The organism is Enterococcus sp. S22(2020) (assembly GCF_020295385.1).
GTDB classification, from domain to species: domain Bacteria; phylum Bacillota; class Bacilli; order Lactobacillales; family Enterococcaceae; genus Enterococcus_L; species Enterococcus_L dunnyi.
This window is the reverse complement of sequence record NZ_JACFUD010000003.1, coordinates 230,686-288,356: the sequence shown is the minus strand read 5'-3', so window position 1 is coordinate 288,356 and position 57,671 is coordinate 230,686. Positions and strand designations below refer to the sequence as shown.

Here is a 57,671-nt window from a genome sequence, read left to right as displayed (position 1 = left end):
CGCGAGGTTGTCGTTGCTTGGATCCTACTTTATCGACTCTTTTACTATATTATACCGTTTCTGATCGGTGTGATTTTCTTCATGAATAATTTGAGTTATTCCTTAAATAAAAGATATTCTGGTATTCCCAGAGAGCTTTCAACTGAAGTAGCACATAAATTTGTTGTTTTCCTAATGTATTTTTCTGGAATTATGATTGTTTTATCAGCTACGATTCCTGAAGCTTTTATAGAGTTGACTTGGCTCAAACGGCTAAATCCACTTTCTTTTCGGATCATTACACAAATTCCAGCAATTTTACTAGGCTTTTTGCTCTTGATTACTGGTAGAGGCATCGCGGCTCGTGTGAAACGAGCATATTTTCCCACGATCGGATTGATCGTCATTACACTTGGTTATACCTTTATGAAAGATTTTAGCTGGGGAGTGATTTTATTTCTAAGTTTACTTTTACTTATCATTGTCTTTTCTAAGCGACAATTATTTAGAGAACAACTTGTGTATTCTTGGGAGATGATCACAGTCGATGGCGTGATTTTTCTAACGCTGACAATCTTATATATCGTGATCGGTGTCTATAACTTGCCGGCCTTCCCTCACCACAAGCACAAATTTATTTCCTTTTTCTTATTCCCATCTGAGAAAATTTGGTTATCTGGTCTTATTGGTATTTTACTGGTCACTTTAGTCAGCTACTTATTCATTCGTTATCTCGAAGGCAAACGCTATAAAATCGGTATGCCGCTAGATGACGAACGGGCATTATCACTTTTGTTGAATTATGGAGGAAATACTGACAGTCAATTGGTTTTTCTTGGTGACAAAGATATGTATATTTATCAAAATAGTGCTCAGGAAGATACTGTCTTGATACAATTTAAAACGATCAACAACAAGTGCATCGTTATGGGAGATCCTTCCGGAAATAAAGAAGATTTTTCTGATGCGATCGAACAGTTCATCAACGAAGCTGATCGTTGGGGATATTTGCCTGTTTTCTATGAAGTTTCAGAAGAATGTGTAATGTTTTTACACGAGTTTGGCTATGATTTCATTAAAATGGGTGAAGAGGCTCATGTTGATTTACCAAGCTTTACTTTATCCGGCAAAAAAATGAAAAGTGAGCGGGCTGTTATGAATCGTTTCACTAAAGAGAACTATTCTTTCGAGGTTCTGTCCCCTCCTTTTTCAGATGAGTTAGTGTCAGAGCTAAAACAAGTTTCAGATGAGTGGCTCGGCAGCCGCAAAGAAAAAGGATTTTCTCTCGGTTTTTTCAATGAAGATTACCTAGCTCGCAGCCAAATCGCTGTAGCGAAAAATCAATCAGGAAAAATCATTGCATTTGCAAATATCATGCCGACTTACACAAAAGAAGAAGGAACGATCGATTTAATGAGATACAGCAAGGAAGCTCCCTCTGGCGTAATGGACTATCTTTTTATCTCCTTATTCCAACATATGCAAGAAGAAGGCCTAGCTTACTTCAATTTAGGAATGGCTCCCTTATCGAATGTAGGAACATCGAGAAAAAGCTTTATCCAAGAACGGATCGCTTATCTTGTTTATGAATTTGGCTCTCGCTTTTATTCTTTTCAAGGATTGCGGGATTATAAAGAAAAATATGCAACTGCCTGGGTTTCGCGTTATACCCTTTATTCCAGAGAAAGTTTCATCGCCTATGTTATGATCGCACTATTGATCATTGACAACGCACCTATTGAAAAGCAAAAAAATGTTCACGGGATTCGCCGTATTCTTAGAAATAGATCTCAACGTTAAGAAGTACGTTGTAATTGATACAAATCGTTACAGAATTACTGAATAATCTACTTTTAGACCATCATTGATCATGATTTAGAAAAAAACGAGACAAAACTGATTTTCAGTTTTGTCTCGTTTTTTTCTCATCTAATGTTATTTTTATCTCTTCGTTCAAACAGGCTGTGCCAGTTATTCTGACCGAATGAGCTGCCTTTTCCCCTCTGATCACATCAACTAAAACCTGTCCTGATCTGTTTACATGTTTCCCTTGGAAAACAGTGATTTCTTTTCTCTGATCATCAAGATAAATATGATTTAAAGCATAAGCTCCCATCACACCAGAAGCGGTACCAGTAACAGAATCTTCTTTCGTTCCTGAAAATGGAGATGAAAAATGCCTTGCAGTCATCATAGCAGCTTCTTTTGAAAGCACTGTAAAGGGATGAACAGAAGCTTTTGGTATCTCAGTCAACAGCTCAGGAAAACATTGTGTATCTGCTGACATTTTGTCCAAAACTGTTTCATTTTTAACCGGAACTAGCAAGGTCCATGAGCCTGTATTTCCATATTGAATCGGTAAACTTGGATCAAGATCTGTCTTTTCGATCCCTAAACTCCGACAAAGCGCTTTTTTATCTCCCGTAAAGTCGATAAACTTTGGTTCCGCTTGAGTCATCGTGATTTCACATTGTTCATCATTATAATCGACCGAAAGAAGCCCCGCTTTCGTTTCAATGACTCGCTTTTGATTTCCTTTTCCATGATATAAAGCAAAAATACTCCCCATCGTCGCATGGCCACATAATGGTGTTTCGTGTCCTGGTGTAAAATATCGTAATTTAATATCTGCATGATCACTCGAACAACAAAAAGCTGTTTCATTAAAGCCGACTTTTTTCGCAATTTCCTGCATCTCTTTTGTACTATACTGATCACCGTTTAAGACAACACCTGCTGGATTCCCTTGTCCAATGACCTTAGTAAATGCATCTACCCTCAAAACCAAACACTCCATTAACGAACGCTCCCTTTTTTAGTCCATATCATATAATAAAAAAGCGTATACGTCAAAACAGATTTTTTTGACATACACGCTTAGTACGACTTTTTTCTATTTTTCTATTTCTGTCACAATCCCGGAACCGACTGTACGTCCGCCTTCACGAATTGAAAAGGTCGTTCCTTTTTCAACAGCGATTGGATGGATCAATTCAACATCGATCGTCACATTGTCACCCGGCATAACCATTTCAACATTTTCAGGGAGTTCAACAACTCCCGTTACATCAGTTGTTCGGAAATAAAATTGTGGACGATAATTTGTAAAGAATGGTGTATGACGTCCACCTTCTTCTTTTGTAAGAACATAGACTTCTGCATTGAATTTTGTATGTGGAGTAATGGAACCCGGTTTAGCAATTACTTGTCCACGTTCGATTTCATCACGAGTGATTCCACGTAAAAGTACACCAACATTATCTCCTGCTTCACCATAATCCAATGTTTTTCTGAACATTTCGATTCCAGTCACCACAGCTTTTTGTGTTTCTGGTTTAATCCCTACGATTTCAATTTCGTCACCAACGCTCACTTTTCCTCGGTCGATACGACCAGAAGCAACAGTTCCTCGTCCTGTAATTGAAAAGACATCTTCTACAGGTAGTAATAACGGTTTATCTGTATCTCTTTCAGGTGTAGGAATATATGAATCAACAGTATCCATCAACTCCATGATGGCAGCTTCTGCTTCTGGATCTCCTTGAAGTGCTTTTAATGCAGAGCCTTTGATGATCGGTGTATCATCGCCTGGGAAATTGTACTCATTAAGTAATTCACGAACTTCCATCTCAACTAAATCGATCAACTCTTCATCATCTACTAAATCTGTTTTATTAAGAAAGACGATCAGATATTTAACACCGACTTGACGAGACAATAAAATATGCTCTCTTGTTTGCGGCATTGGACCATCAGTTGCTGAAACGACTAAAATCGCACCATCCATTTGAGCTGCACCTGTGATCATATTTTTCACGTAATCCGCATGTCCCGGAGCATCGATATGAGCATAGTGACGAGCGTCTGTTTCGTATTCCACATGGGCGGTGTTGATTGTGATCCCACGTTCTCTTTCTTCTGGTGCTGCATCAATACTAGCATAGTCCTGCGGGTTTGCTAGGCCTTTTTTCCCTAATACTGTAGTGATCGCAGCAGTCAATGTTGTTTTCCCATGATCGACATGACCGATCGTGCCGATATTTACATGGGGTTTACTTCTGTCATAATGTTGTTTTGCCATAATTTACAAACCTCCTATTTTCTTCAAAGGATCAATAAAAGGATTTTCCATTGACCTTTATTGACCTTTGTAATGCTATTATATACCTATTTAAAAAAAGTACAACTTATATGCTTACTAATTGTAAGTGGCGAAACAAAAATAAAAAAGGATGGTTTTAAGCACCATCCTTTTAATAAATTACTTGTTATAAAATTGATCCATCTTACGTTCGACGTTTTCGCCGCATACATTTGCAAATTCAGCCGATAAGCGACGTAACTCTATTGCATCATCCAGGGAAAGCTCCTCTGTTTGAAATTTTTCGATCAGTCCCAACAACCGTTCTGTATTTTCCTTCATATTTTTCCCACCTTAAATTCTATCAACGACTTGCTCGATTTCCTTTTCATCATAAACCGTCAAAATAAATTTCTCTTGATAAGATCTTGTCATCTCTTTAATTTGATCGATCATATGAGTGTCACAATCAATATAAAGAATAATTGCTTCAAATCTATTTTTAGTGTCGTTTAAAAAACGTTTTAAGTCGTTAAGCGTATTATGTCTTGTCATCGTTTCATAGGCCGGCATTTGTTTTGCTCGAATAAAATTATAAGGAATCTCTCCAGAATATCCGACAACCGCAACTTTCTTACCAGTGTGCTCTCTCTTGACTAAATCCCAGACTTTCTCGATTTTTCTTGAATTCTTTCCTTTAACAATAATCATTGATCTATCTCCCTTTTCTTCATCATATTCAATCAATATGACACAAAGAAACCATAGGATCATCAACTGGCACTTCTTTGTGTCCAGCCTTATTCGCGCAAGATAATCTCCTCCTAAAAACAATTACACATTAACCATAGCATAGAAAAAAAATAAAGCAAGAGAACAAAAACATTAAAAATAAAACGAGGGTTTAAAAAAACAGCTGAACGAGATAGAATCACGACGGCTCTATCTTTGTTCAGCTGTAAATAACGGCTATTATTTTACTGTTACTTTACCAATTGTATCATTGGCTGAAGTTTCTTGACCTGATTTAGCTAGATCATAGTTATCAACAATATCTTGATTTGTAAATACAACGATCAAATCTGATTTTTTACCTGCCGCTTCAAGCGCAGCTAGATCAATCGTAGCGATCTTATCGCCTTGTTTTACTACTTGACCTTCTTCAACATGAAGCGTAAATGGTGCACCTTTTAGCTCAACTGTATCTAAGCCCATGTGTAATAGTACTTCGATACCTGAATCAGTTTGGATTCCTAAGGCATGTTTGGTTGGGAAAATACTAGTGATTTTACCAGCAACTGGTGTTGTTACTTCACCGTCTGTTGGAATGACCGCAAATCCATCACCCATCATTTTTGCTGAGAAAACATCATCTTGTACATCAGAGATCGGGATAACTTTCCCGTTCGCTACTGCAAACAACTCAGTTTCTTTTGTTGTTGCAGCAGATGTTGCTACTTCTTCTTTCACTTCAGGCTTTTTTACAGGTTCACCTGAAATTGGAGCAGCTCCATTACGGATTTTATTCATTTCGTCTGCAACGAATTGAACCTCTGTCCCAACGATTACTTGAATATTTGTATCATCAATGACTTTCACACCTGGAACGCCAGTTGCTTTGATTTTCCCTTGATCGACTTTACTTGTATCAGCCACTGTTAAACGTAAACGAGTTGTACAGTTGTCGATAGAAGTAACATTTGCATCTCCGCCAAGACCTTGATAAATTCTGCTTGCTAATACAGCGAATTTATTATCCCCACTTGTTGCAACATCTGGTGTTTCTTCGCCTTCACCTTCTTCGCGACCTGGTGTCATCAAGTTGAATTTCTTGATTGCAAAGTCGAATACTACGAAGTAAAGAACAGCCATTACCAGTCCTTGAACGATCAACATGTATGGTTGGTTCGCGATTGGATTACGTAAGCTTAACACAAAGTCGACTAGTCCAGCACTAAATGCAAAACCTGCTGTCCAGTGGAAAATTGCTGAGATGAATAATGAAATACCTGTCAAAATAGCATGCAATACATATAATGGCCATGCTACGAACATGAATGAAAATTCTAATGGTTCAGTGATACCTGTGAAGAATGAAGCAAAAGCTGCTGCGATCATCAATGAAGCAGTTGCTTTTTTCTTTTCAGGACGAGCGTTACGATAAATCGCGTATGCTCCAGCTGGTAAACCAAACATCATCATTGGGAAGAACCCAGCTTGATACATACCAGTGACACCTTTTTCACCAGCACCTGACAAGAAGTTTCCGATATCGTTGATACCAGCTACGTCGAACCAGAATACTGAGTTTAAAGCGTGGTGTAAACCTGTCGGAATCAATAAACGGTTAAAGAATCCGTAAAGACCAGCACCTACAGCACCCAATTTAGAGATAGATTCACCAAAAGTTACTAAGCCAGAAAAGACAACTGGCCAAACAAAGAACAATACGCCTGAAGCAACTAACATTGCTAAAGCAGTCATGATCGGTACTAATCGTTTCCCACTAAAGAATGATAAAGCCATCGGTAATTTCACTTGGCTGAAACGATTGTACATCGCAGCTGCGATCAAACCTGATAAAATACCGATAAAGGCATTACCGATTTTCGCAAATGCAGGATCGACCTGCTCAACTGGAATTCCTTTCATCGCACCAACTGCTGCACTTGAAAGTAATGTTGTTACAACTAAGAACGCTACTAGTCCACTAAGGGCTGCTGCACCGTCTTTATCTTTAGACATACCTAATGCCAAACCAACCGCAAATAATACTGGTAAGTTATCAATGATCGCGCCCCCTGCTTTCACTAAGAAAACAGATAAGAAATTCGGATCGCCTAATCCAGTCATTACGTTTGGATCGATCCAGTAACCAATCCCCATCAAAATCGCTGCTGCCGGTAATACGGCTACAGGAAGCATCAATGAACGTCCCATTCTTTGCATGTATGCTTTCATTTTTGTTTCTCCCCTTATTCTTTTATTTGGTCATCCTCAAGCGTTCGATATGAATCGCGAGATAACCTAATTCTTCGTTTGGAACCTGATAATGAAAGTTCCTCATTAACAAAACCTGGACTTTTTTAGAGATTTCATAGCTCTCCGCATATTTCTTGCGGACTACATCTAAAATTTCATCATCCAGTACTGCATATTGATTTTGCTGAAAACGGTGAATAAACAAGCGCAAATGATTGACTAACCTAGAATAACTTAAGCTCATCTTTTCATCATGAATATTGATCCCTAATTCTTGCTCGATTAAATGAATGATTTCTGAAACGATTGTGACTTCACGGATACTTTTACTATTATCCGTCCGCCCGCTGCGAGCACTATGAATATGGATAGCAATATAACCTGCCTCATCATAGCTAAATGGGATTTCCAATGTCTGCGTTAAATATTCAACAGCCCATTGTGCAATTGAAAATTCTTCACTATAAAGAATTTCGATCTCATTTAAAAGTTTGTTGCGCACAATGATATTGTTTTGAATATTTTCAGCCGCAAAGGCAATATGATCACTTAGCCCGATATTGATATGCTCATTTAGTTTTTCACCTAAAACCATCTCAGCATGTGCAATGATTTCTTCTGTTACAAAGAAATACTTTTCGTCGATTTGTGATAGTAGAACTTGCAGTTTTTTTACACCGTCTGGTTCCATCACAAACATCCGCTCCACCTGTTGCGGGAATAACAAGTCATTTTTCTTCTTGTTAAAGCCCACTCCTTTGCCAACAGCTACTTTTTCCTGCCCGACATCTTCAACAAGTACTGCATTTTGATTAAGCACCTTTTTGATTTTCATAAACATTCCTCTTCTGCAGAAGTAGATCGTCCGCATTCACGTGCCAGAGCAACAAAAAAAGCATAGAACAATCCCGTCAAAATATGAGTATATCATATTTTAAAGAAATTCTTCCATGCCTAGTATTATCCAGTCACATGAAAACGCTATTCGTTTTGTTAACAGTGATAGTTTACAAAGATATAGACCATTTGTCAATCAATTTGTTTCTTTTTTTCAAAAAAATGATCAAAAAAATTTTCCATTCAGAAAAATAAAAAAATCAGCGAATGTTTGTATGTAAAAACATTCGCTGAAATCAGTTTACTCTTCTTCGTCGGCATACTCGTCTTCATCGTCAAAGTCGTCATCTACATCGTCTTCATCAATAATAGTCAAGTCTTCTTCAATGCCAGGAAGCTCTTCTTCTTCATCATCTGAATCTGCACCGATTTCTTGAAGATCAGAGTTATATGCTTTGATTTCTTCATCCTCATCGTCATCATCATCATAAAGAATATCGTCTTCATCTTCATCCGTTAATTCTGCATCTTCCGGATCATCATCGTTGTAGTCGATCACGTCTTCATCATTGGCATCAATGATAAAGGCATTGACTTTCTTACGTTTTCTACGGCGTGGTTTATCTTCTTCATCATCTTCTAAACCATGTGTTACTTCTTCGTCGATAGAATCGATTGGATACCATGAGCGCAAGCCCCAACGGTTATCTCCTAGAGAGATAAAACTGCCATCAATATTTAAGTCAGTATAAAATTGTGCTAAAGAGTCACGAATTTCGCTGTCAGATTTTCCAAGATAATTTTGAATTTGGTTTACTAAATCAGAGAAATCCATCACATCTTCACGTTGTTCTAAAATTGCGTGCGCAACTTCGATCATGGATAGTTCATCTTTGTTCAACCCGTCAAATACATTAATTTCCAAACGGTACACGTCCTTTCACAGTCTACTCTTTATCATACAAAAACATGAAGAAAAAATCAATTGATTCTTACATAATTACGCAGTAAATTCTAATTCTAAATGATATTCACCGATTTTTTCTGCTTGAGAGTACAAATCATAGTCGATTAGAATGCTTCCTGCTACCGGCTGATCTTTCAAACTAAAGCGTAGATTGCGCGTGAACGTCGTGATTTGGAATAGCCCATAAGGAGTTCTGTAACTAGTATCTAAACGCTCTTGATAAGCAAATTTCAAACGCATCCGTAATCCTCCTGCGCGGATCAGCTGAATTTTCCCATCAGGCTCGACCTTGATCGTAACAGGTACAGGTTCCCCCTCTTCCTGCTCTTCTTTATAACGAATATAAAGTGTATCGCCAATTTTGACGATTTGACCTTCTAAATCAAAATAAAAATTCTTCTTCTCTCCCTCTTGATCGACAATTGTTTTCAATTGAATCGACACTGGTGTTCCTTGTGATAAATCCATAATGACACGCTCCTTAATTTTAAAGTGGAATGAGCTCACTTGACTTTGATAGAAAATAGGAAAATCAAATGCGGTGCTTTATACCGCGTTATGATTTTATCTTTTTCTCGAAAAGTCAGCTCACGAAACTAGATAATAAAAGTGGAATGAGCTCGTTCAATTTTGACAGAAAATAGGAAAATCGAAAGGTGGTGCTCTTTACCACTTTGAGATTTTATCTTTTTCTCGAAAAATTAGCTCATGAAACTAGACAATAAAAACCGTTGTTTTTTAGTTCAAACTTAGAGTGCATCGTTCATAGCAATGCTTCTGCAATTGTCTGATCGATCACCAGTATTGTACAGCGTTTACCGATCAGTAACGGCAAAATACTTTCTGCTTTTTCCTCACCAATGGCAATCACCATAACTTCTGGCATCTCAGCAAGATCTTCTACCTTGATTCCAAGCATTCGTTTACTTATTTCATTGTTGACTGTTTGGCCATATTTGTCAAATAGTGACGCTACTGCATCTCCCTTAACTGCGGTTTGTTCGATCATATGTGCTTCCTCAACGCCAATATACCCTAATCTTTTCCAAGTAGAGCTTTCGTTCGGATTTCCAACACCAATAATTGCTAGATCTACATGTTTTGCTTGATCCATCGCGGTTTTGACTAAATTAGTCTTGTTTAAGATCTCAGCCAGTTCGATGCTTTCCGCAAGTGCAGGCGCATAAAAATACTGACAGCGGCTATTCAATTTTTCCGCTAAACGAAAAACTAAATGGTTCGTATCAAAATACAAATGCTCACTTGAAACCCCTCCGACTAGAGGACAAACTTTGATCGTAGGAAAAGAGCAATAAGGCATTTCATCGATCATATCCGCTAAAGTCGTTCCCCACGATAACCCAACAGACATATCCGGTGTCAAATGTTCTTTAAGATACATCGAAGCGGCACTGCTGACTTCTCTTTTGATCGCTTCGGGTCTTTTTTGTTCATTTGCAGGAATAACAAGTACGTCTCGCAATTGAAATTTTTTCTCCAAACGCAATCCTAATTCTACCACATAAGCTGATTCATCTTTGATCGAAATAGATACGATGCCACTATCTTTCGCTTGTTGGAGGATTTTAGAGACCACTGGACGAGAAATGCCCATTTTTTTGGCGATAACTGCTTGTGTCAGGCCTTGTTCGTAATACATTGTTACGATCTTCAACATTTTTCTTCGATTTTCACTGATCTTCATGCTTGATCCTCTTTATAAGACATCGATTGCTCGATTGCCTGAACGAGCGAATCAACTTGAGGTGTTGCTTGTGCTTCGAGTGATTTTTGAGCCGGCATTGGAACAAATTCTCCACCTAAACGTATAATCGGTGCAGCTAATTTTGTTGCCAAATCAGATTCCGCGATAACCGCAGTCAACTCCGCACTAAATCCACTATTTTTAACAGCTTCAGTAGCTACGATCACTCGTTTGGTTTTCGCAACAGACTGAATCAATGTTTGTTCATCTAACGGTACTAAAGTTCTCGGATCGACTACTTCGACCGAAATGCCTTTTTCTTTGACGATTGCTGCTACCTGTAATGCTTTGTCGACCATAATCCCAGTCGCTATGATCGTAATATCTGATCCCGTCAATTTTATATCTGCTACACCAAGCGGTAAATCATACGCTTTTTCTGGAACAGCTCCGCTTGTCTTATATAATAATTTGTGTTCATAAAACATGACAGGATTATTATCTTTGATTGCCGCATGCAGCAACCCTTTTGCATCATATGCATTTGACGGCTGTACAACTTTCAAACCAGGAATATGCGCCATCCAATTCTCTAAACTTTGCGAATGTTGAGCGCCCGCACCTGTTCCCGATCCAGCTGCCGTTCGCATCACCAAAGGAACATTTGCTTTCCCGCCATACATATAATGGATTTTTGCAGCCTGATTGACTAATTGATCCATAGCTACAGTGATGAAATCTGAAAACTGTAACTCCATTACTGGACGCATCCCTGTCATAGCTGCCCCTACAGCTGCTCCTGCAATCGCACTTTCAGAGATAGGCGTATCACGAACCCGCTGTACACCATATTTTTCCTGCAAGCCTTGAGTTGCGCCAAAACCACCGCCATAAATCCCAATATCTTCTCCCAAAAGAAACACACGTTCATCTTGAGCTAAAGCTTCGTCAAGAGCTTCATTGACTGCTTGTAAGTAAGTGATCGTTCTCATTTATTCTCCTCCGCATAGACATGTGTCCAAAGATCATTGCTTGTGGGTTCTTCATCTTGTTTGACAGAAGCAACAAGACTTGAAAACTCATTTCGGATCGACTCTTCCAGTAAACGAATATCTTCTGGAGTCATCTGATCTTGTTGGATCAACTTCGTTTCCAGCCGAACGATTGGGTCATTATATATTTGCCATTGACGACATTCTGCTTCTGATCGATACATTAGTTTATCCGATTTTGAGTGACCCTTATGCCGATAAGTCAATGCTTCAATAAGAGTAGGGCCGCCGCCATTTCTTGCCTTTTCAACGGCTTTAGCAACCGTTTGAGCAACTTCATCCAAATCATTACCATCGATTGTAATCCCTTCGATACCATAGCTTTTTCCACGTTCAGACAGCTGGTCGATATTGACCATCTGCTCGATCGAGCTGCTCATTCCATATTGATTGTTTTCGATAAAATATATCACCGGCAATTGCCAAATAGACGCTAAATTCAATGCTTCATGGAAGCTGCCTTCATTGGTGGCTCCATCGCCAGCATAGCATAACACTACTTGGTTTGACCCTTGCATTTGGGCACTAAGAGCTGCTCCAGCTGCAATCGGAAAACCAGCGCCTACGATCCCATTCGAACCTAGATTACCAACATCTAGATCGGCGATATGCATACTACCGCCCTTTCCCTCATTCGTTCCTGTTTTTTTTCCTAACATTTCAGCAAACATTGCACGGATGTCTGTTCCTTTTGCAATACAATGCCCATGGTTTCTATGTGTAGACACAATCCAGTCACTTTGATCAAGAATGCCGGCTCCACCGACCGCTGTTGCTTCTTGTCCTATACATAGATGCATTGTGCCATGCAGCTCTCCCTCATCAAAAAGTTGCTGGATCATTTCTTCGAATATTCGAATCTCCCACATTTTTCTTAATGCAGAAACATTATCAAGTCGAGCATTCTTTTCGGTCATGCTTATTTTCAGATTCATGCACTTACTCCTTTGCAATTGTTCATCTTGTGATCATATGTAAATATATTATAGTTTTCCTGCTTCAATAGCAAGATTTTCTCCATCTTTTTTTGATTTCTTTAAGATTTTTCAACTTTAGTTATTATTTATCCGCAATGAAGCATGATTTTTCGCTTAAATCGTATATAATAGATAATGGAGGTGGATAAAGATGTTATTTCACGATGAAAAAGCAATGCTCTTTTGTATGCATTGCCAAAAAGAAACACTACATGATATTCAGTATATGAATGAAATCATTTCCAGCATCGAATGCGTTGAATGCCATAACCAGATGAGTATTGACATTGATGCGATGAATCAATTTTATCACTACTTATACGAACGCTTAGTTTCAAAACCCGGTCGCTTAACAGAAGAAGCCCGTCAAGATTTCAGTAAATTTCTCGCAACGATGCCTATGCGTATCATCAGCAAGCCAATGCGGTTTACAAATGAATATAACCAGATGAATAAAGAAGTAAAAGATTATGTCTCTCGGGTGAAGCAGGATGACGATGCAGATGAATAGTTTAGAACGTTTATCCCACTTCGATTCTATCTTTTTGTATGATCAGCAGTGTTTGACTCAAAAAGATTATTTTTTGCCTTTTGCCTTAACTGATGTTCTGACGACATATACAGGTATCCGCCAACAGCCGATCATCCATTTTTGGCAGTTAGATCAAGCGATGATCCTTGGAATGAAAGACACTCGTGTCACTGATCTTTCAGCTGGTCTGACCTCTTTAGAAAAGTCCGGCTATCATCCTGTTGTTCGTAATGCAGGCGGATTGGGCGTGATTGCAGATGAGGGCGTCTTGAACATCTCACTGATTTTACCAAATACTGCTGATAAAAAGCTGAGTATCGATCAGGGGTACACGCTGATGTGGGAATTGATAAAACTTACGTTTGAAGATTCTACGCATAAAATCAATGCTTTTGAAGTGACAGAATCTTACTGCCCAGGCACTTTTGATTTAAGCATTGATGGAAAAAAATTTGCGGGAATTGCTCAACGCCGCGTCAAAGATGGTATTTCTGTTATGATTTATTTAAGCGTAAACGGAGATCAACAAAAGCGTAGTGAGAGTGTCCGTGATTTTTACAAAGCAAGCTTAGGGATAGATTTCGGCAAAAATGGTTACCCGCCTGTCAATCCGGCTGTCATGGCAAATTTGGAAGACTTACTTCAGACCAGACTCTCTGTTGGTGACGTCAAACAAAGGCTGCTTGATACATTAGCATCAAAAAATGAATTTACAGTAAATGACCAAGCTCTTTCTACGTTACTTCGATCAGAATGGTTTATCACTGAAACAAATAAACAACTCGAAAAAATGAAGCAGCGTAATCAGCTATTAGATTAATTTTTTCAAAATAATTTTCAGCGTGAGATAAAGCAAAAAAATCAGCTTTATTTTGCACTCTGAAACTTAAAAAAGGTGGAAACAAAAGTAGATAAACTGTGTTGCATAGTACCTCACTTTGTTCCGATCACATCAATCTCTAAATATCAAAGATACTAAGAATTGGAGGACTTGGTTTTCGGAGCCTGATACTTTTGTCCCATCCTCACTAAAGGAGTGAACAGATGCCAACCCCATATAAACACCAAATTTTACCGATCGAAAAAGTCTTTCGTGACCCTGTTCATAATTATATCCACGTGCAACATCAGGTAATCCTTGATTTGATCAATTCTGCAGAAGTTCAACGACTACGTCGAATCAAGCAGCTCGGCACGTCCTCTTTTACTTTTCATGGTGCAGAGCATAGTCGCTTTGCTCATTCATTGGGCGTCTATGAGATCACACGCAGAATTTGTGATATTTTCCAGCGAAATTACTCTGCAGAATATTTAGGTGAAGAAGGTTGGGATGATAATGAACGATTAGTGGCACTTTGTGCTGCTTTGTTGCATGATGTCGGTCATGGTCCCTATTCTCATACGTTTGAGCATATTTTTAAAACAGATCATGAAGCAATTACCGTAGAAATCATTACTTCACCTGAAACAGAGGTTTTCCAAATATTGAATCGTGTGTCAGCTGATTTTCCAGATAAGGTTGCTAGTGTCATCAAGAAGACATATCCTAATCCTCAAGTCGTTCAAATGATTTCAAGCCAGATCGATGCTGATCGAATGGATTATCTTCTTCGGGATGCCTATTTTACTGGAACAGAATATGGTACATTTGACTTAACCAGAATTTTACGCGTGATTCGTCCATATAAAAATGGTTTAGCCTTTGCAATGAATGGTATGCATGCTGTCGAAGACTATATCGTCAGTCGTTATCAGATGTATGTGCAAGTCTACTTCCACCCTGTTTCACGTGGTATGGAAGTGATTTTAGACCATCTGCTTAATCGCGCAAAAGAGCTATATGAAGAAGCACCAGAAGATTACCAGCTTCATTCTCAGTTACTGGTTCCTTTCTTTAAAGGAAATTATTCATTGCAGGATTATTTGAAATTGGATGACGGTGTTTTGAATACTTACTTTACTCAGTGGACGTCATTGCCAGATCCTATTCTGACAGATTTAGCAAATCGATTTTTGATTCGTAGACCACTCAAATCAGCTACTTTTTCAGGCAATCGCGATTCTGTCACAATCAGGCATTTAAAGGCATTGATCGAAAAAGTTGGTTACAATCCTCAATATTATACAGCGATCAATTCGAGCTATGACCTTCCATATGATTTTTATCGGCCGGAAAAACATAGTCATCGTACCCAAATCGAGATTATGCAAAAAGATGGTACTCTGGTCGAGTTATCTAAAGTTAGTCATTTAGTTGCTGCTTTAGCTGGTCAGACCCAAATCGATGAACGCTTTTTCTTTCCAAAGGAAATGATCGACCCAAAAAGACAGCAACATTTTGATTTATTCGATGACACGTATCGTGAATTTGCAGCCTACATTCATAACGGTGCATTAGTCGAAGGAAAACAATAATTAAAAAGAGAGATACAGGAGGAAGTTATGTCAGTCAAATTAGTAGCAATAGATATCGATGGAACACTACTTGATTCAAACAGAAAGATCACACCGAAAGTGAAAGAGACACTTCAAAAGGCCAATGAAAAAGGTATTTACATTGTTCTTTGTACTGGTCGTCCATTACCTGGAGTGAAAGATCAGTTAACTGAATTGGATTTATACGGTGATAATGATTATGTTATCACTTATAATGGCTCTTTAGTTCAAGCTACCAAAACAAATAAAATCATTTCTGAATATTCTTTAAGTTATGATGACTTTTTAGAAATCGAATTGATGTCTCGCAAAGTCGGTACTCATCTGCATACGATCGATGACAAAGCAATCTATACTGCAAATCGCGATATCGGGAAATACACTGTTCACGAAGCTTATTTAGTGGGCATGCCTTTAAAGTATCGTACTGTTGAGGAAATGACACCTGATTTGTCGATCATCAAAATGATGATGATCGACGAGCCGGAGATTTTGGACAAAGCAATCAGCCAGTTACCGGAAGAATTCTCTAATAAATATACAACAGTTAAAAGCACAGATTTTTATTATGAGATTTTAAACAAAGAAGCAAGTAAAGGAAATGCACTAGCAAAATTAGCTGATCATTTAGGAATCCAACAATCAGAAGTTATGGCTATCGGCGATAACGAAAATGACTTATCTATGATCGAATATGCCGGAATCGGTGTAGCGATGGGTAATGCGACTGAGAGTGTGAAACAGGCAGCAGATATTCAAACCAGCAGTAATGATGAAGACGGTGTTGCTGAAGTTTTATTAAAATATTTGTAACAAACAAGGAGCAGGCACATAACTCTATGAGTTATGCCCTGCTCCTTTTAAAAATGAGTCATCAGTGGAACCTATCTATTTCGATCTCTTAGTGTAATAAACTCGCTTGCCATTTTTTTACTGCCCATTTATGACTGCCGCGCTTCAACAGAGAGACCCCCTCTTCTACGCTGACCCATTCAATTCCATTTGTTTTTTCTAAAGGTTCACAAATTTGTTTCCAAGCATCTGCAACGAAAAAGTACCCAGGATTATAATAATCGGTACTGCGATGTCTTGAGTGGAAGTATTCGTCCGCTTGCCCCAAATAAGAGCCGATAGCTACTTCAATACCTAATTCTTCAATCATTTCACGATCTATAGCTTCTTCTTTAGTTTCTCCTTTTTCAATTTCTCCGCCTGGTAAAAAATAGGCCCCATTTGGTGCTTGGATTAAAACAATCTCACTATTGTTTTTTCTGGAAATAATAATATAAGCACCTAACCTTTTTTTATAGACCAATTTTTCCGATTTTTCACCGAACGACGGTGTTTCCATACAAACAACTCCCTTTTCGTTTAAGTCAATTTTACATGAGAATTTTCTAATGAACAAGTATTATCTAAACTTTTCAATCACAAATCGAGGAATATTTGTGCTACTATAAGATTGTCAGTAGATTTTTCTACGATAGATTTATATTTGAAAGGATGATACCTCATATGAAAATGGCCCATACTTGTGTACGTGTCAAAGATTTAGAAGCATCTCTAGAATTTTACCAAAAAGCTTTCAATTTTGAAGAAAGTCGCCGTCGTGATTTTCCAGAACATAAATTTACATTAGTCTATCTAACACTTCCTGGCGACGGATACGAACTTGAGCTAACATATAATTACGATCATGAAGCATATGATTTAGGTGATGGCTATGGTCATATCGCTATTAGTACAGACGAAATCGAGAAACTTCACGAAGAACAAAAAGAAGCTGGTTTTAATGTTACTGACATGAAAGGTTTACCTGGTACTCCGCCATCGTATTACTTTATTACTGATCCCGATGGATATAAAATCGAAGTCATTCGTGCTCGTTAATCACTAAAGAAGAAAAGATAAAAGTCACTTCGAACAATCGGCCTTTTTTGCGAAGTTGCCGAAGAATCTGACTTTTGGCCCTCATTTATTAAGAGTTAGTATCTAAGACAAAACCGTTTTTTAGTTTTGTCTTGGGTATTTTTTTATTGATGTCTCCTAAAGCTATTTCTACTCTTTTTTTGAGAAAGAATGATAAACTATTGCTACATGATAATAAAGGATGTGTTTATATGCAACAAATAATAGGCATTGCTGCTAACCAAATTATTCAACACGTTGATGTTTTTCACGGAAATCACGTAACGTATACTCCACAAGGATTTGTAACGGCTGTTCAGCAAGCGAACGGATTACCTTTAGTATTACCGATCGGATCAAAAGAAGCAGCCAAAGCATATATTGAAAAAATCGACAAATTATTATTAGCTGGCGGACAAGATATATCTCCAGATTTATTTGGAGAAGAACCTCACCCAAAGCTTGAAGAAACGAATCGAAACCGTGATTTTTTTGAACTTGCATTGATTGAGGAAGCACTCAAACAACAAAAACCAATCTTTGCTGTTTGCCGCGGTATGCAATTACTCAATGTCGCTTTAGGCGGAACATTGTACCAAGATCTCTCATTATATGCAGATTGGAAAGTCAAGCATGTTCAACAGCCAACCCAACCACAGTTCGCGACGCATGATGTAAACATAGAAAAAGATAGTACTCTCCATCAACTTTTTGGTGCAAAAGCTCGGGTCAATTCTTACCATCATCAAGCCATTCACACATTAGCTGATACACTAAAGGTCAGTGCTACTTCTACTGACGGACTGATAGAAGGCATTGAGTCAATCGATCCTGTAAAACGTATTTTAGGTGTTCAGTGGCATCCTGAATTACGATTTGAAGCTGAAAGAAACGAGTTCAAACTGTTCGACTATTTCGTCAATGAGCTTTAGCCATTATCACAAAAATAAAAGTACGGGACAAAACTTAGCATTCGTTTTGTCCCGTACTTTTTATTTTGCTATCTTTATTTTCGCTAACTAAAAATCAAAATTGTCAGGATCTGGACCAATACGTTCATTTGTATTCAACTGATCGATTCGTTCCATTTCATCCTTACTTAATTCAAAATCAAAAACATCGAAGTTTTGTTTGATTCGATCCTCATGCACTGATTTTGGAATAACAATGATATCATTTTGTAAATGCCAGCGAATGATAACTTGTGCAGCAGTTTTATTATGTGTTTTCCCAATTTCAATCAAGACAGGATTTTCAAGAATTTTCCCTTGACCTAAAGGTGACCACGCTTCTGCAGCAATATTATGCTCAGCTAAGAAACGACGTAAAGGCTCTTGTGTCAATGTTGGGTGTATTTCAACTTGATCGACAACAGGTTTTACCGTTGCGTCTTTCAGGAGATCCTCAAGGTGATGTTCGTGGAAATTAGAAACACCGATTGCTTTTGCTCGGCCACTATGATAAATCTCTTCCATCGCACGCCAAGAATCTTTATATTTCCCTTCGACTGGCCAGTGAATCAAATATAAGTCAACATAGTCTAACCCAAGTTTCTCTAAGCTCTTATCAAAGGCTTTAAGAGCTGACTCATATCCTTGGTCCGCATTCCATAATTTAGTTGTAACAAAAATCTCTTCTCTAGGAACTCCAGACTGACGAATCCCTTCTCCTACGCCTTCTTCGTTTTTATAAGCTGCAGCAGTGTCGATCAAACGATATCCTGTTTCAAGCGCCCATTTTACAGAATTTACTGCTTCTTTCCCATCTTCTACCTTCCAAACGCCCAAACCTAAGCGAGGAATGATAGAACCATTAGCCAATTCTTTTGTTGTTTCAAAAGACATACATCGGTCATTCCTTTCCATATAAAATTTTTTCTTACTTTATTATACTCCTAAAGTATCCAGATGAAAAACAACTCATTTTATAAAAAGTTATGTTTTCCTAAATCGATACCTTTTATAAAAGAGTGAACAAGTTAAAAAAGAGCTTCAAATCAGCTTATACATAGACTCTCTATTATTAATCACACCTTGATCATTCTATTTTGGGAGCTGCAAGTTTCTCAATCTGATGAATACTTATTAATCGCAAAGTAGCGGCCATGACAACCTGCCTTTTTTTATTTTCTGTATCTAAGCTAAGTCTTTTAAAGAAACAAAAAATCTCGAAAGTCACTTTTAACAAGTGAGCTCTCAAGATTTTATTGTAAAGTTCTATACGCTGATATTTCTGATCCAGCCTGCTGGTCCTGGAATATCACCAAATTGAATGCCTGTAAGCTCATCATATAATCGTTGAGTGACTGGACCAACTTCATTTTCACTGTAAAACACATGAAAATCATCTCCAACTTGGATCCCGCCGATCGGTGAAATGACAGCAGCAGTTCCGCAAGCTCCAGCTTCTTTATATTGATCCAGCGAATCAAGATAAACATCTTCTTCTACCGCTTCTAAGCCCAAATTGTGCTCGGCAAGATGCAAAAGTGAATACTTTGTGATACTCGGTAAAATAGATGGAGACAATGGTGTAACGAAACGATCGTCTTTTGTGATTCCAAAGAAATTAGCTGAACCTACCTCTTCGATCTTTGTATGTGTCGCCGGATCAAGGTAGATACAATCTGAAAAACTTCGCTCTTTTGCTTCTTCACCTGGAAGTAAGCTTGCAGCATAATTTCCTCCAACTTTGATCGCTCCTGTGCCATGAGGGGCCGCACGATCATATTCTGAAACCACAAAATTAGTCGGTACTAAGCCGCCTTTAAAGTAAGCACCAACTGGCATACAAAACACAGTAAACAAATATTCAGGGGCTGGATGAACTCCGATCCCTTGACCTACTCCGATCAACAGCGGACGGATATAGAGGGTTCCACCACTTCCATAAGGTGGAACGAAAGCTTCATTTGCCTTTACTACCTCTTCAACTGCTTGAATAAATTTTTCTTCTGGAACTTCAGCCATCAATAGTCTTTTGGCACTGCGGTTCATACGCTTTGAGTTCTCATCTACTCTGAATAAATTGATAGAACCATCTTTGCACCGATAAGCTTTAAGCCCTTCAAAACATTGCTGTCCATAATGGAGGGCTGCAGAGCCTTCATGTAAATGAAGAACATTATCTTCAGTCAGTTTCCCTTCATCCCATTGACCATCTTTCCACATCGAAATATAACGAAAAGGTGTTTTTATATAGTCGAAGCCTAAATTATCCCAATCTAATGTCATGCAATCACTCCTTATTTTCAGAATATTGTAACATATTCCCAATCACTTTGTTAACCTTTTTACAGAAATAATGACATCTTTTTTCAATTTCAAGTATAATATGAAGAGTACAAATGGGAGAGGAATGCTTTCTCCCTTCAAAACAGTCAAAGAAAGTTGGGTTATTATTGCTTATTTTGGGACAATCTATTTCCAGCAGTACATTAGACAGCACGGCAGATTCTACGCTTGATATAAAAGTAGCCACTGAACGAAAAGTGAATGCTCTACAGCGTTTTTGGAACGATATCAATTGGGATCACATTTTAGCTGTTGTGATTGAAAAAACGATCTATTTAGTTTTATTGATTTTACTTTTCATCGTTTTAAATCGTATTGGAAAACTATTGATCGATCGAGCATATAACAACTATAGCAAAAAGCAATCTTTTAGCGAAAGTCGTCTAAAAACTTTGCATACATTGATCATCAATGCGTTTCAGTATACATTATTTTTCTTCTTTATTTATTCTTTATTGACAACTGTCGGTGTTCCTGTAGGGTCCTTACTTGCTGGTGCTGGGATCGCAGGTGTAGCAATTGGTTTAGGCGCGCAAGGCTTTATGAATGATATCATTACCGGCTTTTTCATTATTTTAGAACAACAAATGGATGTTGGTGATTATGTTCGTCTGACTGCCTTAGGCATTGAAGGAACTGTGACTTCTGTCGGTCTTAGAACGATTCAAATGAAGGCTCTTGACGGAACTGTCCATTTTATCCCTAATCGTAATATTACAACTATCAGTAACCTTTCACGTTCTAATATGCAGGTGTTAATCGATGTGCGGATTATTCCTGATGAAGGATATGACCAGATCGTTGCAGTCATCGAACAGGTAAATCAGGAGCTTAAAGAAAAATATTCCGAAAGTATCCAGTCTGGACCAACGGTTTTCGGAATGGTTGATTTAGGCAACGGAAACTTTGCTATTCGGACGACGATGTATGTGTTAAATGGAAAACAAGCAGTGATCCGAGAAGAATTTTTGGCACAGTACGTCAAAAAATTGTCAGAAGCGAATTTCTCCATACCAAATACACCGATTACTTTAAAATAGATGTTTTCGTCTTGCCGTTTATTCGTTTTAAAGGGACTAGTCCGTAACTCGTAGAGTTATGTCCTAGTCCCTTTTTTATTTATCTAATGATTTTAAAAATGCAGAAATATGCTTGACTGCGAAAGGAATCGCTTCTTCTTTCGGATCGAATTTAGCTGAATGTAATCCATAAGCACTGTCTACACCTAACCAAAACATTGTTCCCGGAACCTTCGATAATAAATACCCAAAGTCTTCACCTGTCATCGCTACTCCCGCTTCATAAAATGAAACCTCTTCTTCTCGTTCCATAAAACGCATAAAACGCTCTGTTGTCACTTGATCATTGATAACAGGAACATACCCTTTTTGATCTAAAAAAACATCTACCTCGCAATTAAATGATTTTGCAATTCCCTCTCCAATTTCCCGGATTCTTTTTTGAGTCAATTGATTCATCTCATCTGTAAGTGTTCGAATCGTCCCAGAAATCGTTGCTTTTCCAGCGATCACGTTTGTAGTACTTCCTGCATTGAACGTCCCAAAAGTCACAACTGCTCCTTCTACCGGATTGACATTGCGGCTGACAATCGTCTGAGCTTGCTGCACAAAACTCATACCAGCAATGATCATATCATTGGAATCTTGAGGAAACGCTGCATGTCCGCCTTTGCCAACCAATGTAACTTGTACCTCACAAGTCGCAGCAAACAACGTTCCCACTTTGGTTGTGATCGTTCCTACCGGCAGATCAGGATTGACATGCAATCCATAAAATTCATCAGGCAACCATTCTCCAAAGGCACCTCCGTCATACATCAGCATTCCTCCTGCTTCATTTTCTTCAGCAGGTTGGAAAAGGAATAAATAATTATTTTCAGGTTGCTCTTTTGCTAACTGTTCCAATAGACCTAAAGCAATCGTCATATGAAAATCGTGCCCGCAGGCATGCATGAATCCCTCTCGCACCGATTTGAAATCAGAAGTAACCTCTTCAGTAATGGGTAACCCATCGATATCTGTCCGCCAACCGATTGTTTTTTTAGGGCTTTTCCCATGGATAAAAACTAAAATACCTGTCTGCCAAACCTTTACTTCTATATAGTCCTTCTCAATTTGACGGATCAACGTCAATAGTTTTTTTTGTGTTTCAATTTCTTCCAAGCCAATCTCAGGTATTTGATGCAACTGTCTGCGAATCTCTATCAATCGATCATTAATCACTATTTATCTGCCTCTTTTCTATTTCATAAGACTTATTGTTCAACAAAAAAAAGAATCTGTCAATCGTTGAATTACGCTAACACTGATTGTCGAGAAAATAAAAAAATAAGACCAAACAAGATTTCTGTTTGGTCTTACTTCCGTAGCAACTATTTCATAATATCGATTAGATCCTTTTTAGAAGCTTCTGATGCAGGCATATAACTAAACGCGATCCCAATCAAAGCTGAAATTCCTACTGCTAAGGAGATTGTAAATAAATCTGGGCGAACCGCAAACGGTAAAAATAGAGAGGTCAAAAGCCCTAAAAGCATACCAAGAAGATAGCCGATCAAACCGCCAAGTAAAGTCAATGTCAGTCCTTCTGCCAAAAATTGTTTGCGAATATCTTTCTCTGTTGCTCCCAACGCACGGCGAATACCGATTTCTTTTGTTCGTTCAGAAACAGAAATGTACATCATGTTCATCACACCCACACCTGCAATAAACAATGAAATTCCAGCAACTGCAGAGATAAACAACGTTAAGTTATCTAAAATCTTACCCATTTCAGCAATATCTGATTTAGGGTTATACTGTTCATATTCTCCAACATTACGCAAACTACCATTAAAATTCAACTGCTTCAATACTTCTGCAGTGATTCGTTCCTTATCTCGTACATTTTCTACTTCTAAATTTAAAATTGATTGGCTTTCCTTTTTCTTAAAGTAACGATCATAACTGTTTATCGGAAAATAAGCCAAAGGTGCTTGATTTTCCATCGATAACGTGCCATTTTTATTAGCAGTAATACCGACGATCGTAAATAATTCGCTGCCAACTTCAAACCCTTTACCCAATGCTTGCTCAGGGTCACCATATAATTTTTGTGCTAAAATCTCATCGATCACAACGACTTTGTTCAACGTTTCACTGTCTTTAGGTTCAAGTTGACGGCCTTTCAATAATTGAAGAGTCGTTTGTTCCACACGTTCAACTGTTTTTGTCAGCTTCTTTTCTCTGATATGAATTTCCACTTGACGTTCAGTCAATTTTTGCTTCGGCTCGTAAAAATCTACTTTCTTAACGCCTTTTACATTTTTTATTAAATCTAAATCACTTTTTTTAAAAACTTCATTTTCAGTGAATGCATTAGCAACATCATAATAATTAAACGTTAAATTGTTGACGTTTTCGTTAGTGTTAGTCATTGACATTTTATCGATCATATCTCGTTTGAACCCATTACCGATCGACACGATCGTAATTACTGATGCAATACCGATGATTATGCCGAACATCGTCAGAAAGCTACGTTTTTTATTTTTTAAAATAGACTTTAGTGCTGTCTTCCAGAGAACATAACTTTTCATTTAATCAGCTCCTCTTCCAAGATCATGCCGTCTTTTACACGGATCAAGCGATCGCAGTAAGAAACCATTTCTGGATTATGCGTAACTAAAATGATCGTTGCGCCTTCTTTACGATTTAATTCCTGAAATAACTGCATGATGTCTTCTGAGGTCTTTGAATCTAATGCGCCTGTTGGTTCATCTGCAATAATAAATTTAGGAGAATTGACGATTGCTCTAGCAATCGCCACACGTTGCTGCTGACCACCGGAAAGCTGTTTCGGATATTTATTGCCCTTATCCGGCAAGCCTACTTTTTCAAGAACTTCCTGAACTCTCTCTTTGGTATTCTCGTAAGCTGATCCATTATAAAGCAGTGGTAATTCAATATTTTCAAAAACCGTATTATTTTCAATCAAGCTAAAATTTTGGAAAACAAAACCGACAGAACGATTTCGAATCGCAGAAAGATCTTTATCTGAAAAATCAGTGATTTCTTTTCCTTCAAAAAGATATTTCCCTTCAAATTTCTTATCAATAAAACCGATCAAATTGATCAAGGTTGATTTACCGGAACCAGACGGCCCCATGACTGCCACAAATTCCTTTTCATTGATTTCAAAGTTGATATCTTTCAGCACATGAAGTTGTTCTTCTTCTAGTGAGTAATACTTGTTTATATGTTCCAGTTTAATCATTTTCGACCACCTGCACTTCTGCATCGTTTTTTAATGATTCATCAGGATTATCAATGATCGTCATTCCTTTTGAAACACCGGATTCTACAACTTTAGCATTATTGCTGTCAGAAAGTTTCACTTCAGTTTTTTTAGCTCGTCCATTTTTATAGATATAAACAAAAGTTTGTTTGCCTTCGGTCACAATTGCACTTTGAGGTAAGATCAATTGAGGCTGCTGCAAAGAAACTTGTGCTGAAGAACCATAAGGCCAAGGAAAATCACCTTCTACAGTAAACTCATAGGTCGGGATCTCGCTTTCTCCGCCAGTACTTGTTTTAGGTAATTGATTGATCGTTCCAACTTTCCCTGCAACTTCTTGGTTTGAACCGATAGAAGTAACACTAACTTCCTGACCTGTTTTTAATTTTGAAAGATCATACTCTGTTACAGTTCCTTTAATTTGTTTTGATTTGCTCAAAACTCTTACCAAAGGAATATCTAATGACTTTTTCCCAGCTTCATTCACGATCGCAATTCCATCTTGGGTAGCTTGGACTGTCGTCACGATTTTTCCTTGCTCCGTTTCCAGTGTTGCTGCTTCGTCATTCACATCAGTATTTGCTAATTCTAATGCCTGTTGTGCTTGAATCACTTCACTATTAGCAGCAGTCAATTCAGTTTGTTGCTGCTCTACCTTACTTTTTAGTGTTTCTTTTATTTCTGGATCAGTTTCACGATCCACGTCTGCTTTACTTTGGTTTAAAGCAGCTTGTGCCTCATTGTATTTCGTTTGTGCATTCGTTAAGTTTTGCGCAGCTTGTTGTGCTGTCAAGCTACTTTTATTTACTGTTCGCTGTTGTTGATCGGCGCGAGTCTGAGCATCACTATTTTGATAGTTCAGCACTACTTCTCCAGCTTTGACTTCCTGTTCATTTTTGACTGGGATCGATGCGATCGTTCCTAAAGTTTGATCATAAAAAATATCTTCGCTTTGAGTAGCGTTGATTTCTCCTTTTAGCACAAGAGGATCTAGCGGCTCCAGCTTAAATGCACTATAACTCGGTTCACTATTTTTATTTGAAGAAGATAAGAAAAAATATCCTCCGATCCCTAAACTAAGAATAACGCCGCCGATAACCCATTTTACTTTTTTGTTCTTCATCATCATAATTCCTCCTACAATCTATCTAATAATGATTATAGATGTTTAATGACACTTCAAAAAGCGAATAGACGAACAGTTTTCTTACATATTTGAAAGCTTAAAAAAGAATAGATGAGACAGCCTAAGCGTCCCACCTATTCTTTTTTTCATATCTCGTTATCATTTAGTGTGGATGATCAAAGCTTTCTCAATTCATCCAGCATCGTTGTTTTACTCTTGGTTTTAGCATCGATATCTTTGATTTTTCTAGCAGGAACTCCCGCAACAACTGTGTAGGGCGCAACATCATCGACCACAATTGCACCAGCAGCAACCACTGCTCCTTCACCTACTCTAACGCCTTCCAAAACAACGGCGTTTGCTCCGATCAAGACATTGTCCTCAATTACGACAGGTTGAGCACTTGGCGGTTCAACAACACCAGCCAGTACTGTTCCAGCACCAATATGACAATTCTTACCTACGGTTGCTCTTCCACCTAAAATTGCACCCATATCGATCATTGAGGATTCACCGATCACCGCCCCAATATTAATAATAGCACCCATCATAATGACCGCTTGATCCCCGATCTCCACTTGATCACGAATAATCGCTCCCGGTTCAATACGTGCGTTGATTTCTTTAATATCAAGCATCGGGATCGCTGAATTTCGAGCATCATTTTCAACAACGTAATCCTCTATCGCTGCTTCATTTTCACTTAGAAAAGCCTTAATATCTTCCCATTCTCCAAATAACGTTCCTGTTTTGCAGTTCGTAAAAGCTTGGATCGTTTCTGGAAACGTAACTTCTTTTAGCTTTCCTTTCAATGTCACCTTGACAGGCGTTTTCTTTTTAGCATTGCCAATATAATTGATAATTTCATATGCGTCCATTAAATAACTCCCTTCAAACTTTACAGTAAAATAATCATTTTACAGATTTTTAGCTTAACAGAAAAACGAAAAAAATCAAACAACTTTTATTTCTCGATGATCCTCTTCTGATTTTGGTAAAATGATATTTTTTCGCTCTAATTCGTGAGCCATATGATTGATTGCTTTAAGTAGCTCTTTGCGCGTAATGATTCCTTTGAATCGTTGATTATCATCAACAACAGGTAAAAATGCTGCATCTACTAACAAATGCAGGATATCCTCCAGCTCCCAATTTTCACCGATCACAGGAACATTGACCTCCATCACATCTGCAACTGTAAATTCTTTCAATTTATCAAAATCAACCGAGCTGATATCAAACATTTTATCTACAACATCTGATAAACTGATCAATCCGACAAATCGGTCCCCTTTATCCAAAACAGGAATTTTTGAATACTTTACTTGTGATAAAACCAATAATGCATGACTAAGCGGATTCAAACACATTACGTTTGCAACGTTTTCCGCAGGTATTAAAAATGTATCTTCTTTTTCTAATAATAATTCTTTTACAGCAGATCCAATCATTGGAGTGCCTCCATTTCATTTTCTTTGCCACAAACTCTATTTTACCGAAAACGGATGCAAATGTCTTGAAATTCAAACTTTTTTCATAACTCTTAAAAAAAATTAAGCTTTGAACACAATTTCTTCACTTTTAAAAAAGCAAGGTGAAAACAAATCGATTGTTCAACACCTTGCTGTTAGATGATCAATATTTGCTAAAATTAAATGATAGCTCTTTAAACGGCTGATGATCCCGTCCAAAATATTGAACATGGTATTTATCTTCTGTACTTTCAATGATCGCATACGATTGTAATTGGATCGGTCCTCTGGGCAGCCGAATACTTCCAGGATTCAGGTATAAAATATTGGCCCGGACTTCACAGCCGATTTCATGTGTATGACCAAATAGTGCGATATTGGCAGAAGCCTGTGATGCCTGCAAAGAGAGCGTCGTTAAATCATAACGAACGTTAGCCAGGTGCCCATGTGTCATAAAAATCGTGTCCATTTCAGTTTTTTCAACAATTTTCTCAGGAAATGCCGGATCATAGTCGCAATTTCCTTTCACAACTTTAAAATCCTGCCATAAGGAATCGGTTGGTTCAAGTTCTGAATCACCACAATGGAACATTCGATCGACTTTGCCACGATAGGTTTCAGCCAAATCCACTAAAACATCACGATCTCCATGATTGTCACTTACAACTAAATATTTCATTGATTTCCTCCTACTTTTTCAACCAATCTTCCCATTGATCTTTTAATTTTGCGACTGCTTTAGCTCTATGGCTGATCTCATTTTTGCGTTCATCAGACAATTCTGCGGCAGTTTTTTGTTCTTCGGCTACGAAAAATAATGGATCATACCCAAAGCCATGCTCACCTCTTGGAATCGTACCAACAATACCTGCCCAATCACCTTCAACCACTAAACTTTCCTTATGTGGTGCTGCAAAAACAAGGGTACAATGAAATGTTGCCGTTCTTTTTTCTGATGGTATTCCCGTCATTTCATGAAGTAATTTTGCGTTGTTCGCAGCATTGTTCGTTGGTTCACCTGCAAATCTTGCAGAAAAAATCCCTGGTCGTCCGCCTAATGCATCAACGATCAAACCAGAATCATCAGCCAGGACCGGCTGTTGTAAAAGTTCAGCAATCGTTTCTGCCTTTAAACGTGCGTTTTCTTCAAATGTCTTTCCAGTCTCTTCCACATCAGGAAGCTCTGGATAATCTAATAACGTTTTTACCTGATAGCCTTTTTCTGCAAAAATCTTCGTAAATTCCTTTGCTTTTCCAGGGTTTCTAGTTGCAATAACGATCGTATTTTCCTCTACAGAATGGTTCTGTAGATCAGGTGCTAAAAGTGCTTCTTTTTGATACGCAATCAGTTCTTCGATTCCCGTTTTTCCGTAAAAAAGCAAGGCATTCAGCTCATCTCCCGAAAAAGTGGATTCCTCTCCCGTCCCTTGGAGCTCCACGAAATTTCCTGATTCTGTCATCACTAGATTCATATCAACAGCAGCTGCAGAGTCTTCTTCATAATCTAGATCCAAGACACAATAACCATCTTCCAAAATGCCCGCGCTGACAGCTGCCAAGTATTCTTTGATCGGATCTTCTTTTAATTCTCCATTTTTCATCAGTTTGTCTACTGCTAACTTCATTGCTACAAATGCTCCTGTAATACTTGCCGTACGTGTCCCTCCATCTGCTTGTATTACATCACAGTCAACGATGATACTTCGTTCTCCAAGTTTAGCCAGATCGACCACCGCACGTAAAGAGCGGCCGATCAGTCTTTGGATTTCCATTGTTCTGCCCGTCAATTTTCCTTTGGCGCTTTCACGAATATTTCGGGTGTTGGTTGCACGCGGCAGCATACTATACTCCGCTGTGACCCAACCCGTTCCCTGATCTCTTAAAAATGGTGGAACCTTTTCTTCCACCGTTGCTGAGCAGATGACTTTTGTATCACCAAATGAAATGACTACGGAACCTTCCGGATGTTTATAGACATTCGTCTCAATGATGATCTTTCTCAATTCTTTTGCTTGTCTACCATCATGTCTATTCATTCTTTAACTTTCCCCCTAATCGAATCTGTTTTACAGTAAGACCTTCTAAACCTAACCATTCATCCGCAATTTCTTTGAACATTTTAGCGGAACCTGTCGTATAAAATTCATGAGGTGCCTTTTCTGATGATGGTGTATTAGCAAGGTCAAAATAATCTAAAAGCATACTAACTTCTCCCACTGTCTCAGCACCTGAGTCAATCAGCTTTACTTGATTGCCCATCACATTTTGAATCAACGGACGCAACAACGGGTAATGCGTACACCCCAAAATCAATGTATCCAGCTTTTTAAGCAACAATGGATGCAATGTTTCTGATACTACCTTCTTAGCAACCGAAGAATGAGTTTCATTACTTTCAACGATCGGAACAAACTTAGGACAAGCTAAACTACTAACAAATGTTTTTGGCGCTTTTCCTTTCAATGCGTATTCATACGCACCACTTTTGATCGTACCAGCTGTTCCGATCACTCCAACTCGATTATTTTTTGTTGCTTTCAATGCCGCTCTAGTACCTGGAAGAATCACGCCAACTACAGGAATATCTAATTGTGCCTTGATAGACTCCAATGCTACAGCAGTTGCAGTATTACAAGCTATCACTAGCATTTTTATATTTTTATCTAATAGAAAATCAGTCATTTCCCAGGAAAACTGGATAACTTGTTCGGCTGGTCTAGGGCCATAAGGGCAGCGTGCTGTATCACCTAAATAAATCAACTGCTCATTGGGAAGCTGCTTTAACGCTTCTTTAACAACCGTAAGTCCTCCGACTCCGGAATCCATAAAACCTATCGCTCCATGATTTTTCAAATTGATCAAACCTTTACAGTATATTTCAACACTTTTATTTTCTACTTTTTAATGTTTTATTTCAAGTTTAATTATCAAAGCTCCTCTATTATACCATTCTTCTTGATGTTTTTTTATTGTTTGTTATCCATTAACAAAAAAAACTAGCAATCTCTTTTTTCATATGTTATAATTTCTAACATTAACAAACGAATAGAATTATGATTATTAGATTAGATTAAAAAGATAAATGTGCTTAGAAAAAGAATATTCTTTCACAGTAAAAAACGATACCTCTGTCAACTAAAGATGATAAAACGTTTTTTTACAAAATTCTATTTTGTTTCTTTTCATCGAAGGTGATACTTTTTCTTTTTTCTTGCACTATACTTTTGCCCTAATCACTCATAATCTTTTGATATTCATGTGATAAATCTATACATAAAGGAGATTTGCTATGATTTCGTTGGAGCATGTAAATAAGTTTTTTGGAGAACATCACGTTTTGAAAGATGTTTCTTTAAATGTCAACGAAGGGGAAAAAATTGTTATAATCGGACCTTCTGGTTCGGGGAAAAGCACTTTGATTCGCTGTATCAACCGTTTGGAAAAAGTTAGTGATGGACATATTTTCGTTGATGGGATCGATATAACGGAACCAAAAGCCCCTGTGCAGGAAGTTCGCCAAAAAGTAGCGATGGTCTTTCAGAACTTCAATCTTTACGCCCATAAGACAATTATTCAAAACTTGACCCTAGCCCCTATCAAAGTAAAAGGTGTCAGCAAAGAAGAAGCAACCAAAACTGGTATGGAATATTTGGAAAGAGTCGGACTTGCAGACAAAGCAAATGCTTACCCTTCACAACTTTCAGGTGGACAGCAACAACGGGTCGCCATTGCTCGGGCATTGAATATGCATCCGGAGATCATTCTTTTTGACGAACCGACATCAGCGCTTGATCCTGAAATGATTCAAGAAGTATTAGATGTAATGATCGATTTGTCTAAACAAAATATTACAATGATCTGCGTTACTCATGAAATGGGATTTGCCCGTCAAGTAGCCGATAAAGTGATTTTTATGGATGACGGTCAAATTATTGAGACTGGGACTCCTGAACATTTCTTTACAAATACACAAAACGAACGTGCAAAAGAATTTTTAAGCAAAATCATTCATAATTAATGATAAAAATAGGAGGAATTGAAATATGAAAAAGATGAAAAAAATTGTAGGCGCCCTTTCCCTTACTTTATTGCTTGGTTTAGTTGTAGGCTGCAGCAGTGGAGATGATACAAAGTCAGCTGATTCATCAGGTAAAACGACAGATCTTCAGAAAATAAAAGATGCGGGTGTTATCAAAGTCGGTGTAAAAGAAGATGTACCTAATTTCGGTTATATGAATCCTGATACGAATAAAAACGAAGGAATGGAACCAGATATTGCTCGTTTGCTTGCAAAAGAGTTGACCGGCAGCGAAGATAATGTTGAATTTGTCGGTGTAACAGCTAAAACTCGTGGTCCTCTTTTGGATAACGGTGAGTTAGATATGGTCATCGCAACCTTTACGATTACCGATGAGCGAAAAGAAACTTATAACTTCACTACCCCTTACTATAAAGATGAAGTAGGCTTCCTTGTAAGAAAAGCAGATAAATTTACAGATACTAAGAGTCTTGATGGAAAAACGATCGGCGTTGTTCAATCTTCGACAACAAAAGATGCGATCGAGAAGCAAGCAAAAGAATTAGGTGTCACATTTAAATATCAAGAGCTAGGTTCTTATCCAGAATTAAAAACTGCATTAACGTCAAAACGTATCGACGCTTTTTCTGTCGACAAATCTATTTTGACCGGCTATGTGGATGATAATACTGAAATTCTCAAGGATGGATTCTCACCACAAGAATATGGGATTGCGACTAAAAAGTCGAATACTGAGTTAAATGACTTCTTGAATGAATCGATCGAAAAATGGGAAAAAGACGGAACATTAGATAAAATCTACAAAACATGGAATCTAAACTAAATCCCAGTCGATTTTATTTAGTTTTTCTGGACTTGGGAGGGAATTAGATGTTGATTATATTAAATGCCAGCCCTTTTGCTCTTTTCCGTTGGGAAGCTTTGCTTAAGGACTGGAAACTGTTTGGCGACGCCTTTCTTTATACAATTCTTCTGGCTGTCGGCTCTCTGATCGTTGCAATGATTCTCGGCATTATTTTCGGTAGTTTATCTTCAATGCATAATAAACTACCAAAAATAATCAGTAGAATTTATGTTGAGTTTTTTCAGAATACACCATTATTGATTCAATTTATCGTTGTTTATTATGGATTTCCTTTGATCAGCCCCGCTTTGACCTTTCCGACAACATTTATTGCCATTCTATGTGTTGGTTTATATCATGGCGCTTATATTTCTGAAGTTGTTCGCTCAGGGATCGGTGCAGTTCCGAAAGGACAATTTGAAGCAGCTTATTCCCAAGGATTTTCCTATGGCGAAACGATGCGTTACGTTGTTTTACCGCAAGCTTGGCGAATCATGCTGCCGCCATTAACAAATCAAGTGGTCAACTTGATCAAAAATACATCGACGGTCGCTATCATTTCGGGAGCAGATGTCATGTTCACAGCAAATAGTTGGTCTTCTATCAACTTGAATTATATTCCAGCTTTTGCTTTAGCAGGGTTTTTATATTTCATTCTGTGCTTCCCGTTAGCTAAACTAGCACGAAGATTAGAAGAAAATAATAAGAAAGCTTATACCAGATAGGAGAGTGCATAAATGTCTTTTTCAGAACAAATGAGTCAACTTTTGACGGGGAATAATTTGCGCTTTTTATTCGATGGATTGAAGCTCACTCTTTATATTTCTTTTATTTCGATCGTTTTAAGTACGATTTTTGGTACTATTTTAGCTGTACTTCGAAATCAGAAAAAAGGACCTTTAAAGTTTTTGGCCAGTCTCTATATCGAGATCGTCCGCAATATTCCTAATTTACTATGGATTTATGTAATATTTTTGATCTTCAAGATCAAATCAACGCCAGCTGGAATCGTCAGCTTCACTGTTTTCACTACAGCTGCTTTAGCTGAAATTATCCGCGGTGGCTTAAATGGTGTTGACAAAGGGCAAAAAGAAGCGGCACGCTCGCAGGGATTCAGCAATTTTCAAATCATTTTGTATATCGTCTTACCTCAGGCGATTCGAAATGTCCTGCCGGCAATCGTATCTCAGTTCGTTACTGTGATCAAAGATACAAGTTTCTTGTATTCAGTTATTGCTTTGCAAGAATTGTTTGGCAAGTCTTATATTTTGATGGGACGCTATGCTCAGACAGAGCAAGTCTTTATGATATACGGTCTCGTTGCCTTGATGTATTTTGTTATTAACTTTTCTATTTCTCAGTTTTCAAGATGGTTGTCTCGAAACTGGGTCTAAAACAAAAATCATCTGAGTTCAATTAGTTGGTGCAAAATTATCGAAGAAGCTAATTTTTTAGCATCTTTATAGAAAAGGAACCTCATACAAAACTTTTTTAGTTTTGTATGAGGCTCCTTTTTAACTTATCTAATGCTTACATCAAATTGTTCAACTAATGCTTTTTCCACTTTTGTTAGCGATTGGTTGATTTCTTCATCTACTAACGTTGCTTCTGAGTTAACAAATGTCAGGCTGTAAGCCATTGATTTTTTCCCGTCTGCAATGTTCGCGCCTTGATATACATCGAACAAATGAACAGATTGCAAGTATTTTCCAGCATTCATTGTAATTGTTTCAACTAATGCTTGATTAGTGATAGTTTCATCTACTAAAAGTGCAATATCCCTAGAAATCGCTGGGAATTTTGTTACTTGTTGGTAGACAAACGAATGTCCGCTTACTTCAACGATCGCTTGTAAGTTCAATTCCGCAACATAAGTTTCTGGAATATCATATTCTTTTGCAATTGTGGGATGAACTTGTCCGACAAAGCCAATGACCTTCTCATCGATTTTTACTAACGCTGTTCTTCCTGGATGCATTTCAGCGTAGTCATTGACCGCTTCATACGTCACGACATCTTTTAATCCGATCGAATCAAACATACCTTCTAAAATTCCTTTAACTGTATAAAAATCAACAGGTGTTTCTTTCGTTTGCCAATCTTTTATCGTTTGATTTCCCGAAATAGCTACTGCTAAATGATTTTCTTCATAGGGTAATTCTTGAGCTTCATCTTCGTTTTTATAAAAAACTCGTCCGATTTCATATAAGCCAACATTTGAATTCTTACGCGCCGTGTTATAAAGAACGTCATCCAATAAACCTGAAATCAGATTCATTCTTAACGTAGAACGCTCCTCACTCATTGGCCATTGAAGTTTTGTTGCTTCGCTTGCTCTCATCATAAATTGACTAGATTTTTCTTCTGTTGTCAATGCATAGCTAATCGCTTCACTAAGTCCGCTGCCTTCCAATAGCCCTTTTATTTTACGGACTAGCTGTTGACTATCAGTTAAGCTTCCAGCAACTGTTTCTCCTTTTGGTAATGTCGAAGGTAAATTGTCATAGCCATAAATTCTAGCCACTTCTTCGATCAAATCCGCTTCAATTGAAATATCCCAACGTCTTGGAGGTACAGTCACTGTATATTCTCCATTATTGAATGAATAGTTAAATCCTAATGCTTCAAAAATTTCGCTGATGATTGCTTCATCTAAAGTCGTTCCAAGATATTCATTGATACGATCGATCGTCACGCTAACGTTCACTTCCTCAAGAGTGACTTTTGAACCTACACTCTTTCCTGAAACAACAGTTCCGCCTGCAAGTTTTGCAATCATTCCAGCAGCCAAATCTCCCGCTTCTCCAACCGTTGCTTGATTGATTCCTTTTTCAAAACGACTGGAAGATTCGCTGCGTAAATTGAATTCTTTGGATGTTCTGCGGATAGATAATGAATCAAACAAGGCAGACTCTAACGCTACAGTTGTTGTCCCATCTGTGATTTCTGAATCTGCTCCGCCCATAACACCAGCAAGGGCAACTGGAACGTCACCATTTGTGATAACGATATTCTCGCTTGATAGCTCTCTTTTTTCCCCGTCTAAGGTGACTAGCTCTTCCCCTTTATTTGCTCTTCTAACAAGGATCTTCTTGCTATTTAATTTATCATAATCAAACGCATGTAATGGTTGACCAAAAAGCAATAAAATATAGTTCGTTACATCAACGACATTATTGATTGGACGGATTCCTTCATTCATCAAACGATTTTGCAGCCAGAGTGGGCTTTCTGCAATTTTTACATCTTTGATGATTCTGATTTGATACGCTGGTGCATCCTTTGTATCTGTTACTTCAACATCAATGTAATCAGAGGCTGTTTCGCTCATATCTTCCATCAAGGGTTCGTCATTGAAAGAAGGTGTCTGACGATAAATCGCGCCAACTTCATAAGCTACACCGCGCATACTCAGCGCATCAGCACGATTTGGTGTAATCGATAATTCGATGATATGATCATCCATATCTAAATAAGGAAACACATCTGTCCCATTCACAGCCTCATCAGGCAGATAATAAATTCCATCCGAATAAGCTTTAGGAATAACATTATCTGAATAGCCCAATTCTTGAAGAGAACAAATCATTCCATTTGATACTTCTCCACGCATTTTTCCTTTTTTGATTTTTTGATTTCCTGTAATACGAGAACCAGGCAGAGCCACGATCACTTTGATCCCAGCTTTAACATTTGGCGCACCACAGACAATCTGAGATAATTCTTCTTCACCGATGTCCACTTGGCAAATCGATAAATGATCTGAATTGGGATGAGGAATGCATTCTTTGACCTCGCCCACAACAATTTTTTTCAATCCATCTTCAGGTACTTCCACACCTTCGACTTCGATCCCTGTCACAGACATTTTATCAGATAATTCTTTAGCAGAAATTTTAGAAAGATCTAAATACTCACTTAACCATTTATAAGAAACTAACATTGTCGATTACTCCTTTACCTTGAACTGATTTAAGAAACGTAAATCATTTTGATAGAAATTCCGAATATCATTGACACCATAACGCAGCATAGCAACCCTATCAGGACCTAAGCCAAAGGCAAAGCCTGTATATTCAGTTGGATCGATGCCGGACATTTTCAGTACATCAGGATGGACCATACCTGCACCTAAAATTTCGATCCAGCCAGTATGTTTACACACATTACAGCCTGCTCCGCCACATTTGAAGCAGCTGACATCCACTTCAACAGACGGTTCTGTAAACGGGAAATAGCTTGGACGCAGACGAATGCTGCGATCTTCACCAAACATTTTTTTCATCACAACCTCTAGCGTTCCTTTAAGATCACCCATTGTAACATTTTTATCGATCACTAAACCTTCAATTTGATGGAATTGATGACTATGAGTCGCATCATCTGTATCTCTACGGAAAACCTTCCCAGGGGAGATCATGCGAAGTGCACCTTTAGAAAAATCGTGTTTTTCCATTGTACGTGCTTGAACTGGAGAAGTATGTGTGCGGATCAATGTTTCATCTGTAATGTAAAACGTATCCTGCATATCACGTGCCGGATGGTCTTTCGGTAAATTCATCCGTTCAAAATTGTAATGATCTGACTCGACTTCATATCCCTCAACAACTTGATAGCCCATGCCAACAAAAATATCTTCGATTTCTTCCATTACTTGAGATAAGACATGGCGTGTGCCATGAGTCATTTGTTTTCCTGGAAGTGTAACGTCAATCGTTTCTTGCTCTAATGCAGCATTCAAAGCTGATCGTTCCAAAATTTCTTTACGTTTTTCCAGTGCTTCTGTCAATAAATCTCGGATTTCATTTGCAAAACTCCCCACGATTGGACGTTCTTCTGCAGATAAATCTTTCATGCCTCTCAAAACTTCTGTGATGGGCCCTTTTTTCCCTAATGTTTCTACTCTGATTTGATTTAGTGCATTAAGGTCATCCACTTGCTGGATCTTAGTCAATGTTTCATCTCTTAATGCTTCTAACTGAGCTTTCAATGTCATTTTTTTCTATCCCTTTCTTTTGTTTAATGTTCACATTTTCATCTATCGGTAAAACAAAAAACGATAGCCCGCTCCTAATAAGGAACGAGCTATCGTGTTACCATCCTACTTCATGACAAATAGTCATGCACTCAATTTTAATAACGGCTTTCACCGGCCTGCTTTTATGGAGCAGACAAACTCCGGAAGTGAACTTCATTTTTCGATAACGTAATCTGCTTTCAGTCTATGACAGATTTTCCCTTGAACGTACCAGTGAAAACTACTCTTTTCCATCGACATTTTTTTATTCAATTGAGTATAGTTTACAAGAAGTTTGGTGTTTGGTCAACTGCATTCTTCAGCAGTGACCCATTTTTCTGCCCATTCTTGAATTTGTTCCATCGCTTGCTGCAGATCCTTACCTTTATTTGTAAGGAAATATTCTAAGCGACTGCTTTCGTCACAACGAACAGCTTTTGCAATAACGCTTTCTGCTTCAAGCTCTTTTAGTCTTTCGACTAACACGCGATCACTTAATTCAGGAATTTTTTGGCGCAGTTCACCAAATCGTTGAGGGCCATTTTCTAATAGCACATCAATGATCAAACCATTCCATTTCTTTCCTAGAATCGCAAAGGCCTTTTCAAACTTGGGGCATAGTGCAAATTCAGTTGTTTTTACTTGCTCCATTTTCCTCACCTCGTGAACTGAGTATAGCACACAACTTACAATTTGTAAGTACATCTGCTTCAATTCTTATTGATTTCTTCAATTATTTCTTCTTTGTCTAGATCAATGATGATCCCGGCAGACAACAAGACCAGAAGCACTTGTCTTACTGGTTTATTCGTTGCTTCTACCAATGCTTTTTTATAAAGATTCAATTGTCCTTTATAGCGTTGAATGATTTTTGACACTTCAGCGGGATTTTTATGATCGTTTACATAATCCGTTTTATAATCGTACAAAATACAGGACTCTTCTTGTTCGATATACCCATCGATCATCCCGTGAATCAAAAGATCATCTTCTGTTTCTCGTGGATAATCCTTGATCAGCACTTCTGCTTTTAACAACATAGAAAATGGTTGTTCACGAACGACGTTTTCAGGTTCAGCTAACAATTGCTTTCCTAAACTCGTCTGATAAAACGCCAGGATTTGTTCAATATTGATTTCCTTTGCTACATTTTCCTGAATAATCTTTGTTTTTACTAGTTCATTCTTTAGTCGTTCAATTGTTTCTGTTGTCGGTTCTTGCTTCAAGTCTAAAAGCTGCAATAAATAGTGTGTTGCCGTACCGATTTCCATTGAAGTAGCCCGCTGGATTTTTTCAATAAATCTCGGTTTTCCTAGCTCTCCCTCAGTCATTCGATGAACGATCAATGGTGTCGGCTGAAAGGTGTTTTTATCACTTACTTCGATTTTGGCAATTTCTTTATTATCAGGATCTTCAAAGACACGCTTGATTTCCGAAACAGATTGATAATTGGTCGTTTTTGTTGATAATTGGTATGGGTAATGATAATCCAACCGAAGAAGTGCTTGCTTTATCCTATTTAGATCAACGGTTTGATCTATTTGAGCGTTATCGACAGCTGTATTGGTAAATTGAAGAGCAGCAAATTGTTCTTGAATCTCTTTTTCAGTCATAAATGAAAGAGTAAAATCAGCCGTATGTGTTGTGATTCCCGCTACTTTTTCGGTCACAAATTCGGTTTGAAACTTTGCCATACTTTGATGACGGATCAGACTCATCCCTACCCAATTCATCAAGCTGCTTTTTCCCTGAAGACGATTTTCACTAGGCAGCACTTTTGTTGTAACATCCCCGACTTTCAGCCATTCTTTCCAAAGTGCAGCCTGATCATTGTAAGAACCGACCAAATAAAGTTTTTGCTCAGCTCGGGTCAATGCAACATAAAGCTTACGCATTTCTTCTGATAATAATTTTTTCAATTTTGCTTGCTTGATTGCTAAAAACGGCAATGTATCATACAGCATCCGCTCTGTCTGATCAAGATAACGAATTCCTACACCTAACCGATCATCAAAGACATACCGTTCATTTAAATCTCCTAAATTGAATTCTTTAGTCATATCTAAAATAAAGACGATCGGAAACTCAAGTCCTTTACTAGCATGGATCGTCATGACGCGAACAGCATTTTCCTCACTCAAAATGACAGGTTCAGCTAAATCTTTGTCCTTCTCCTGCATTTTTTCAATAAATCGTACAAATTGAAATAACCCGCGAAAACTTGTTTGTTCATATGCCGCAGCACGATCGACCAGCGCATACAAGTTTGCTTGACGCTGTTTGCCAGCAGGCAGTCCGCCAACATAATCTAAATAAGCAGTATCTTGATAGATCATCCAAATCAAAGAAGCTAATTGATCACGTCTTGCCATTTCCCGCCATTTTGTCAATAATTGTGCAAATTCCATTGTTTTCAGTTGTATTGCCTGTTGCTCTTTAGTCAACTCTACTTTTTGGTTGAATGCTAAAAAAGCATCATAATACATACTTTTTTTCGCTGCCAGACGAATTTCGACTAAATCATTTTCCTTCAAACCAACAATCGGCGAACGTAATACTGCAGCGAGTGGGATGTCTTGATATGGATTATCAATGATCTGTAGAAGAGAAACCATCGTTTGTACTTCTGTTGCTTGAAAATAATTCTGTGCATCATTCACTTGAATTGGAATTCCTGCTGTTTTAAAAATCTCTAAGATCGTCAAATTATTTTTCTTCGTCGGCGTCAGCAGCACAATATCTTTGTATGTTACAGGGCGATTGGTTTTATTTGCTTTATCATAGATCATGAATTTTTGATCCACTAATTCTCTGATTTTCAAAGCAGTCATATGCAGTTCGCCCTCTGTTTTGTCTTCTAAAACCAGCTGGCTCTCATCTATTATTGACACTTCTTCAGTTTTAGCAGCTTTTTTTTCATAAATCAATAGTTCTGTATCATAATTTTCAGCTTCTTCAAATTGATCAAATCCATGAAGCAATCGCGCTGCTTCATCATAGGCAATTTGGCCAACTCGTTCATCCATCAGCTGTTCAAAAACTAAGTTCGTAAAGTCTAGTACATTCTTTCTCGAACGGAAGTTTTCTGCTAAAACAATTCTTTTTCCGTCTTTATTTTGTCCATATTGGTTATATTTCTCAATGAACAACGTAGGATCTGCTAAACGAAAGGAATAGATCGACTGCTTCACGTCACCCACCATGAATAAATTCCCCTCTGAAGCATCTGGTCGTCTCAGCCAGTAAAGAATCGTTTCCTGTAGCCGGTTGATATCTTGATATTCGTCGACGAGTACTTCATCAAATTTATCCCGATAATAAGTGGATGCTTCTGTGGCATGCCAGCCATCCGCATCTTTTTTTGCCAAAATAGCTAAGGTAAAATGTTCCAGATCGTTAAAATCAACCAAGCCTTTGGCTAATTTTTGTCTACCATACGCCTCGATAAAAGCTTGACCGACTCGTGCCATTTCCTCAACAACAGGGAAGGCCTGAGCCATGATCTCTTTCATTTTCTGCGGAGATAAAGTAAACAAATCGTCAATAACTGTAGTGATCGCTTTTTTGTTTTGCTCACGTAATCCCTTTGCTTGACTGGCATTTTCTTTTAATTCCTCAACTCTGACTGTTGGGTATCGTTCAAACGTCACTGTTTTTGAAACTTCAAAACCAGCTTCTAGATCATCATCTGCTAACAGACTGCTGAATGTCTCTACAAACTCCTTTTCATTTCGAGCAAGTACAGCGATTTTTTCAAGTTTTTCTTCCCCTTTAGTCAACTGTATCATTTCCTCATAACGTTCCACACAGCGCATTAAAGTTCCCATCACTTGGGGCTTTATAAACTCTTGGAATAAGATCGAATCTCCCAGTTTACCATCTGCTCGATAGCTATCCGCCAAATGAGTAAGCCATTGTTTAGGATCAGGATTTGCTTTAGCAAATTCATAAAGTGAAAATACCAAGCGTGTTAGCCCTTCGTCGCTTCGATCGTTAGAAAAATTCCCTGTCAATTGGTAGAAGGGTTCGCGGTTTTCTGCATAAAATGTTTCTCTTAACTCATCCCAAACATCTTCTTTCAACAAAAGCATTTCTGTTTCATCCGTTAACAGTCGAAACACAGGATCCATATCGATCAAATAGTAAAACCGACGAATCACCGTCAAACAAAACGCATGTAACGTACTGATATTAGCAGTAGGAAGCAATGTCAATTGACGAATAAAATGTTGTTTCTTTTCAGCATCACTTTCATTGGTAATTGCTTTTTGCAAGGCAACTTGAATTCGTTCTTTCATTTCTTTTGCGGCAGCTTCAGTGTAAGTAACGATCAGTAATCGATCAATATCGGTCCCACTTTTTAGTTTTTCGATCACACGGCGAACAAGGACGGTCGTTTTTCCAGAACCCGCAGATGCAGAAACCAAAATGTTTTCATCCCCGTCAAATACTGCTTGCCACTGATTGTCCGTAAAAAGCTCATTCTCTGGACGTAAAGGAATCTCCTTACTCATCACTTCGTCCTCCTTCCTGTTCATCAAGTATCAATCGTTCCATTACTTCTTTTTTGGATAATGTTTCAATTCGGTTGTAGTTATTTTCTTTTAGCATCACATCAAAATTACAGACGCTTCTAAATGGACAGAACTTACAAGCAATTCTTTCTTTGCCTTGATAGGCAGGATTCAGTTCGATTTCACCACTTGTGATCTTATTTCCAGCCTCAATAAATTTACTGCGGTTATGGGTCAATAATGCATCTAACTCAGGTTCCGTTACAAATTTATCTTCCTGACGGCGGCCAGGTTTGATCAGCCCTTTAGTGGATTCTTCGATCGGATAAAGTAAAGAACTCTTTTTTGGTTCCAAACTTTTGTCTAAATTTTCTAATAGAACCGGATCATTTAGTAATAAACCATCAAATTGAAATTTCTTCAGTAGTTGCTGCTCTTTTTTATCTTCAACCTCGTATGGAAGAATCGGGTTATGGACATGAAGATACAAAGATCCCGCCGGCTTAGCCGTTTGACCTACCAAGCTTACCGCATCCATCAACGCAACGTCTAGATACGTCAGCATCTGCATAGCTAATCCATAATACGCTTCTGTGATGTTGAACTTTTTATGACTGGATTTATAATCTACAACACCTAAATAAAGAGCATCTGGTGTAACTAATTGATCCAATCGGTCGATTTTCCCGCGTACACTGATATTTCCGCCATTTTTAAGAGGTAGTTCTAGTCCCTTGATACCTTTTTGACTTGCTAGCTGCCCAAATAAAATTTCTGTTTGGACTGTGCTCATTCCACTCCGTTCACTTTGACGCTTCAATGCCCAGCTGACTTTTTTGATCGTTTGACCGAGCTGATAGCGAATATAATTCATTCGGCTTGAAGAATCTAAAATCGAAAATTTGATTTCTCCAAAAACAGAATTCAAAATTTTCTCTGTAAACTCGTTGACTTCCTTGTCTGTCAAATCAGTCAATTGTTTCTTTTCCATGATCAATAATTTGAAAAACTGATCAAGTGCTTCATGGAAAAAATCACCTGTAGCTGCTGGAGATAGTCCAAATACGTCCCGTTCCTTTAAGCCTAAACCAAAGCGAGAGAAATATTGATACTGACAACGGTAAAAGCTTTCCATTCTCGAAACAGAAGTGTAGATCTGCTTACTATATAAATCTTGCGCCAGCTGTTCCTGTAGATTTTCAGGAACATTTTTGTGGGCTAAACTTTCAAAGACATGCTGCGCCAACAGACTTTGCTCTTTTTTCATCAACACTTTTTCTAAACGATCCCAAAATGTTAAATACGGTGCTTGCGTTTCCTTTTTCTGCCGTTTTAGATTAGTTAAATCACTGATCAATGTCCGATAAGTCCCAATATGCGCTATGCTTTCCTGCTCATCATCTGAAATCAGCAGTTCTCTTTTTTCTATGATAGACAAATTTAAATCTTTTTGGATATTCAATAAATAAGGAGACATTTTAACGTCTTTGACTGTATCTTTTACACTAGGATATGATAGATATAAACGTTCTCTAGCCGAACTAAGCATGATATAAGCAATAAATGGCTCTTTAGCGATACTTTTTCTTGTATCGTTTAGCAAATATTGACCTTCACCAAGACGTTCACTCATAAATTGTCGTTCTTCATCTGAAAGCAATGTTTTATTTTCGATTTTTTGCGGTAAGACTTGATCAGTCAAGCCAATAACAAAAACAACTTTTGCTTGACCTGGACGCGCTAAATCAATGGCTCTTACCTGAACTTGGTCAATAGCTGTAGGTACCTTATTATAACGTAATCCTTCTAGACCGCTTGAAAAAATCGTTTCAAATGTGGATAGGTCAAACGAATCTCCACCATAGATCGTCACGTATTCATCCATCAAAGTCATCAAAGCTTCCCAAGTTTGTTCATGGTTTCTAGCTGCTTCAAGCTCTCCATTAGCAACTGCTTGATTTCGCCACATGATCAATTGCTTTTCAACGCCGCTGTGCACTAAAAAACGATAAAAGCAATCTGCAGCTTCAATCCCTGTTTTTGCTTTTTGAATGGCTTTAAAAAAAGCAGGAATGGTTTGCTGGATCATTTTACGAACGACATTTGAATCCTGTTCAATTTGTTCAGTATCATCTTGTTGATCTGATTCAAAATCGTAACGGATAAAATGCCAGTCTTTATTTTGTTCCCAATGATACCCTTCATAACCATAAGCAAGCACAACATTCTCAGTCACATCGATTTTCCTGCGCCATTCATCTCGTTGTTGTTGCCATTCTTCACTGGAAATCTCATCTTCAATAGGAAAGAATAATTCTGTTCGCAAGAATCGTAAAACATCACGATATCTGTAGCGATAAGCATTTATTGCGAATAAGGATTGAATAAATTCAACCAACGGATGCTGCTCCATCGCCATATCTCGATCCAAATAAATTGGAATATCGTTGAGTGAAAAAAGTGGTTCAAGAAGTGTCTCATAGCTATCCAGATCACGAGTCAATACTTGAATATCTTTATAACGATAGCCTTCTTCCACAACTAATCTTCTAATTTCTTTAGCAATATGATCGATTTCTTCTTTTGGCGTTTCTGCCTGCCATATCTGTAGATGGTCATTTTTGATACTTGTTTTACTTTTTTTGATTGTTTTCTCTTGCGAATCGATCCAGTAATCGCCAAGAGCTTGAAGATCTACTTCTGTGATCAATGGCTTATCATGTTCGACGATATCTGGCAAAACAGCGATATTTGATTTTCTAGCCAATTGATATAGCTGCTGATACGTCGTTCCCGTTTCATAAAATAAATCCATTGATGACGGTATTTCTACGGCATATTTTTTATCGACGACCATAGATATCTTTACTTCTCCACTTTGTCGCAATAAAACCTCGATCAGTTTTAATTCTCTCGCAGAAAAATGATGATACCCTGTGATCACAAATAAAACATGTTTAAGCTCTTTCGTTTCCAGATATTCCGCCAAATAATTGATGATCTCAGCTGACTTGATGCCATAATGACTCATAGTCTCCTCAAATCGTGAAAAGATCAATTGAATATCTTGAATTTTTAATTGTAGATCCTGTTCTTTCCCGCCTAGTTTAGTTTCTTTTAGAAAATCAGAGAGTTGCTGGATTTCAATATTCCCCTCTTTCATCTCTTGATAAAGTTCAAATAACTGTTGAATAAAGCCAGCTTTGTTGATTTCTCCACGAAAAACACTCAGCTCTTCTTCACTTTCAGACAATATCTTCCTAAACACCATAGCAGCTCCAGCTTCTGACAACACTTCTGAGCTATAATATTGTGTATTTTGAAGATAATACCAAGCTAAGCGGTAAAAACTGAACACTTGTAGACGCATTGTCGCAATCGAATCATTCGATTGGTTTTTGAGTGTTTGGAGTCGTTTCAATGTATTGATTTCTTGTTCAAATTTCATATGATTGGGTACTAGATAAAAAACTTCATTTCTTTTGTCCTTTGAAAGCCAGTCCAATGAAGCCTGTATCAATTCTTCTTCCAAATCCATATCAGCTGTTCCACGTACAAATTGCAGACTCATTTTGTCACATCCTTTTTAGCTGTTGATTCTTTTTATAGTGTAGCACATAATCTTTATGACTATCATAGACAATATCTAACAAAAAAAGCCTCTTAATTAAAAGAGAGCTTTCTGTTTTTTTAGTAAGTGCAACGTATCTACTGCTCAACTTTTGAAAGAGTTCCAAAACGACTGAACGGCCATAACACAAATTTAACATCACCAGAAATATCCTTTTCGTTGATGAAACCGATCATTCTTCCATCTTTAGAATTTCTTCGATTGTCTCCCATCACGAAATATTCGCCCGCTGGAACTTTATCCTTACCTGTGACTTCTTTCAAGGTAAAATCAAAGGTAAATGGCATTCCATCTGTCAGTTCACCTTTAAATTCATCCAAATAAGGCTCTTTTGTTTCTTTACCATTGATATATAACGCATCGTCTTTATACTCGATAGAATCTCCTGGAAGTCCGATCACTCGCTTGATATAGCTTTTTTTAGGTTCATCCGGCGCTGGAAATGTCACAATGTCATACCGTTTGATCTCAGTATTTTTCAGTGCGATCACTCGTTCACCGTCAGCTAATGTCGGGTCCATCGAATGCCCTTTGACAACCACCGGGGTGAAGACAAAGTGTCTTAATAAAAATAGGATCAGCGCAAAAGCTGCAAAATATAATACTGTATGTAATAGCTCTTTTGATTTCAATTTCATTCCTCCAAAAACTTGCTTTCTATAGTTTACCACAAAGGAGCAAATTCCTACACAATTCTTTCCTTTTTATGCAAATTATATTAATCCTTCTTAAGAAAAACGCAATTGTTCGCTAGAAACAGATGACGATAGCGTTAACATTTGATACACTAGTACTTGTCAATAATGGATAAAGGAGGTTGAATCAATATGTTTATCTCATTCGGTATGTTTATTGCTTTGATCATAGCAACGATCATCATGATTTTATTGATCATTTATTTAACTTTTACAAGTGGAAAAGGTCAAACGAATAAACACGACAATCAAATCAAAGCTGAAGAAGAAGCCAAGGCTCGTCTAGCTCAACATAATCCAGAGCAGACAGACACTCTTCATTCAACAATGAATACTAGTGACCTTCCAAAAGAAACACAACACGACTTTCAGCAAAATACCTATTCACAACACGAGGTAGATAATGTAGATGCCCCCGTAGAAGACGATGACTATCTTCACGTCCTGCCTTATCCCAAAGATGATGAATATAAATAACAACTAGCTAAAAATCGATCAATAAAAAAAGCTCTGTTATGCTGACACATAACGGAGCAACCAAACAGAATTTCTCTTAGCAAAAATATTATATCACAAAGTGAGGAATTCGAAAATGAAAAAAACAAGTATTATGTTTATGGGTGGTATACTTTTATTTGCACTTATGGGCTGCGGATCAACTGATTCTGGAAGCAAAGAGTCAAAAGGCAGTGAAACCAGCTCAACTACAAAAAAAGAGGAAAAGACTGAAACAACGGGCGATTTCGTTTCTTCAGCTGCAGACTCAACTTTTGATGGTACAACACTTAAAGGCAATTCATACACTATCAAAATCACAAGCAACAAAGTGATTCAACCGGGTGAACCTGGCAATGAATATGGGGAAAAACCAGTACTAGCTTTTTGGTTTGATACTTTAGTTTCACCTGATTACAAAGATGAAGCTGAGATCAATCCAAATATGGCATGGATTATGAGTTTCAAAGCTGTTCAAGATAATGATCCAAATAAAGTGAACAAGTTAAATGTCTCATCTTTACCAGATGCTCAATTTTTAGAGTCTCAAATGGCAGAAATCAAACCTGGCGGAACTGTAGCAAGTGCAATGGGTTATGAATTGACTGATACTGAGACACCTGTTACTTTAATCGCACAAGACATATTAGGAACAGAATATGGAAAAGCTGATTTTCCAGTTAACTAATTTATTTATACTTAGAAAAAGGAACACTCAACTCATGAGCGTTCCTTTTTCAACTAAATAAAAATCAAAATTATAAGCGATCGTTCAATTCTTTCGCTAATTCTTCAAAGCCTGGTTTACCAAGTAAAGCAAACATATTTTTCTTGTAAGCTTCCACACCTTCTTGGTCAAATGGATTTACACCATTCAAGTATCCTGAAATCCCAACAGCGATTTCAAAGAAGTACATTACGTATCCTAATGAATAAGCATCCATTGCAGGAATTTTTACTACCATATTTGGCACGCCGCCATCTGTATGAGCAAGCAACGTTCCTTGGAACGCTTTTGTATTTACAAAGTCGATTTCTTTACCTTGCAAGTAGCCAAGTCCATCTAAATCCTCTTCTAATTCAGGAATTGAAACAACATGGCGCGGTGTTTCAACTTTAACAACTGTCTCAAATAAGTTACGCATACCATCTTGTACATATTGACCCATTGAATGCAAGTCAGTAGAAAAGTCAGCTGCAGCTGGAAAAATACCTTTTTGATCTTTTCCTTCTGATTCACCGAATAATTGTTTCCACCATTCTGAGAAATAGTGCATTCCTGGTTCGTAGTTGATCAGCATTTCTGTTGTTTTACCTTTACGGTATAAGATATTTCTTAATGCTGCATATTGATATGCTTCATTTTTGCTTAAATCTGTCGTTGATGCGTATTCTTTACGAGCATCATTTGCCCCATTCATCAAACTATCGATATCCGCTCCGCTAACAGCGATCGGTAATAAGCCTACTGGTGTCAATACAGTAAAACGTCCGCCAACATCATCAGGAATTACAAATGTTTCCCAACCTTCAGCATCCGCTTCAACTTTTACAGCACCTTTCGCGCGGTCAGTTGTTGCGTAGATACGCTTGTTTGCTTCTTCTTTACCATATTTTTTAACTAGTAATTCTTTGAATACTCTAAACGCAATAGCAGGTTCTGTCGTTGTACCAGATTTTGAGATCACGTTTACTGAGAAGTCACGATCACCAATAACATTGATCAAATCTGCTAGATAAGTTGAGCTGATGCTATTTCCAGCGAAGAAAATTTGTGGTGCTTTTCTTTCATCTGCTGGTAATAAGTTGTTAAATGAATGATGTAAAAATTCAATTGCTGCTCTAGCACCTAAATAAGAACCACCGATCCCAATAACAACTAAAACCTCAGAATCAGACTGGATTTTTTCAGCTGCTTTTTTGATACGGGCAAATTCTTCTTTATCATAATTTTCCGGTAAATCGATCCAGCCAGTAAAATCACTGCCTGCTCCAGTTCCTTCTCGTAATGCTTTGTCTACTGCAGTCACTTGTGTCTGCATGTATTCCAATTCATGATCAGCGATAAATGGTGTCAAATTGGAATAATCAAATTGAATGTGTGACATTCCTTCTCCTCCTTGAATTTAAACTTACTACATTAACTACTTTACGTTCTTTTCCTGTATTTTTCAAGCAAATTATGACCGTCTGTACCAATTTTATGTTAATTCATTTAAAATAACGAAATTATCTCGTAAAATAATGCCTTCATTGCAAGAAAAAAGAACGACCATGACCAAGCATTCGATCGTTCTTTCATTACTCTCGTTAACGTTTAGATTCTTTCTTAGACTAAACCTTGGCTCAGCATAGCCGTTGCAACTTTTTCAAAACCTGCAATGTTTGCACCTAAAACAAAGTTATCTTTAGCATCATATTTTGCTGCAGTGTCACGACAAGTCTCATAAATATTTTTCATGATAGCATCCAACATGCCGTCCACTTTTTCGAATGACCAAGATAAGCGCTCAGAGTTTTGACTCATTTCAAGTGCAGAAACTGCTACACCACCAGCATTTGCTGCTTTACCAGGGCAGTATAAGACACCAGCTTCAGCTAAAACATCCACAGCTTCTAGCGTACAAGGCATGTTTGCCCCTTCTGCTACAACTTTACCGCCGTTTTTAACTAAGCGTTTTGCTTGCTCTACATTGATTTCGTTTTGTGTTGCACATGGTAAAGCAATATCATACGCCACATCAAAATCCCACACAGATTGACCATCATAATAGACTGCCTCTTTATGTGTGTCAACATATTTAGAAATTCGTTCACGATTTTTTTCTTTCAATTCTTTGACAAGTTCCACATCGATGCCATTTGGATCGTAGACAAAACCAGTTGAATCAGAACAAGTGAGAACTGTCGCACCAAGTTCTTTAGCTTTTTCCATCGCATAGATCGATACATTTCCACTACCGGAAACAACAACTTTTTTCCCTTGGAAAGAATCATTTGCATCGTTCAATAGATGTTTCACAAAATAGACACAGCCGTAACCTGTAGCTTCCGTTCTAGCCTGACTACCCCAATAACCTAATGGCTTCCCAGTCAAAACACCCGCGTCATAATTTCTCAAACGTTTGTATTGTCCATATAAGTAGCCGATCTCTCTTGCTCCAACACCGATATCTCCTGCAGGCACATCTGTACTTGGACCGATATGTTTTTGTAACTCCGTCATAAAGCTTTGACAAAAACGCATGACCTCGGCATCTGATTTTCCTTTAGGATCAAAATCACTGCCACCTTTACCGCCGCCGATCGGTAACCCAGTTAAGCTATTTTTAAAAATTTGTTCAAATGCTAAAAATTTCATCACACTCAAATTTACACTAGGGTGAAAACGCAAGCCACCTTTATATGGACCGATTGCAGAATTATACTGCACACGATAACCACGGTTGACTTTCCAGTTGCCTTGATCATCTTGCCACGGTACTCTGAATTGTAAAATTCTTTCTGGCTCGATCAAGACCCCTAAAATATTGGCTTCAATGAATGCTGGGTTTTCTTTTAGAAATACCTCTACCGTTGGTAAAAATTCATCGACTGCTTGCAAGTATTCTACTTGTCCTCGATCATTTTCATGAATCTTCTTTTGAATCTCTTCCACATACTGTTTTGCTTCCATTTAATCACCCTCTCATAGTTATAATCCTATTTTAACCTAAATTCAGAAAATTTCCACAATTTTTTATTGTAAATTGCAAGAAAGTGAGAAAAAAGTTGAAAATTGTGTTAAACTACCATTGAATTGGAGGCAAATATATGAAACTTTTTGATGTTATTGTCGTTGGTGCCGGCACTAGCGGTATGATGGCTGCAATCGCCGCAGCTCAAGCAGGTAGTAAAGTCTTATTACTAGAAAAAAATAAACGTGTCGGAAAAAAATTATTGATGACTGGCGGTGGACGGTGTAATGTGACCAATAATCGACCAGCAGAAGAAATCATCTCCCACATTCCTGGAAATGGGAAATTTTTGTACAGTGCTTTCTCTCAATTCAACAACTATGATATTATGGCGTTCTTCGAATCAAACGGTACTCATTTAAAAGAGGAAGATCACGGAAGAATGTTCCCTGTCACTGACCGTTCAAAAACGATTGTAGAAACTCTTTTTAATCAGCTGCAACAACTTGAGGTCACTATTTATACAGAAGCAAAGGTTGAAAAACTTTTACATAAAGAAGGTCAAATGATCGGAGTTGCGTTAGCCGATCAAAAGCTATATGCGCCTTGTGTTATTCTAACAACTGGCGGAAGAACGTATCCTTCTACTGGTTCTACTGGAGATGGATACAAGCTAGCTAAAAAAGTAGGTCACACGATCACCACACTTTATGCAACTGAGTCCCCCATTGTCTCAAATGATTCATTTATTCAGAAAAAAACACTTCAAGGTCTATCTTTACAAGATGTTTCGCTTTCTGTCTTAAATCAAAAAAATAAAGTCATTGTTTCGCACCAAATGGACCTTCTTTTTACTCATTTTGGCATTTCTGGTCCTGCAGCTTTGAGATGTTCTAGTTTTGTCAATCAAGAATTAGCTAAAAATCCCGAAGCTGCTGTCTCATTACGCTTAGATATTTTCCCGGAAAACACACAAGCTGAATTAAATAAGAGTGTCCAGTCGATGATTTCCGAGCAACCTGAAAAGTCTTTTAAAAATGCGTTGAAAAACCTGATTCCTGAGCGTCTTTTGGATTATCTATTGACAGAGCTTGAGCTGACTGACACCACAGCTAAAAAAGTCTCTGAAACACAATTAGAACAGTTCACAAAAACCTTAAAGTCTTTTTCAATAACAGCTGAAAAAACTTTGCCTATCGAAAAGTCTTTTGTTACTGGAGGCGGAATTTCTTTAAAAGAGGTCCAACCTAAAACAATGGAAAGTAAACTGATCAATGGCTTATTCTTTGCAGGTGAATTATTGGATGTCAATGGATACACTGGCGGTTATAATGTGACTGCAGCTTTTGTTACAGGACATGTCGCAGGAACTCATGCGGCTGAAATAGCCGAGTATACCTACCTTCCTTTAGAAGATATTTAACTTCTAAGACTTAAGAACGATAAAAGTGATAAAAAGAATCAGTCTTTTGATTGATTCTTTTTTATTTAAATCATGGGAAAATAGTTACAAGAGGTGATATGAATGAAAATTGTACTAAAAAGACAAACAACGTGGGGATGTGTTCGTCATTTCTCTGTGTATAAAAATGGCGCTTACCAAGGGAAACTATTCAATAATTTTTCAACTGAATTAGAAGTTAATGAAGGAGATACGTTAGAGTTTAGAGAAGGTCTTTTTCGTTTTTCTCAAAAAATCAAAGTCACATCGGATACTAAAGAAGTAACCATCACAAATACAAACCAAATCCAGCAATTATTCGCTCTATTCATAACATTATTTTTGGCTATTTCATTGATTAGCCTTTCCATTGATTCTTTGAAAATTTTCTTTTTCGTTGAAATGATTTCTTTTGGAGTCTTGAGCCAATTGTTTCGTTACCGTTCTTATCGATTTAGCGTTGAACCAGAGCAACCCATTCGCTCTTTCTTGAAGAACACGATGACAACTAAAATTATTTGATTTAAATATAAGCAAAAAAACTCCGATCATTTCATCGGAGTTTTTTTTAAGTCATTAATTACTTTTCATCAATTCAGTCACATAAGCAACTGTATCTGGTTGTTCTTTCTCGATTTTAGCGATTGATTCTGAGAAGTTTGGTAAATGATCTTTATGTGCGATCAATAGCTCATCTAAGAGTGTTTTAGCCATTGTGCCTCCAGGAACTAATGGATTCACTGTAAAGGCATGTAAAGCAGCTCCGTAATCTCCATCGATTGCAGCACGGATCACTGTTTCTTCCATTCCTTTCATATTTTGGATGATCCCTCTAGCTGCTGGCGGGAAAGCACCCCAATTATATGGTTCATGTCCATGAGAAGTTACCGGACCAGAAACTTCTACAACACAATCATATGGCAAATCAGTAATTGTACCATTGTTTTCTGTTGAAACGACCATGTCTGTACGTTTATCGTTATAGATCGAAGCAATCATTTCACAAGCAGCATCACTGTAGTGTGTTCCGCCACGTTGCTCTAATTCTTTTGGCTTGTAATCTAGTTTTGGATCTTTATATAATTCAAACAAGCGTGCTTCCGTTTCTTTTACGACTTGTGCTCTTGTTTCACCTTTTTCAAATTCTTCAACTGAATGTTTCAGCATCTCATCTTCGATGTAGTAATAACGGTGATAGCCACAAGGCAGCATACCTAAGTCTTTTAATTGTTCATAATGGAATGGTGCATCCCAAATATTTTTCAGATGACTTTCTTGTTCATTTTGCGGACCATAAATCAAATCGATCAATTCTTGAGTTCGCTCATTTCCTTCTTTATCCCATACACGGTGCCAGTGGAAATGATTGATTCCTGCAAACTTGAAGAATAAGTCTTCTTCCGGAACACCTAATTTTTCAGCAGCCTGTTTGCGGTGACCGATCGGTACATTACATAATCCAACTGTCTTTTTCCAGCCGCCGTGTTTGATTGCAGCTTCAGTGACCATTCCAGCAGGATTTGTAAAGTTTACCAACCAAGCATTCGGGCATAGTTCTTTCATATCTTCAATGATGCCTAAGATCACTGGAATTGTACGGAATGCTTTAAACATACCGCCTGCTCCATTTGTTTCTTGACCTAAAACACCATGGGATAAAGGAATTCTCTCATCTTTAATACGAGCATCCAATAAACCTACACGGAATTGTGTAGAAACAAAGTCGGCATCTTTCAAGGCTTCACGACGATCCAAAGTCAAATGAACTTCCCAGTCTAAGCCAGCCGCTTTGACCATACGTTTTGCCATCTCGCCAACGATTTCCAATTTTTCTTTTCCTGCTTCAATATCAACTAACCAAATTTCTTTGATCGGTAATTCATCTTTTCTTTTGATATATCCTTCGATCAACTCTGGTGTGTAGCTAGATCCTCCACCAATTGTAGCGATTTTCAATGCATCTCTTGTCATGTGTTTCCCTCCTGATTTTTTGTTCAGAATACGTTCTGACATCGTTTACATTTATAGGATAATCTGTGGGAATGTTCCCATGTCAAGGACTTTTTATAATTTTTTTATGGTATACTTATTTAGTAAGTGTCGAGGCAATTTTTCTCCTTACTCAATTTAAACTATGAGGTGTACGCACATGACGACTATCATTGATGTAGCAAAACAAGCGAATGTATCAAAATCAACTGTTTCAAGGGTCATCTCCGGAAATGGCTATGTCAGTCAAGAAAGCAGAAAAAAAGTATTAGAAGCAATGGAAACGCTCGCATATTCTCCTAATCTAATTGCACGCAACCTTCAAAGTGGTGAAACCAAAACAATTGGTTTTTTAGCTCATGGTTCTTTTGGTCCTTTGGGTGTTTTTTTAGAAAGCTTTATTTCAATTGCAAAAACCTATAATTATTATGTCACTGTCTATTTCACTGATGGCGATAAGAAAAAAGAAATCGAAGCACTCAATCAAATGAAGTACAAACAGCTTGATGGCGTATTTATCTTAACTAGAGCAAATGAATGGGATGTCATAGAATCTTATAGCATTTATGGTCCTATCGCAACCTGGCACCGAATAGATTCTGAACGGATCTATTCTTCTTATATCGATCATTATAAAGGCTATTATAAGTCATTAGAGTATCTTTTCGATCAAGGGTATCGTTCTATCGGCCATGTTTTAGGAAACGTAAAAAATCTAAATACCAAAGCTCGCTTAAAAGCGATCGATGATTTTCATGAGGAAAAGCAACTACCTATTAGAAAAAACTGGACCTTTCATGAAGAAAGCAACAGCAACAATGGACAGTCTATTGCTGATTTGTGGCATGAAATGATGGAAAAACCAACTGCAATGGCTTTTTATACTGACTTCGTAGCCGCTGGATTTATTTCAAGATTGCAAACATTAGGCTATTCTATCCCAGAAGACGTAGCAGTTATTGGATTTGATAACAGTGAAATCAGTGATTTAATGCATATTACGACGGTCGATTATTCTATCAATCATCAGGCTGAGAATTCTTTCATTTATTTATATAATCAATTAAATAAAACGCAGCTTCCTGAACGTGAAATTCACGTCACGTTAGTCAAAAGAAATACAGTGCCAAAATATAAATCAGAAAAAAGCCTGAACTAAAACTAGTTTTAGTTCAGGCCTTTTTCGTTAAATTGATTTTTCCCCTAATCAGTTACTTTTTTTCGTTCATTTTTTAAAATAGAAATCGATTGTTTCAATGACTTCCATACACCACCGTCACTATATACTAATACATTTGATTTGTATAATTTAGCAGAAAATAGTGTCAATAATATACCGAAAACGACCAAGATCACAACAGAAATCACAGCGCCTGTCGTACTTACTGTCTCACTTGCTAAACGAATCGGCATAATAAACGATGAAATCAATGGGATATAAGAAGTAACTTTGATCACAATATTTTGCGGATCGGTCGGTCCCAATGAAATACCGATAAAGTACCCAATCATTGCGATATAGATAATTGGTTGAACTGCTTTTGCAGTATCTTCTGGCTTAGAAACCAATGAACCGCACAATGCTGCAAGAACTGAATAGACTAGGACACCTAGAACAAAAAATACTAACGTGAAGAATAAGAAGCTGCCAAAGATATTAGCGGATGAGATCCCATCTAAAAATGTTTTGACTATCTCTAAATTCTTTAACTGTGAATAACCAATTCCGATTGCCGCAGCATATATCACAATTTGCGTTAATGCAACCAAGATCACCCCAGTCAATTTGCCATAAAAGTGTGTTTGAGCTTTTGTACTGGACAAAATGACTTCCATGATCCGCGTGCCCTTTTCTGAAGCAATCTCCTGAGCAATGATCGATGCATAGGTGATGATAATTACCCACAAAATAATCGTTATGACAAATGATAAAGCAGATTGAATCGCTGTATTATCTTGACCGGTAGTCATCTTACCATTTTCATCAAAACTAACTTTTGTTTTTTCGAAATTTGCGGGCTGACTTAGACTAGATACTTGTTCAGCAGTTAGATTCAGCTTACTTGCATTTAATGAAGATTGTAATCCATTGAGCATTTGACTCATCATCAATTCTGTCGTTGTTCCTAAGGAAGATTCGACGTATAATTTTCCTTGAATCTGTTCTTCTTTTGTATCAAGTACAAGAAAAGCATTGATATCTTTCTTTTTCAATTGCTTCTCTGCATCTTTTTGTGATGTAACAACTTTAAATGTATATTCATCACTTTCAGACTTTGCAAGCTGTTCTGCCAATACTTGGTTATCTGACACAAGTCCAACTTTTGTATCCTCAGAAAAACCACCAGCAAGTGAACCAGCAATATAGATGATCCCCATTACTATAAACGGCACCAATATCATAATGACAAAAGAAACGGATTTCACATTCTTTTTATATACATCGCTTGCTATGATCCAAAATTTATTCATTTGGTTCACCTGCTTTCATTTTGAATATTTCTTCTAATGTTGGTGGCTGCTGATTGAACATTGGGATATACCCAAATTGAGTCGCACGTGCAAATATTTCTTCACCCGCTTTTGGATCTTCCAAGGTTACTTCGACCACTCCATCACCACGCTTGACCGCGGCTTTAACGCCATCGATTGCTAGGACATCCGCTAGTTCCAATGGTGATTCCAAGAAAACCTTAGTACGACCAAAGCTTTCACGAATGTCATGGACTTTCCCATTCAACACCATTTTTCCACTACGCAACATCACCAAATGGTCACAGATTTTCTCAACATTATCCATATTATGACTAGAGAAAATCACACAGGAACCTTTTTCCTTCAATGCAAGAATCCCATCCTTTAAAAGCTCTGCGTTCACAGGATCCAACCCACTAAAAGGTTCGTCTAAAATAACTAGTTTCGGCTCATGGATCAGCGTTGCGATCAATTGAACTTTTTGTTGATTACCTTTGGAAAGTGATTTTACTTTATCTGTTTTCTTTCCTTTAACTTTGAATTTTTCCATCCATTCGTCGATCTTAGGTTCGATTTCTTTTTTTGTTTTTCCCCTCAATTCTGCAAAATAAATCAACTGATCTTGAATTGAGATCTTTGGATATAATCCTCTTTCTTCCGGTAGATAACCAATATCGTTATAGTCTTTCCCGCTTAACGAGTGACCATTCCACAGGACTGTTCCACTGTCTTGCGATAAAAAATCTAAAATCAAACGAAATGTTGTGGTCTTGCCCGCCCCATTTTGGCCGATCAATCCAAGGATTTTTCCATCCGGAATTTCAAAAGAAATATCATCCACAGCTGTGTAGTCCCCAAATGTTTTGACTAAATTATTCACTTCTAACATTTTCATCCCCCTATTTTCATACTTGATTTATTTTATAAATAACTAATTCACGTATCAATAAAATGTTTCACCTAAAATAAGACTAACCATGATACCAAGAACAAAACCAATTGCCCCTAGAAATAAAGAATCTCTCATTACCTTTTGTCGTTTTGCGAAACGTTCTGGATGATTATAGTATTTGCTCCTGTCTCGATAAAATACTAGAGAAAATATCACACTGATCACAACTCCTGGTGGCAGTGCAACAAAAAGCATACCCACAAACATAAGAACTACTCGAAATGCTAAATTAGAAAGGATCAGATTATTCGTCTCCTTT

General features: G+C 37.7%; 52 protein-coding genes and 1 other annotated feature (2 of these 53 only partly in view). Of the genes, 17 read left to right on the top strand and 35 right to left on the bottom strand.

All coding sequences use genetic code 11. The features are described 5' to 3' along the window. A protein-coding gene (gene mprF / locus H3T55_RS07110) for a bifunctional lysylphosphatidylglycerol flippase/synthetase MprF (protein ID WP_225534144.1) crosses the window boundary here: on the top strand, window positions 1-1,779 show its 3' portion. 801 nt of this gene lie to the left of the window's left edge; only the last 1,779 of its 2,580 coding nucleotides appear in the window; its start codon lies beyond the left edge, outside the window; its stop codon occupies window positions 1,777-1,779. A 103-nt stretch (window positions 1,780-1,882) separates the two neighbouring features. On the opposite strand, the gene H3T55_RS07105 is transcribed toward mprF, so the two are convergent. The 11 genes from H3T55_RS07105 to H3T55_RS07055 all read right to left on the bottom strand — a co-directional run bounded on the left by H3T55_RS07105 (window position 1,883) and on the right by H3T55_RS07055 (window position 12,538). Continuing rightward, the gene (locus H3T55_RS07105; RefSeq protein ID WP_225533925.1) at window positions 1,883-2,776 is read right to left on the bottom strand and encodes a PhzF family phenazine biosynthesis isomerase; all 894 of its coding nucleotides are present in this window, start codon (window positions 2,774-2,776) and stop codon (window positions 1,883-1,885) included. 96 nt (window positions 2,777-2,872) lie between these two features. Further along, window positions 2,873-4,060, bottom strand: coding sequence for an elongation factor Tu (gene tuf / locus H3T55_RS07100; protein WP_225533924.1), 1,188 nt, complete (start codon window positions 4,058-4,060; stop codon window positions 2,873-2,875). Window positions 4,061-4,240: 180 nt separating this feature from the next. Further along, window positions 4,241-4,402 carry a hypothetical protein gene (locus H3T55_RS07095; protein WP_225533923.1) on the bottom strand — a complete coding sequence of 54 codons (162 nt, stop codon included), beginning with the start codon at window positions 4,400-4,402 and terminating at the stop codon, window positions 4,241-4,243. A gap of 12 nt (window positions 4,403-4,414) precedes the next feature. Further along, window positions 4,415-4,771 carry a hypothetical protein gene (locus H3T55_RS07090; protein ID WP_087640425.1) on the bottom strand — a complete coding sequence of 119 codons (357 nt, stop codon included), beginning with the start codon at window positions 4,769-4,771 and terminating at the stop codon, window positions 4,415-4,417. A 261-nt stretch (window positions 4,772-5,032) separates the two neighbouring features. Beyond that, on the bottom strand, window positions 5,033-7,021 hold the full coding sequence (nagE, locus tag H3T55_RS07085; protein ID WP_225533922.1) for an N-acetylglucosamine-specific PTS transporter subunit IIBC: 1,989 nt from the start codon (window positions 7,019-7,021) through the stop codon (window positions 5,033-5,035). A gap of 22 nt (window positions 7,022-7,043) precedes the next feature. Then, a complete protein-coding gene (locus tag H3T55_RS07080) occupies window positions 7,044-7,877 on the bottom strand; it encodes a PRD domain-containing protein (RefSeq protein ID WP_087640139.1) in 834 nt (277 codons plus the stop codon). Between the two features lie 303 nt (window positions 7,878-8,180). Then, window positions 8,181-8,804, bottom strand: coding sequence for a DNA-directed RNA polymerase subunit delta (rpoE, locus tag H3T55_RS07075; protein ID WP_263864664.1), 624 nt, complete (start codon window positions 8,802-8,804; stop codon window positions 8,181-8,183). Between the two features lie 75 nt (window positions 8,805-8,879). Continuing rightward, the gene (locus H3T55_RS07070; RefSeq protein WP_087640141.1) at window positions 8,880-9,314 is read right to left on the bottom strand and encodes a DUF1934 domain-containing protein; all 435 of its coding nucleotides are present in this window, start codon (window positions 9,312-9,314) and stop codon (window positions 8,880-8,882) included. 295 nt (window positions 9,315-9,609) lie between these two features. Continuing rightward, complete coding sequence (locus H3T55_RS07065) at window positions 9,610-10,551, bottom strand: sugar-binding transcriptional regulator (protein ID WP_225533920.1); 942 nt, start codon at window positions 10,549-10,551, stop codon at window positions 9,610-9,612. Beyond that, complete coding sequence (locus H3T55_RS07060) at window positions 10,548-11,543, bottom strand: alpha-ketoacid dehydrogenase subunit beta (protein WP_225533919.1); 996 nt, start codon at window positions 11,541-11,543, stop codon at window positions 10,548-10,550. The genes H3T55_RS07065 and H3T55_RS07060 overlap by 4 nt, the downstream gene beginning before the upstream one ends. Continuing rightward, complete coding sequence (locus H3T55_RS07055; protein ID WP_225533918.1) at window positions 11,540-12,538, bottom strand: thiamine pyrophosphate-dependent dehydrogenase E1 component subunit alpha; 999 nt, start codon at window positions 12,536-12,538, stop codon at window positions 11,540-11,542. The genes H3T55_RS07060 and H3T55_RS07055 overlap by 4 nt, the downstream gene beginning before the upstream one ends. Window positions 12,539-12,731: 193 nt before the next feature. On the opposite strand from H3T55_RS07055, the gene H3T55_RS07050 reads away from it, so the two are divergent. From H3T55_RS07050 to yidA, 4 genes are all read left to right on the top strand, one after another. Continuing rightward, a complete protein-coding gene (locus H3T55_RS07050) occupies window positions 12,732-13,091 on the top strand; it encodes a hypothetical protein (protein WP_087640145.1) in 360 nt (119 codons plus the stop codon). Further along, the gene (locus H3T55_RS07045) at window positions 13,084-13,932 is read left to right on the top strand and encodes a biotin/lipoate A/B protein ligase family protein (protein ID WP_225533917.1); all 849 of its coding nucleotides are present in this window, start codon (window positions 13,084-13,086) and stop codon (window positions 13,930-13,932) included. Before H3T55_RS07050 ends, H3T55_RS07045 begins: the two co-directional genes overlap by 8 nt. Window positions 13,933-14,156: 224 nt before the next feature. After that, complete coding sequence (locus tag H3T55_RS07040; RefSeq protein ID WP_225533916.1) at window positions 14,157-15,527, top strand: HD domain-containing protein; 1,371 nt, start codon at window positions 14,157-14,159, stop codon at window positions 15,525-15,527. A 27-nt stretch (window positions 15,528-15,554) separates the two neighbouring features. Then, window positions 15,555-16,361 (top strand): sugar-phosphatase, encoded by an 807-nt coding sequence (gene yidA / locus H3T55_RS07035; protein ID WP_225533915.1) that lies wholly within the window; start codon window positions 15,555-15,557, stop codon window positions 16,359-16,361. 88 nt (window positions 16,362-16,449) lie between these two features. Here yidA and H3T55_RS07030 read toward each other — a convergent pair whose 3' ends face one another. Continuing rightward, a complete protein-coding gene (locus H3T55_RS07030; RefSeq protein ID WP_225533914.1) occupies window positions 16,450-16,899 on the bottom strand; it encodes an NUDIX hydrolase in 450 nt (149 codons plus the stop codon). A 164-nt stretch (window positions 16,900-17,063) separates the two neighbouring features. On the opposite strand from H3T55_RS07030, the gene H3T55_RS07025 reads away from it, so the two are divergent. Continuing rightward, a complete protein-coding gene (locus H3T55_RS07025; RefSeq protein WP_087640150.1) occupies window positions 17,064-17,438 on the top strand; it encodes a VOC family protein in 375 nt (124 codons plus the stop codon). Window positions 17,439-17,668: 230 nt separating this feature from the next. Continuing rightward, window positions 17,669-18,388: a gamma-glutamyl-gamma-aminobutyrate hydrolase family protein gene (locus H3T55_RS07020; protein ID WP_225533913.1), complete on the top strand. Its 720-nt coding sequence runs from the start codon at window positions 17,669-17,671 to the stop codon at window positions 18,386-18,388. An 87-nt stretch (window positions 18,389-18,475) separates the two neighbouring features. On the opposite strand, the gene H3T55_RS07015 is transcribed toward H3T55_RS07020, so the two are convergent. Together H3T55_RS07015 and H3T55_RS07010 are read right to left on the bottom strand one after the other, a co-directional pair. Further along, window positions 18,476-19,300 carry an aldo/keto reductase gene (locus H3T55_RS07015; RefSeq protein WP_225533912.1) on the bottom strand — a complete coding sequence of 275 codons (825 nt, stop codon included), beginning with the start codon at window positions 19,298-19,300 and terminating at the stop codon, window positions 18,476-18,478. 372 nt (window positions 19,301-19,672) lie between these two features. Continuing rightward, the gene (locus tag H3T55_RS07010) at window positions 19,673-20,689 is read right to left on the bottom strand and encodes a branched-chain amino acid aminotransferase (protein ID WP_225533911.1); all 1,017 of its coding nucleotides are present in this window, start codon (window positions 20,687-20,689) and stop codon (window positions 19,673-19,675) included. 167 nt (window positions 20,690-20,856) lie between these two features. Here H3T55_RS07010 and H3T55_RS07005 point away from each other — a divergent pair, with 167 nt between their 5' ends. Next, window positions 20,857-21,789 carry a mechanosensitive ion channel family protein gene (locus H3T55_RS07005; RefSeq protein ID WP_225534143.1) on the top strand — a complete coding sequence of 311 codons (933 nt, stop codon included), beginning with the start codon at window positions 20,857-20,859 and terminating at the stop codon, window positions 21,787-21,789. Between the two features lie 75 nt (window positions 21,790-21,864). Here H3T55_RS07005 and H3T55_RS07000 read toward each other — a convergent pair whose 3' ends face one another. From H3T55_RS07000 to racE, 9 genes are all read right to left on the bottom strand, one after another. Continuing rightward, a complete protein-coding gene (locus H3T55_RS07000) occupies window positions 21,865-22,992 on the bottom strand; it encodes an N-acetyldiaminopimelate deacetylase (RefSeq protein WP_412523566.1) in 1,128 nt (375 codons plus the stop codon). Window positions 22,993-23,141: 149 nt separating this feature from the next. Further along, a complete protein-coding gene (locus H3T55_RS06995; RefSeq protein ID WP_225533910.1) occupies window positions 23,142-24,347 on the bottom strand; it encodes an ABC transporter permease in 1,206 nt (401 codons plus the stop codon). Further along, window positions 24,344-25,024: an ABC transporter ATP-binding protein gene (locus tag H3T55_RS06990; protein ID WP_087640156.1), complete on the bottom strand. Its 681-nt coding sequence runs from the start codon at window positions 25,022-25,024 to the stop codon at window positions 24,344-24,346. The genes H3T55_RS06995 and H3T55_RS06990 overlap by 4 nt, the downstream gene beginning before the upstream one ends. Beyond that, window positions 25,017-26,171, bottom strand: coding sequence for an efflux RND transporter periplasmic adaptor subunit (locus tag H3T55_RS06985; protein WP_225533909.1), 1,155 nt, complete (start codon window positions 26,169-26,171; stop codon window positions 25,017-25,019). Before H3T55_RS06985 ends, H3T55_RS06990 begins: the two co-directional genes overlap by 8 nt. 176 nt (window positions 26,172-26,347) lie before the next feature. After that, a complete protein-coding gene (gene dapD / locus H3T55_RS06980) occupies window positions 26,348-27,049 on the bottom strand; it encodes a 2,3,4,5-tetrahydropyridine-2,6-dicarboxylate N-acetyltransferase (protein ID WP_087640157.1) in 702 nt (233 codons plus the stop codon). A gap of 75 nt (window positions 27,050-27,124) precedes the next feature. Further along, window positions 27,125-27,622, bottom strand: a complete 498-nt coding sequence (gene cbpB, locus H3T55_RS06975) for a cyclic-di-AMP-binding protein CbpB (RefSeq protein WP_225533908.1) — start codon at window positions 27,620-27,622, stop codon at window positions 27,125-27,127. Between the two features lie 184 nt (window positions 27,623-27,806). Further along, window positions 27,807-28,322 carry a metallophosphoesterase gene (locus H3T55_RS06970; protein ID WP_225533907.1) on the bottom strand — a complete coding sequence of 172 codons (516 nt, stop codon included), beginning with the start codon at window positions 28,320-28,322 and terminating at the stop codon, window positions 27,807-27,809. Between the two features lie 10 nt (window positions 28,323-28,332). After that, window positions 28,333-29,679, bottom strand: coding sequence for a ribonuclease PH (gene rph / locus H3T55_RS06965; protein WP_225533906.1), 1,347 nt, complete (start codon window positions 29,677-29,679; stop codon window positions 28,333-28,335). Next, window positions 29,672-30,496 (bottom strand): glutamate racemase, encoded by an 825-nt coding sequence (gene racE, locus H3T55_RS06960; RefSeq protein ID WP_225533905.1) that lies wholly within the window; start codon window positions 30,494-30,496, stop codon window positions 29,672-29,674. The genes rph and racE overlap by 8 nt, the downstream gene beginning before the upstream one ends. A gap of 436 nt (window positions 30,497-30,932) precedes the next feature. On the opposite strand from racE, the gene H3T55_RS06955 reads away from it, so the two are divergent. The 4 genes from H3T55_RS06955 to H3T55_RS06940 are packed head-to-tail and all read left to right on the top strand — an operon-like array spanning window position 30,933 to window position 33,920. Beyond that, on the top strand, window positions 30,933-31,661 hold the full coding sequence (locus H3T55_RS06955) for an amino acid ABC transporter ATP-binding protein (protein ID WP_087640162.1): 729 nt from the start codon (window positions 30,933-30,935) through the stop codon (window positions 31,659-31,661). 25 nt (window positions 31,662-31,686) lie between these two features. Further along, window positions 31,687-32,505, top strand: a complete 819-nt coding sequence (locus H3T55_RS06950) for a transporter substrate-binding domain-containing protein (RefSeq protein WP_087640163.1) — start codon at window positions 31,687-31,689, stop codon at window positions 32,503-32,505. Between the two features lie 47 nt (window positions 32,506-32,552). After that, complete coding sequence (locus H3T55_RS06945; protein ID WP_087640164.1) at window positions 32,553-33,251, top strand: amino acid ABC transporter permease; 699 nt, start codon at window positions 32,553-32,555, stop codon at window positions 33,249-33,251. Between the two features lie 30 nt (window positions 33,252-33,281). Continuing rightward, a complete protein-coding gene (locus H3T55_RS06940) occupies window positions 33,282-33,920 on the top strand; it encodes an amino acid ABC transporter permease (RefSeq protein ID WP_176372800.1) in 639 nt (212 codons plus the stop codon). A 125-nt stretch (window positions 33,921-34,045) separates the two neighbouring features. Here H3T55_RS06940 and pheT read toward each other — a convergent pair whose 3' ends face one another. From pheT to lepB, 6 genes are all read right to left on the bottom strand, one after another. Next, a complete protein-coding gene (gene pheT / locus H3T55_RS06935) occupies window positions 34,046-36,469 on the bottom strand; it encodes a phenylalanine--tRNA ligase subunit beta (RefSeq protein ID WP_225533904.1) in 2,424 nt (807 codons plus the stop codon). Window positions 36,470-36,475: 6 nt separating this feature from the next. Continuing rightward, entirely contained in the window at window positions 36,476-37,522 is a 1,047-nt protein-coding gene (gene pheS / locus H3T55_RS06930; protein WP_225533903.1) for a phenylalanine--tRNA ligase subunit alpha, read from the bottom strand. Window positions 37,523-37,599: 77 nt separating this feature from the next. Then, window positions 37,600-37,810, bottom strand: a binding site (T-box leader). A 39-nt stretch (window positions 37,811-37,849) separates the two neighbouring features. Beyond that, window positions 37,850-38,194, bottom strand: a complete 345-nt coding sequence (locus H3T55_RS06925) for a winged helix-turn-helix transcriptional regulator (RefSeq protein ID WP_225533902.1) — start codon at window positions 38,192-38,194, stop codon at window positions 37,850-37,852. Between the two features lie 59 nt (window positions 38,195-38,253). After that, a complete protein-coding gene (addA, locus tag H3T55_RS06920; protein ID WP_225533901.1) occupies window positions 38,254-42,057 on the bottom strand; it encodes a helicase-exonuclease AddAB subunit AddA in 3,804 nt (1,267 codons plus the stop codon). Beyond that, a complete protein-coding gene (locus H3T55_RS06915) occupies window positions 42,050-45,628 on the bottom strand; it encodes a PD-(D/E)XK nuclease family protein (RefSeq protein WP_225533900.1) in 3,579 nt (1,192 codons plus the stop codon). Before H3T55_RS06915 ends, addA begins: the two co-directional genes overlap by 8 nt. Before the next feature lie 137 nt (window positions 45,629-45,765). Next, window positions 45,766-46,326: a signal peptidase I gene (gene lepB, locus H3T55_RS06910; RefSeq protein ID WP_225533899.1), complete on the bottom strand. Its 561-nt coding sequence runs from the start codon at window positions 46,324-46,326 to the stop codon at window positions 45,766-45,768. Window positions 46,327-46,515: 189 nt separating this feature from the next. On the opposite strand from lepB, the gene H3T55_RS06905 reads away from it, so the two are divergent. Further along, window positions 46,516-46,860, top strand: coding sequence for a hypothetical protein (locus H3T55_RS06905; RefSeq protein ID WP_225533898.1), 345 nt, complete (start codon window positions 46,516-46,518; stop codon window positions 46,858-46,860). A gap of 115 nt (window positions 46,861-46,975) precedes the next feature. Beyond that, complete coding sequence (locus H3T55_RS06900; RefSeq protein WP_225533897.1) at window positions 46,976-47,566, top strand: DUF5067 domain-containing protein; 591 nt, start codon at window positions 46,976-46,978, stop codon at window positions 47,564-47,566. 70 nt (window positions 47,567-47,636) lie between these two features. Here the strand turns inward: H3T55_RS06900 and H3T55_RS06895 are convergent, their stop codons facing one another. Further along, the gene (locus H3T55_RS06895; RefSeq protein WP_087640174.1) at window positions 47,637-48,986 is read right to left on the bottom strand and encodes a glucose-6-phosphate isomerase; all 1,350 of its coding nucleotides are present in this window, start codon (window positions 48,984-48,986) and stop codon (window positions 47,637-47,639) included. A 221-nt stretch (window positions 48,987-49,207) separates the two neighbouring features. Further along, on the bottom strand, window positions 49,208-50,554 hold the full coding sequence (gdhA, locus tag H3T55_RS06890) for an NADP-specific glutamate dehydrogenase (protein WP_087640175.1): 1,347 nt from the start codon (window positions 50,552-50,554) through the stop codon (window positions 49,208-49,210). 137 nt (window positions 50,555-50,691) lie between these two features. Here gdhA and H3T55_RS06885 point away from each other — a divergent pair, with 137 nt between their 5' ends. Together H3T55_RS06885 and H3T55_RS06880 are read left to right on the top strand one after the other, a co-directional pair. Further along, window positions 50,692-51,978, top strand: coding sequence for an NAD(P)/FAD-dependent oxidoreductase (locus tag H3T55_RS06885; protein WP_225533896.1), 1,287 nt, complete (start codon window positions 50,692-50,694; stop codon window positions 51,976-51,978). A 102-nt stretch (window positions 51,979-52,080) separates the two neighbouring features. Further along, on the top strand, window positions 52,081-52,518 hold the full coding sequence (locus H3T55_RS06880) for a hypothetical protein (RefSeq protein ID WP_225533895.1): 438 nt from the start codon (window positions 52,081-52,083) through the stop codon (window positions 52,516-52,518). A 54-nt stretch (window positions 52,519-52,572) separates the two neighbouring features. Here H3T55_RS06880 and H3T55_RS06875 read toward each other — a convergent pair whose 3' ends face one another. After that, complete coding sequence (locus tag H3T55_RS06875; protein ID WP_087640178.1) at window positions 52,573-53,967, bottom strand: 6-phospho-beta-glucosidase; 1,395 nt, start codon at window positions 53,965-53,967, stop codon at window positions 52,573-52,575. 178 nt (window positions 53,968-54,145) lie between these two features. Here H3T55_RS06875 and H3T55_RS06870 point away from each other — a divergent pair, with 178 nt between their 5' ends. After that, window positions 54,146-55,144, top strand: a complete 999-nt coding sequence (locus tag H3T55_RS06870) for a LacI family DNA-binding transcriptional regulator (protein ID WP_225533894.1) — start codon at window positions 54,146-54,148, stop codon at window positions 55,142-55,144. Window positions 55,145-55,188: 44 nt separating this feature from the next. Here H3T55_RS06870 and H3T55_RS06865 read toward each other — a convergent pair whose 3' ends face one another. The 3 genes in view from H3T55_RS06865 to H3T55_RS06855 are tightly spaced (at most 54 nt apart) and all read right to left on the bottom strand, a layout consistent with a single transcriptional unit that may run on beyond the window. Continuing rightward, the gene (locus H3T55_RS06865; protein ID WP_225533893.1) at window positions 55,189-56,457 is read right to left on the bottom strand and encodes an ABC transporter permease; all 1,269 of its coding nucleotides are present in this window, start codon (window positions 56,455-56,457) and stop codon (window positions 55,189-55,191) included. Continuing rightward, complete coding sequence (locus H3T55_RS06860; protein ID WP_225533892.1) at window positions 56,450-57,349, bottom strand: ABC transporter ATP-binding protein; 900 nt, start codon at window positions 57,347-57,349, stop codon at window positions 56,450-56,452. The genes H3T55_RS06865 and H3T55_RS06860 overlap by 8 nt, the downstream gene beginning before the upstream one ends. 54 nt (window positions 57,350-57,403) lie before the next feature. After that, window positions 57,404-57,671: the end of a DUF2812 domain-containing protein gene (locus tag H3T55_RS06855; RefSeq protein WP_225533891.1), read on the bottom strand. 419 nt of this gene lie beyond the right edge of the window; the window shows 268 of its 687 coding nt (coding positions 420-687); the start codon falls outside the window, past its right edge; its stop codon occupies window positions 57,404-57,406.

Bases quoted from the DNA above. Each gene is read 5' to 3' on its own strand.
- dapD (WP_087640157.1), bottom strand. From the start codon at position 27,049: ATGGACGCATATGAAATTATCAATTATATTGGCAATGCTAAAAAGAAA.
- H3T55_RS06870 (WP_225533894.1), top strand. From the start codon at position 54,146: ATGACGACTATCATTGATGTAGCAAAACAAGCGAATGTATCAAAATCA.
- H3T55_RS07025 (WP_087640150.1), top strand. From the start codon at position 17,064: ATGAAAATGGCCCATACTTGTGTACGTGTCAAAGATTTAGAAGCATCT.
- H3T55_RS06885 (WP_225533896.1), top strand. From the start codon at position 50,692: ATGAAACTTTTTGATGTTATTGTCGTTGGTGCCGGCACTAGCGGTATG.
- pheS (WP_225533903.1), bottom strand. From the start codon at position 37,522: ATGACATTGAAAGCTCAGTTAGAAGCATTAAGAGATGAAACATTGACT.
- H3T55_RS06925 (WP_225533902.1), bottom strand. From the start codon at position 38,194: ATGGAGCAAGTAAAAACAACTGAATTTGCACTATGCCCCAAGTTTGAA.
- H3T55_RS07045 (WP_225533917.1), top strand. From the start codon at position 13,084: ATGAATAGTTTAGAACGTTTATCCCACTTCGATTCTATCTTTTTGTAT.
- H3T55_RS07065 (WP_225533920.1), bottom strand. From the start codon at position 10,551: ATGAAGATCAGTGAAAATCGAAGAAAAATGTTGAAGATCGTAACAATG.
- H3T55_RS06990 (WP_087640156.1), bottom strand. From the start codon at position 25,024: ATGATTAAACTGGAACATATAAACAAGTATTACTCACTAGAAGAAGAA.
- H3T55_RS07030 (WP_225533914.1), bottom strand. From the start codon at position 16,899: ATGGAAACACCGTCGTTCGGTGAAAAATCGGAAAAATTGGTCTATAAA.
- H3T55_RS06955 (WP_087640162.1), top strand. From the start codon at position 30,933: ATGATTTCGTTGGAGCATGTAAATAAGTTTTTTGGAGAACATCACGTT.
- H3T55_RS06905 (WP_225533898.1), top strand. From the start codon at position 46,516: ATGTTTATCTCATTCGGTATGTTTATTGCTTTGATCATAGCAACGATC.
- nagE (WP_225533922.1), bottom strand. From the start codon at position 7,021: ATGAAAGCATACATGCAAAGAATGGGACGTTCATTGATGCTTCCTGTA.
- H3T55_RS06940 (WP_176372800.1), top strand. From the start codon at position 33,282: ATGAGTCAACTTTTGACGGGGAATAATTTGCGCTTTTTATTCGATGGA.
- tuf (WP_225533924.1), bottom strand. From the start codon at position 4,060: ATGGCAAAACAACATTATGACAGAAGTAAACCCCATGTAAATATCGGC.
- yidA (WP_225533915.1), top strand. From the start codon at position 15,555: ATGTCAGTCAAATTAGTAGCAATAGATATCGATGGAACACTACTTGAT.
- H3T55_RS07055 (WP_225533918.1), bottom strand. From the start codon at position 12,538: ATGAATCTGAAAATAAGCATGACCGAAAAGAATGCTCGACTTGATAAT.
- H3T55_RS07080 (WP_087640139.1), bottom strand. From the start codon at position 7,877: ATGAAAATCAAAAAGGTGCTTAATCAAAATGCAGTACTTGTTGAAGAT.
- H3T55_RS06875 (WP_087640178.1), bottom strand. From the start codon at position 53,967: ATGACAAGAGATGCATTGAAAATCGCTACAATTGGTGGAGGATCTAGC.
- H3T55_RS07060 (WP_225533919.1), bottom strand. From the start codon at position 11,543: ATGAGAACGATCACTTACTTACAAGCAGTCAATGAAGCTCTTGACGAA.
- H3T55_RS06995 (WP_225533910.1), bottom strand. From the start codon at position 24,347: ATGAAAAGTTATGTTCTCTGGAAGACAGCACTAAAGTCTATTTTAAAA.
- H3T55_RS06985 (WP_225533909.1), bottom strand. From the start codon at position 26,171: ATGATGAAGAACAAAAAAGTAAAATGGGTTATCGGCGGCGTTATTCTT.
- gdhA (WP_087640175.1), bottom strand. From the start codon at position 50,554: ATGGAAGCAAAACAGTATGTGGAAGAGATTCAAAAGAAGATTCATGAA.
- H3T55_RS06895 (WP_087640174.1), bottom strand. From the start codon at position 48,986: ATGTCACACATTCAATTTGATTATTCCAATTTGACACCATTTATCGCT.
- addA (WP_225533901.1), bottom strand. From the start codon at position 42,057: ATGAGTAAGGAGATTCCTTTACGTCCAGAGAATGAGCTTTTTACGGAC.
- H3T55_RS07040 (WP_225533916.1), top strand. From the start codon at position 14,157: ATGCCAACCCCATATAAACACCAAATTTTACCGATCGAAAAAGTCTTT.
- lepB (WP_225533899.1), bottom strand. From the start codon at position 46,326: ATGAAATTGAAATCAAAAGAGCTATTACATACAGTATTATATTTTGCA.
- H3T55_RS06860 (WP_225533892.1), bottom strand. From the start codon at position 57,349: ATGTTAGAAGTGAATAATTTAGTCAAAACATTTGGGGACTACACAGCT.
- H3T55_RS07020 (WP_225533913.1), top strand. From the start codon at position 17,669: ATGCAACAAATAATAGGCATTGCTGCTAACCAAATTATTCAACACGTT.
- H3T55_RS07095 (WP_225533923.1), bottom strand. From the start codon at position 4,402: ATGAAGGAAAATACAGAACGGTTGTTGGGACTGATCGAAAAATTTCAA.
- H3T55_RS06950 (WP_087640163.1), top strand. From the start codon at position 31,687: ATGAAAAAGATGAAAAAAATTGTAGGCGCCCTTTCCCTTACTTTATTG.
- H3T55_RS07015 (WP_225533912.1), bottom strand. From the start codon at position 19,300: ATGTCTTTTGAAACAACAAAAGAATTGGCTAATGGTTCTATCATTCCT.
- H3T55_RS06945 (WP_087640164.1), top strand. From the start codon at position 32,553: ATGTTGATTATATTAAATGCCAGCCCTTTTGCTCTTTTCCGTTGGGAA.
- cbpB (WP_225533908.1), bottom strand. From the start codon at position 27,622: ATGATTGGATCTGCTGTAAAAGAATTATTATTAGAAAAAGAAGATACA.
- rph (WP_225533906.1), bottom strand. From the start codon at position 29,679: ATGAATAGACATGATGGTAGACAAGCAAAAGAATTGAGAAAGATCATC.
- H3T55_RS06865 (WP_225533893.1), bottom strand. From the start codon at position 56,457: ATGAATAAATTTTGGATCATAGCAAGCGATGTATATAAAAAGAATGTG.
- H3T55_RS06880 (WP_225533895.1), top strand. From the start codon at position 52,081: ATGAAAATTGTACTAAAAAGACAAACAACGTGGGGATGTGTTCGTCAT.
- H3T55_RS06900 (WP_225533897.1), top strand. From the start codon at position 46,976: ATGAAAAAAACAAGTATTATGTTTATGGGTGGTATACTTTTATTTGCA.
- H3T55_RS07010 (WP_225533911.1), bottom strand. From the start codon at position 20,689: ATGACATTAGATTGGGATAATTTAGGCTTCGACTATATAAAAACACCT.
- H3T55_RS06915 (WP_225533900.1), bottom strand. From the start codon at position 45,628: ATGAGTCTGCAATTTGTACGTGGAACAGCTGATATGGATTTGGAAGAA.
- H3T55_RS07090 (WP_087640425.1), bottom strand. From the start codon at position 4,771: ATGATTATTGTTAAAGGAAAGAATTCAAGAAAAATCGAGAAAGTCTGG.
- pheT (WP_225533904.1), bottom strand. From the start codon at position 36,469: ATGTTAGTTTCTTATAAATGGTTAAGTGAGTATTTAGATCTTTCTAAA.
- H3T55_RS07105 (WP_225533925.1), bottom strand. From the start codon at position 2,776: ATGGAGTGTTTGGTTTTGAGGGTAGATGCATTTACTAAGGTCATTGGA.
- H3T55_RS07050 (WP_087640145.1), top strand. From the start codon at position 12,732: ATGTTATTTCACGATGAAAAAGCAATGCTCTTTTGTATGCATTGCCAA.
- H3T55_RS06970 (WP_225533907.1), bottom strand. From the start codon at position 28,322: ATGAAATATTTAGTTGTAAGTGACAATCATGGAGATCGTGATGTTTTA.
- H3T55_RS07070 (WP_087640141.1), bottom strand. From the start codon at position 9,314: ATGGATTTATCACAAGGAACACCAGTGTCGATTCAATTGAAAACAATT.